At 36.1% G+C, this 57,671-nt stretch carries 50 protein-coding genes, 1 tRNA gene and 1 riboswitch (2 of these 52 cut by a window edge); of the genes, 17 read left to right on the plus strand and 34 right to left on the minus strand.

The features are described 5' to 3' along the window. The 4 genes from BMY50_RS03815 to BMY50_RS03830 form a co-directional block, all read right to left on the minus strand. Positions 1 to 2,968 carry the 5' portion of a S41 family peptidase gene (locus tag BMY50_RS03815; RefSeq protein ID WP_093318561.1) on the minus strand. 308 nt of this gene lie to the left of the window's left edge, so 2,968 of the gene's 3,276 nt are visible here — the first part of the coding sequence; the start codon lies at positions 2,966 to 2,968; its stop codon lies off the left edge, out of view. A 102-nt stretch (positions 2,969 to 3,070) separates the two neighbouring features. Next, complete coding sequence (locus BMY50_RS03820; RefSeq protein WP_093318563.1) at positions 3,071 to 3,835, minus strand: class I SAM-dependent methyltransferase; 765 nt, start codon at positions 3,833 to 3,835, stop codon at positions 3,071 to 3,073. Positions 3,836 to 3,938: 103 nt separating this feature from the next. Beyond that, positions 3,939 to 5,036: a S1C family serine protease gene (locus BMY50_RS03825; RefSeq protein WP_093318565.1), complete on the minus strand. Its 1,098-nt coding sequence runs from the start codon at positions 5,034 to 5,036 to the stop codon at positions 3,939 to 3,941. Positions 5,037 to 5,048: 12 nt separating this feature from the next. Beyond that, a complete protein-coding gene (locus tag BMY50_RS03830) occupies positions 5,049 to 5,606 on the minus strand; it encodes an RNA polymerase sigma factor (RefSeq protein WP_093318567.1) in 558 nt (185 codons plus the stop codon). Between the two features lie 537 nt (positions 5,607 to 6,143). Here BMY50_RS03830 and BMY50_RS03835 point away from each other — a divergent pair. The 3 genes from BMY50_RS03835 to BMY50_RS03845 all read left to right on the plus strand — a co-directional run bounded on the left by BMY50_RS03835 (position 6,144) and on the right by BMY50_RS03845 (position 8,590). Beyond that, positions 6,144 to 6,332, plus strand: a complete 189-nt coding sequence (locus BMY50_RS03835) for a hypothetical protein (RefSeq protein ID WP_093318569.1) — start codon at positions 6,144 to 6,146, stop codon at positions 6,330 to 6,332. Between the two features lie 238 nt (positions 6,333 to 6,570). Next, positions 6,571 to 7,914, plus strand: coding sequence for an adenylosuccinate lyase (purB, locus tag BMY50_RS03840; protein ID WP_093318571.1), 1,344 nt, complete (start codon positions 6,571 to 6,573; stop codon positions 7,912 to 7,914). A 121-nt stretch (positions 7,915 to 8,035) separates the two neighbouring features. Next, complete coding sequence (locus BMY50_RS03845; RefSeq protein ID WP_093318573.1) at positions 8,036 to 8,590, plus strand: NifU family protein; 555 nt, start codon at positions 8,036 to 8,038, stop codon at positions 8,588 to 8,590. A 155-nt stretch (positions 8,591 to 8,745) separates the two neighbouring features. On the opposite strand, the gene BMY50_RS03850 is transcribed toward BMY50_RS03845, so the two are convergent. Next, positions 8,746 to 9,903: a prolipoprotein diacylglyceryl transferase gene (locus BMY50_RS03850; protein WP_093318575.1), complete on the minus strand. Its 1,158-nt coding sequence runs from the start codon at positions 9,901 to 9,903 to the stop codon at positions 8,746 to 8,748. Between the two features lie 99 nt (positions 9,904 to 10,002). On the opposite strand from BMY50_RS03850, the gene BMY50_RS03855 reads away from it, so the two are divergent. Continuing rightward, complete coding sequence (locus BMY50_RS03855; RefSeq protein WP_093318577.1) at positions 10,003 to 10,218, plus strand: hypothetical protein; 216 nt, start codon at positions 10,003 to 10,005, stop codon at positions 10,216 to 10,218. Between the two features lie 49 nt (positions 10,219 to 10,267). On the opposite strand, the gene BMY50_RS03860 is transcribed toward BMY50_RS03855, so the two are convergent. Beyond that, positions 10,268 to 11,554, minus strand: coding sequence for a citrate synthase (locus tag BMY50_RS03860; RefSeq protein WP_093318579.1), 1,287 nt, complete (start codon positions 11,552 to 11,554; stop codon positions 10,268 to 10,270). Positions 11,555 to 11,676: 122 nt separating this feature from the next. After that, a complete protein-coding gene (locus BMY50_RS03865) occupies positions 11,677 to 12,213 on the minus strand; it encodes a DUF3347 domain-containing protein (protein ID WP_093318581.1) in 537 nt (178 codons plus the stop codon). A 127-nt stretch (positions 12,214 to 12,340) separates the two neighbouring features. Between BMY50_RS03865 and BMY50_RS03870 the strand changes: the two genes are divergently transcribed. From BMY50_RS03870 to BMY50_RS03900, 7 genes are all read left to right on the plus strand, one after another. Beyond that, entirely contained in the window at positions 12,341 to 12,706 is a 366-nt protein-coding gene (locus tag BMY50_RS03870; RefSeq protein ID WP_093318583.1) for a BlaI/MecI/CopY family transcriptional regulator, read from the plus strand. A gap of 2 nt (positions 12,707 to 12,708) precedes the next feature. Beyond that, entirely contained in the window at positions 12,709 to 14,283 is a 1,575-nt protein-coding gene (locus BMY50_RS03875) for a M56 family metallopeptidase (protein WP_093318586.1), read from the plus strand. A gap of 189 nt (positions 14,284 to 14,472) precedes the next feature. Next, complete coding sequence (locus BMY50_RS03880; RefSeq protein ID WP_093318588.1) at positions 14,473 to 15,255, plus strand: enoyl-CoA hydratase/isomerase family protein; 783 nt, start codon at positions 14,473 to 14,475, stop codon at positions 15,253 to 15,255. A 189-nt stretch (positions 15,256 to 15,444) separates the two neighbouring features. After that, positions 15,445 to 16,035, plus strand: a complete 591-nt coding sequence (locus BMY50_RS03885; RefSeq protein ID WP_093318590.1) for a TetR/AcrR family transcriptional regulator — start codon at positions 15,445 to 15,447, stop codon at positions 16,033 to 16,035. Between the two features lie 37 nt (positions 16,036 to 16,072). Then, positions 16,073 to 17,410, plus strand: coding sequence for a TolC family protein (locus BMY50_RS03890; protein ID WP_093323536.1), 1,338 nt, complete (start codon positions 16,073 to 16,075; stop codon positions 17,408 to 17,410). A gap of 11 nt (positions 17,411 to 17,421) precedes the next feature. Next, positions 17,422 to 18,591, plus strand: coding sequence for an efflux RND transporter periplasmic adaptor subunit (locus BMY50_RS03895; RefSeq protein WP_093318592.1), 1,170 nt, complete (start codon positions 17,422 to 17,424; stop codon positions 18,589 to 18,591). Between the two features lie 20 nt (positions 18,592 to 18,611). Next, positions 18,612 to 21,788, plus strand: coding sequence for an efflux RND transporter permease subunit (locus tag BMY50_RS03900; RefSeq protein ID WP_093318594.1), 3,177 nt, complete (start codon positions 18,612 to 18,614; stop codon positions 21,786 to 21,788). A gap of 70 nt (positions 21,789 to 21,858) precedes the next feature. Here BMY50_RS03900 and BMY50_RS03905 read toward each other — a convergent pair whose 3' ends face one another. Further along, entirely contained in the window at positions 21,859 to 22,293 is a 435-nt protein-coding gene (locus BMY50_RS03905; protein ID WP_093318596.1) for a DUF2147 domain-containing protein, read from the minus strand. A gap of 324 nt (positions 22,294 to 22,617) precedes the next feature. Here BMY50_RS03905 and BMY50_RS03910 point away from each other — a divergent pair. Next, positions 22,618 to 22,701 (plus strand) — tRNA-Leu (locus BMY50_RS03910). A 100-nt stretch (positions 22,702 to 22,801) separates the two neighbouring features. On the opposite strand, the gene idi is transcribed toward BMY50_RS03910, so the two are convergent. From idi to guaB, 11 genes are all read right to left on the minus strand, one after another. Continuing rightward, positions 22,802 to 23,332: an isopentenyl-diphosphate Delta-isomerase gene (gene idi / locus BMY50_RS03915; RefSeq protein WP_093318598.1), complete on the minus strand. Its 531-nt coding sequence runs from the start codon at positions 23,330 to 23,332 to the stop codon at positions 22,802 to 22,804. A 61-nt stretch (positions 23,333 to 23,393) separates the two neighbouring features. Further along, positions 23,394 to 24,107, minus strand: coding sequence for a tRNA1(Val) (adenine(37)-N6)-methyltransferase (locus BMY50_RS03920; RefSeq protein WP_093318600.1), 714 nt, complete (start codon positions 24,105 to 24,107; stop codon positions 23,394 to 23,396). Then, on the minus strand, positions 24,091 to 24,975 hold the full coding sequence (locus BMY50_RS03925) for a metal ABC transporter permease (RefSeq protein WP_093318602.1): 885 nt from the start codon (positions 24,973 to 24,975) through the stop codon (positions 24,091 to 24,093). The genes BMY50_RS03920 and BMY50_RS03925 overlap by 17 nt, the downstream gene beginning before the upstream one ends. A 4-nt stretch (positions 24,976 to 24,979) precedes the next feature. Further along, positions 24,980 to 26,269 (minus strand): metal ABC transporter permease, encoded by a 1,290-nt coding sequence (locus BMY50_RS03930; RefSeq protein ID WP_093318604.1) that lies wholly within the window; start codon positions 26,267 to 26,269, stop codon positions 24,980 to 24,982. A gap of 7 nt (positions 26,270 to 26,276) precedes the next feature. Further along, positions 26,277 to 27,065: a metal ABC transporter ATP-binding protein gene (locus tag BMY50_RS03935; protein WP_093318606.1), complete on the minus strand. Its 789-nt coding sequence runs from the start codon at positions 27,063 to 27,065 to the stop codon at positions 26,277 to 26,279. A 14-nt stretch (positions 27,066 to 27,079) separates the two neighbouring features. Further along, positions 27,080 to 27,997, minus strand: a complete 918-nt coding sequence (locus BMY50_RS03940) for a metal ABC transporter solute-binding protein, Zn/Mn family (protein ID WP_093318615.1) — start codon at positions 27,995 to 27,997, stop codon at positions 27,080 to 27,082. A 136-nt stretch (positions 27,998 to 28,133) separates the two neighbouring features. After that, positions 28,134 to 28,703, minus strand: a complete 570-nt coding sequence (locus tag BMY50_RS03945; protein WP_093318616.1) for a gluconate 2-dehydrogenase subunit 3 family protein — start codon at positions 28,701 to 28,703, stop codon at positions 28,134 to 28,136. A 32-nt stretch (positions 28,704 to 28,735) separates the two neighbouring features. After that, positions 28,736 to 30,184 (minus strand): Gfo/Idh/MocA family protein, encoded by a 1,449-nt coding sequence (locus BMY50_RS03950; RefSeq protein WP_093318617.1) that lies wholly within the window; start codon positions 30,182 to 30,184, stop codon positions 28,736 to 28,738. Between the two features lie 20 nt (positions 30,185 to 30,204). After that, on the minus strand, positions 30,205 to 31,884 hold the full coding sequence (locus BMY50_RS03955; RefSeq protein ID WP_093318620.1) for a GMC oxidoreductase: 1,680 nt from the start codon (positions 31,882 to 31,884) through the stop codon (positions 30,205 to 30,207). A 110-nt stretch (positions 31,885 to 31,994) separates the two neighbouring features. Continuing rightward, positions 31,995 to 33,230, minus strand: coding sequence for a nucleoside permease (locus tag BMY50_RS03960; protein WP_093318621.1), 1,236 nt, complete (start codon positions 33,228 to 33,230; stop codon positions 31,995 to 31,997). A 406-nt stretch (positions 33,231 to 33,636) separates the two neighbouring features. Next, positions 33,637 to 35,112, minus strand: a complete 1,476-nt coding sequence (guaB, locus tag BMY50_RS03965) for an IMP dehydrogenase (RefSeq protein WP_093318622.1) — start codon at positions 35,110 to 35,112, stop codon at positions 33,637 to 33,639. A 232-nt stretch (positions 35,113 to 35,344) separates the two neighbouring features. On the opposite strand from guaB, the gene BMY50_RS03970 reads away from it, so the two are divergent. Further along, positions 35,345 to 36,931, plus strand: a complete 1,587-nt coding sequence (locus BMY50_RS03970; protein ID WP_093318623.1) for a peptide chain release factor 3 — start codon at positions 35,345 to 35,347, stop codon at positions 36,929 to 36,931. A 19-nt stretch (positions 36,932 to 36,950) separates the two neighbouring features. On the opposite strand, the gene BMY50_RS03975 is transcribed toward BMY50_RS03970, so the two are convergent. From BMY50_RS03975 to BMY50_RS04020, 10 genes are all read right to left on the minus strand, one after another. Continuing rightward, entirely contained in the window at positions 36,951 to 38,384 is a 1,434-nt protein-coding gene (locus BMY50_RS03975) for a COG3014 family protein (protein ID WP_093318625.1), read from the minus strand. Positions 38,385 to 38,409: 25 nt separating this feature from the next. After that, positions 38,410 to 39,003 carry a penicillin-binding protein activator LpoB gene (locus BMY50_RS03980; RefSeq protein ID WP_093318627.1) on the minus strand — a complete coding sequence of 198 codons (594 nt, stop codon included), beginning with the start codon at positions 39,001 to 39,003 and terminating at the stop codon, positions 38,410 to 38,412. Between the two features lie 37 nt (positions 39,004 to 39,040). Continuing rightward, entirely contained in the window at positions 39,041 to 39,388 is a 348-nt protein-coding gene (locus tag BMY50_RS03985; protein WP_139202198.1) for a hypothetical protein, read from the minus strand. Positions 39,389 to 39,653: 265 nt separating this feature from the next. Then, the gene (locus tag BMY50_RS03990; RefSeq protein WP_093318631.1) at positions 39,654 to 40,763 is read right to left on the minus strand and encodes a YncE family protein; all 1,110 of its coding nucleotides are present in this window, start codon (positions 40,761 to 40,763) and stop codon (positions 39,654 to 39,656) included. An 18-nt stretch (positions 40,764 to 40,781) separates the two neighbouring features. After that, positions 40,782 to 42,710 carry a TonB-dependent receptor plug domain-containing protein gene (locus BMY50_RS03995; protein ID WP_093318634.1) on the minus strand — a complete coding sequence of 643 codons (1,929 nt, stop codon included), beginning with the start codon at positions 42,708 to 42,710 and terminating at the stop codon, positions 40,782 to 40,784. A 90-nt stretch (positions 42,711 to 42,800) separates the two neighbouring features. Further along, positions 42,801 to 43,661 carry a cell surface protein gene (locus BMY50_RS04000; protein WP_093318640.1) on the minus strand — a complete coding sequence of 287 codons (861 nt, stop codon included), beginning with the start codon at positions 43,659 to 43,661 and terminating at the stop codon, positions 42,801 to 42,803. A gap of 113 nt (positions 43,662 to 43,774) precedes the next feature. Beyond that, positions 43,775 to 43,971: riboswitch (cobalamin riboswitch) on the minus strand. A gap of 153 nt (positions 43,972 to 44,124) precedes the next feature. Beyond that, positions 44,125 to 45,372, minus strand: coding sequence for a glutamate-5-semialdehyde dehydrogenase (locus BMY50_RS04005; protein WP_093318642.1), 1,248 nt, complete (start codon positions 45,370 to 45,372; stop codon positions 44,125 to 44,127). Between the two features lie 10 nt (positions 45,373 to 45,382). Continuing rightward, complete coding sequence (gene proB / locus BMY50_RS04010) at positions 45,383 to 46,462, minus strand: glutamate 5-kinase (protein WP_093318644.1); 1,080 nt, start codon at positions 46,460 to 46,462, stop codon at positions 45,383 to 45,385. 189 nt (positions 46,463 to 46,651) lie between these two features. Then, complete coding sequence (locus BMY50_RS04015; protein ID WP_093318646.1) at positions 46,652 to 47,485, minus strand: universal stress protein; 834 nt, start codon at positions 47,483 to 47,485, stop codon at positions 46,652 to 46,654. A gap of 84 nt (positions 47,486 to 47,569) precedes the next feature. Continuing rightward, positions 47,570 to 48,433, minus strand: a complete 864-nt coding sequence (locus BMY50_RS04020) for a universal stress protein (RefSeq protein ID WP_093318649.1) — start codon at positions 48,431 to 48,433, stop codon at positions 47,570 to 47,572. 159 nt (positions 48,434 to 48,592) lie between these two features. Between BMY50_RS04020 and BMY50_RS04025 the strand changes: the two genes are divergently transcribed. Continuing rightward, positions 48,593 to 49,135, plus strand: a complete 543-nt coding sequence (locus BMY50_RS04025; RefSeq protein WP_093318652.1) for a TetR/AcrR family transcriptional regulator — start codon at positions 48,593 to 48,595, stop codon at positions 49,133 to 49,135. Positions 49,136 to 49,459: 324 nt separating this feature from the next. Here BMY50_RS04025 and BMY50_RS28295 read toward each other — a convergent pair whose 3' ends face one another. Further along, positions 49,460 to 49,813 carry a hypothetical protein gene (locus tag BMY50_RS28295; protein WP_202907731.1) on the minus strand — a complete coding sequence of 118 codons (354 nt, stop codon included), beginning with the start codon at positions 49,811 to 49,813 and terminating at the stop codon, positions 49,460 to 49,462. 218 nt (positions 49,814 to 50,031) lie between these two features. Here BMY50_RS28295 and BMY50_RS04035 point away from each other — a divergent pair, with 218 nt between their 5' ends. Further along, positions 50,032 to 51,357 carry a M23 family metallopeptidase gene (locus tag BMY50_RS04035; protein ID WP_093318654.1) on the plus strand — a complete coding sequence of 442 codons (1,326 nt, stop codon included), beginning with the start codon at positions 50,032 to 50,034 and terminating at the stop codon, positions 51,355 to 51,357. Between the two features lie 879 nt (positions 51,358 to 52,236). On the opposite strand, the gene BMY50_RS04040 is transcribed toward BMY50_RS04035, so the two are convergent. After that, complete coding sequence (locus BMY50_RS04040; protein ID WP_093318656.1) at positions 52,237 to 52,722, minus strand: hypothetical protein; 486 nt, start codon at positions 52,720 to 52,722, stop codon at positions 52,237 to 52,239. 141 nt (positions 52,723 to 52,863) lie between these two features. Here BMY50_RS04040 and BMY50_RS04045 point away from each other — a divergent pair, with 141 nt between their 5' ends. Both BMY50_RS04045 and BMY50_RS04050 read left to right on the plus strand, forming a co-directional pair. Further along, complete coding sequence (locus tag BMY50_RS04045) at positions 52,864 to 53,475, plus strand: SatD family protein (RefSeq protein ID WP_093318659.1); 612 nt, start codon at positions 52,864 to 52,866, stop codon at positions 53,473 to 53,475. Positions 53,476 to 53,477: 2 nt separating this feature from the next. Continuing rightward, a complete protein-coding gene (locus BMY50_RS04050; protein WP_093318660.1) occupies positions 53,478 to 54,200 on the plus strand; it encodes a DUF3307 domain-containing protein in 723 nt (240 codons plus the stop codon). 18 nt (positions 54,201 to 54,218) lie between these two features. On the opposite strand, the gene BMY50_RS04055 is transcribed toward BMY50_RS04050, so the two are convergent. The 3 genes in view from BMY50_RS04055 to BMY50_RS04065 are tightly spaced (at most 46 nt apart) and all read right to left on the minus strand, a layout consistent with a single transcriptional unit that may run on beyond the window. Continuing rightward, on the minus strand, positions 54,219 to 56,198 hold the full coding sequence (locus BMY50_RS04055; RefSeq protein WP_238383655.1) for a heavy metal translocating P-type ATPase: 1,980 nt from the start codon (positions 56,196 to 56,198) through the stop codon (positions 54,219 to 54,221). A gap of 46 nt (positions 56,199 to 56,244) precedes the next feature. Further along, positions 56,245 to 57,474, minus strand: a complete 1,230-nt coding sequence (locus BMY50_RS04060; protein ID WP_162276530.1) for an efflux RND transporter periplasmic adaptor subunit — start codon at positions 57,472 to 57,474, stop codon at positions 56,245 to 56,247. Between the two features lie 33 nt (positions 57,475 to 57,507). After that, positions 57,508 to 57,671 carry the 3' end of a CusA/CzcA family heavy metal efflux RND transporter gene (locus tag BMY50_RS04065; protein WP_093318668.1) on the minus strand. It continues 4,222 nt past the right edge of the window, so the window shows 164 of its 4,386 coding nt (coding positions 4,223-4,386); its start codon lies beyond the right edge, outside the window; the stop codon is at positions 57,508 to 57,510.

The following is a 57,671-nucleotide window of genomic DNA, read 5'->3' on the forward strand; positions in this document are numbered from 1 at the left end:
CGCTAGGTTTATTCCATCGGGCCATAGGCTCTCCCCCTTTTAAGACTTCCCCCTGAGGAGCAAATTTCAAATACTCTTTACCACTTAAAAAGGTATTTAGATCATCATGCAACCAGCCACCACCATTAAACCTTGTATCAACAATGAGTGCTTCCTTATCTCTATTTTCTCCCATTACTCGATCGTAAACTTCGCGAAAGCTAGCGTCATTCATCCCTTCCACGTGCACGTAGCCAATTTTACCTTCGCTTATCTTCTCTACATATGATTTACGGCCTTCAACCCAGCGTTTATACATAAGCGAAATTTCTTCATTTAAGCTAATTGGCTTTACAGTCTCATTGAAATTTGTTCCTGAAGATGTTTTACCCGTTAAATGAACATACTGTCCAACTTTACGATTTAAGAACTTCGCCCAATCTGCAGCATCATCGATAATATTACCATCGATTTCGTATAGGATACTTCCCTTCTTTATTTTAGAATTCGCTTTAGCAACAGGACCTCCCTGAATAACGTCCGCAATCATCAACCCTTTACCGGCATAAGTTTCGTCATAAAGAAGTCCGAGTGTAGCTGTTACATCAGGATTATTATACTGAGGAGCATAGCGCCCACCAGTATGAGAGGCGTTCAATTCTCCTAACAGCTCACTTAAGAGTTCTTGAAAATCAAAATTATTATTTATATGAGGTAAAAAACGGGCGTAATTTTCACGATACCCATTCCAATCTATACCATGAATAGTGGGATCGTAGAATTTCTTTTTTACCTGAAGCCATGCATGGTTAAATATGTATTCTCTTTCTGCTGCTGTATTTAGGTTAAGCTCTCCTTTACTGCTTATTGGTGTAATTTTCCCACTCGAGGCATCTACCTTCACAATGTTTCCTCTGTTCATTACAAATAAGCTTTTTTCATCACTACTTATTTCAATACCACTTGGAGAACCTCCAAGTTTGGCCAGAATTTTTGTTTCTTTTGTTCGTGGTTCAGTTAACCAGAGATCGTAACCTTTTTCAAAAGCTGCAAGATAGAATAGTTTACTACCATCTTTTGTTAATACGTAGTCACTAATAGAAGAGCTGTTAATGGTTAACCTAGCCACTCTATCTTTTACGTTTTCAAGACTTAGTTCACTTATTTCTTTTTTCTCATCCTCCTTTTTTCCAGCTTGGTCTAATTTGTTCTTTTTGTCATTCTTTATTTGCTCCTCTTTCTCCTTTTTCTCTTTTTCCCTTCTCTCTTTCGCTAGTAAAAACTCTTCTTTATTTAAGTTAAAACTGTCATATGCTTCCTGATCAAGAAATGCACCAAATACGTCCACTTCTCTACTGCCTTGGGTAGCTAAAGATTTTCTTCCATATTTACTACTGAGCCAAGAAATCATTTTACCATCCATTTGCCATCTGGCTCCCTCTTCACCAAAACCACTCAGAATGGGATGTTTTATTTCCCCTGTCCCATCTGCCTTAATGAGAGCTGCATTTGATAAACCAAAATAGTTTCGTTGATCATCCACTAATAACCATTTACTATCTGGGCTCCATGCAAAATCCCAATCTCCATCTGCATAAGAATGATTATGTCCACTTGGCAACAGCGTGACTATTTTTTTTGTATTAAGATTAAATACTTTAAGTATGTTACGTTCTTCTATATAAGCAATAGATTTACCATCCAAAGAGAACTTAGGCTGAAAATTATCGGTTTTACCCGTAATAAGAGGTTCTTCGCGAAGCGCTGTTGCGTTAAAAAAGTAGGGTTCCTCTTTATTAGTAATCACGGTTCTGTAAATACCCCAACCATCACGCCCCCTTTCTGCTGCATAGACTAAACTTTTGTTATCTGGCGACCATTTTACCATACGTTCTTGACCAGGGGTATTCGTTATTCGTTTAGTAAAATCTCCCTCAACACTGGTAACAAATAACTCGCCCCGGCTAATATAAGCAAGCTGTTTTCCATCAGGACTAAGCTCAAACTGGCTGATTTGCCCGTTTAACGGAAGATTTGCTACAGTTGCAGTTTCTGCATCCACTCCAATTGTTATATTTAATTTTACAGCTTGTTGTCCTTCTTTCAATGTATAAACCTCGCCGTTTTGCGTGAAGGATAAGGTATTATCTTTTGCAATACTTAAATGGCGTACAGGGTTTTTAGTGAAATGTGTTAATTGCTGATCCGCAATTTTTAACCGGATTCCCTTTTTGTAGATATTTAAATTACCATCTTTTTCATTTAAATAATAAACATATTGTCCATCTGAGCTAAATACGGGTTCACGGTATTCAATTTCTTCGTTAGTAAGCGCTGTATAGCTTTTTGTTTGTAAATTATATAGCCAGATATCACGTGTAACGGAGGAAGTATGATGTTTTCTCCATGGATCTTCATAACCCTTTCTATCTTGAAAAACAATACTACTTCCATCACTATTAAAGTGTGCATTTTCCACACCAGCGGCACTTATCAGTAGTGGACGGCCACCTGAGACATTTACACTATAAAGATTTTGGAAGAGACGAATACTTGGAAAACGTACACTCTCTGCAGGTGCTTGCCGGGCACTTCCGAAAAGAACTTCCTTACTACTTATCGCGAAATCATAAGGGTAGTCGTTCGCGCTATTATAGGTTAATCTCGTAGCTTTTCCCCCGGAAGAAGGAATAACGAAAACATCAAAGTTTCCATGTCGATTATTAGCAAAGGCAATTAGTTGACCGTCGTGGCTCCAAACGGGCATTGTACTGTGTGAACTTCCAACTGTTAATGCGGTGGCTGCTCCTCCCTTCGTATCTACTTTATAGAGATTTCCTTGATAACTGAAAACAATCGTTTTACCATCGGGAGATATTGCCGGATATCTAAGCCACAGGGCATTTGTTTGCGCACTAACAATAGTAATGTTAAAACAAATTAAAGATACTAAGACAATAGATTTTAGATTGATTAAAATTTTCTTCATTAATTTTTACGTTTTTATGGTGAATAATTGTACAAATATAATGAAGTAAAGAAGGACTCAAATTAAAATTAATGCAACTATGTGACATTTTTAAGAAATAGATTATAACGATCCCATAAATAGTTTCGTTTTATAAGATAAGCTTATTATTTTTTTATTGCTGTATTTATTAAAAAGTGTTTTTAGATGAGTGGTCATTTTTGGTAATATGGGATGACCTAAGTTTGGCATATAGGAATATGAAAGTGTTCGTCCGAGTAATTGTTGAAATGTTAGATATGTATCGTAGATAAATACTTTTTCTTCATAAGAACCTGATCTAAAGAATTGATCAAGATTACTCCCTCGAAATTCTCTTCTTTTCACTTCTATATAATCAATCGCGTATTTAAGTATAAAATCTTCGTAAGCTTTTTCAAAATCTGTTTCAGCGCTCCGTATATTCCAAATAATGGCAACTTTCTTATTCTTTTTCAGAATACGCGTGAATTCAACTTTTGCTTTATGCGTATTAAACCAGTGAAAGGATTGAGCGCAAATTATAAGGTCAACACTATTATCTCCCAGCGTAGTTCTTTCGGCAGTAGCGTTAAGTACTTTACAATTCTGCATTTTTTTTAACGCTTTTATCGCTTTTTCACGCATTTCGTCATTTGGTTCGATTGCTATGAGTTCACACGGCCATTTTGCTAATTCGAAAGACAATATACCTGTTCCGGCTCCAAGTTCGGTGATTAAGCTACTCTCACTTAATCTATTGTGCTGATAGATATATTCTAATAAGGTATGTGGATATCCAGGCCTAAACTTATCATAGTTTTCGGCCCTAAGGTTAAAGCGATCAATATTTTTATTAGCAACACTCATTCATTTTTTCACTAATATAATAAAAAAAAGAAAATAAGAAACCCCTGTTTTTCCATTAAACAGGGGTTCTATAAAATTATGTAAGAATAAATAAACAGATCAATTAATAGACTTTTATCATATAAATGAAGTCTTGTACTTTTTTTATTTGTTCAGTACGGTTAAGATTGGCGAGTGTATTTCTTTTATTAATTACTATTTTTTTCTCTAAACTATCCTCTGGTATGGCAGCAATCGCTTTGAGAACATAATCAGATTTTATAGCAAAAGCGGCACCATCTGTTTCGGTTTGTTTACTATTAATAACACCGATAATATTTCCCCGGTTGTCAAGTACTGGCCCGCCACTATTTCCTGGATTTACAGGGATAGAAACCTGATATGCAACAGTATCTCCACTATAACCTGTATTACTGCTTAAATAGCCTCTACCGTAAACAGCTTCCTCACGAGGAAAGCCTATAGTATAAACATCTTCTCCGATATCTGCTGGATTCTGTTTAAACGTGTATGGCAAACTTCCGAAATCTTTAAAATCTTTATCTATAATTTGTAAAACAGCAATGTCATAAGCAGGATCTGTAAAGACTACTTTCACCTTATATGAGTTACCTACATTGTTTTGGAGGTAAACGGAATCCGCATCTTTAATAACATGATAAGTGGTCATCACGTAACCATTGGATGAGAGAGCGAAACCCGTAGCTCCATAATGGCTAGGGTTAATATTTCCACTTTGATTTTTATTAATGTCCTTGATAAGCGCATTCTGTGCTTTCACATTTTGGCGGATACTATTCATATCACGTCGTAAAGCTACATACTGCGAACTATTCTCTTTTGAATAGAAACCTGTAATCCATAAGGTGGTAAACACTGCCAGTATAGCAACAGAAGCGGCAACTAAAGAATTAATTTTATACTTATCCCATAATCGAACAATTAATGGTTTATGAGGGATTGCATTTTTTATAATTTCAGGAATATCTAGAGTGGAATGAATATTATCTAGCTTTTGCTGTAAATCTATTCTTTTCCCATACCCTGTTAATCTTGCTATGAATTCTTTATGCTCATTAAATTTTTCAGAAGACTCCCTGTCGCTTAAGAGGCGATTTTCGAATGCGGTCGCATCTTGGTGGTTCATTTCACCTCTTATGTAAGCATCCGCCAAGCTCAGAAATTCGTGATCACTTTTCATTTTATTAATTTGTTAGCCAAAAAACAGCTTTTTTAATCGTTGTAAACATTTATATTTTTGGGTTTTCGCGTTATCAGTGTTTGTATATCCAAATTTTTCGCATATTTCTTGCATACTTAGATTATGAATATAAAAATCTTTAATTATGGTATGGCAAGGCTCTCCTAGCTTCTCCAACGCGTGTTCCATCATAATAAACTGATGATCTCGTTCCCTTTGTATTTCTATATCGTCTTCTACCTGCAACTTTTCTTCATAATCATCTACGTTACTATAAACACCTCTCTTCGCAAGTTTTTTTAACCAAATATTTCTGCTAACAGAATAGATATATGTTTTTAATTTACTATTGAGTACAAATTGTCCGCACGAAATTTTATCATATAAAATAATGACCGCTTCCTGAAATATATCTTTAGCGTCGTCAATATCTCCACCATTATTTAATATCAAACGAGTCACCATCGGAAAATGCTCTTTATATAACTTTTCAAGCGCATCTGTTTCCCCTTGGAATATTCCCGAAACGATATCTTCATCCGATAGTGTATGTTTCTTTTCGTCGTTCACTAGTTAATACGTTAAAATGCAAATAGTAACCCTCTTAACGGGTGTTTTTTTATTCTTATTGCCTTTGCCACATTTTCCCATATACCTGACAGCTTTATTCGAACTCTTCATAAACCGTCATTTGTTTAAATTAGCAAATCCTTTAATATTGGTTTGCAAAAGTACTGAAATAAACTATTTGTTCTACTTAGCCATATAGCTAACATTTCGATCTAAATACAACCTTAGTGAGAACCAATACACTTATTTTATCTTCCTGCGATAATGCTATCGGGGTATTAATAAATAAAGTGCTTTTTTAGAACTTCTATAACATTTCCTCTATAAAAAACTTTCAATGGTGGAGAGACCGATAATTTCCTTTTATATGCAGTACAGATTATATTGTATATAAAAGGAAATTTATCTAAGTTTGCACCCGCAAAAGGAAATAAAAATAAAAAAATATTTTTTTTTCAAAATGTTGGGTTACCTTTCAACATATGCGGTATAAAGAGGTAAATAACAATTTTATTTAAATCAGAAAAGAAATTAACAATGAAAAATTTATTCAAATTCGGTTTTTTAGGTTTAGCTTTAACTTTAACTGTTGCTGCTTGTAACTCTAACACTAGCGAAACAACTGAAGAAACTACAGACACTACTACAGTTGTAACTCCTAGCGAGCCAGATACTACTGTTATCACTACTGATACTACTGTAACTGCTGATACTACAGTTAAATAAGCTTAACAAAAGCTGAAATAATTAAAAAAGCCGTACTAAGGGTATCTTAGTGCGGCTTTTTCGATTAAAATGACCTCGATTCTGCCTTTAATTTATTCTCATTTATTTACAATTGTAGTAAAACGCGATTAACCTGAATTCGATTATTATTTAACTAATCTGACAAAGAGAGTTAGTGGGGAAGTAATATTTTTTTAACTTTGCGCTTTTACAAATCTTTATAATTTCTAGTTATAACATGGCATTATCCCCTCTTACAGCGATCTCTCCCGTTGATGGTCGCTATCATAGCGCAACAAAAGAACTTTCTTCCTATTTTTCGGAAGCGGCACTTATAAAATATCGCGTATTCATCGAAATTGAATATTTCATTGCATTGTCTACAAAAGGTATTTCGCAATTAGAAACGCTGAAAGATAGCGAGCTGGAACAATTGCGAGATATCTATAAAAATTTTTCAGAAGATGATGCTCAATCGGTTAAGGAACTAGAAAAGACTACCAATCACGATGTGAAAGCTGTGGAGTATTTTATTAAAGAGAAATTTGATCTACTGGGTATTCAAGCTTCTAAGGAATTTATCCATTTTGGGCTCACATCACAAGATATTAATAATACAGCCATCCCCTATTTATGGAAGGAAGCACTTGTAAATATCTACTATCCTACTGTCGAGCAAGTTTTAAGTGAACTGCAAAAAATGGCCGAGCAGTGGGGTAATATTCCAATGCTTGCAAAAACCCATGGTCAACCAGCTTCTCCTACGCGTTTGGGAAAAGAAATCAGTGTATTTGTTGAGCGTCTAGATGTACAGATAAACCAACTGAAAAATATTCCTTTTTCAGCAAAATTTGGAGGTGCAACAGGAAACTTTAATGCTCATCATGTAGCCTACCCTGAACATGATTGGGTTTCTTTTGGAAACAATTTTGTAAATGAGCAATTGGGTTTACATAGATCGCAGAAGACAACACAGATAGAACATTATGATAATTTTGCAGCTCAGTGTGATGCGCTCAAACGCATCAACAATATATTAATCGATCTCTGTAGAGATATTTGGACCTATATATCAATGGATTATTTTAAGCAGCAGATCATTGCTGGACAAATTGGGTCATCTGCTATGCCACATAAAGTAAATCCCATAGATTTTGAAAATGCGGAGGGAAATTTGGGATTTGCCAATGCCATATTAGAACATTTAGCGGCTAAGTTGCCAATTTCGAGACTTCAACGTGATTTAACAGATTCTACAGTTCTTCGTAATATAGGTACTCCGGTAGCGCATGTGGTAATAGCTCTTAAATCTATTATGCGTGGATTAAAAAAACTTATTTTAAACGAAGACGCAATTAAGGCAGATTTAGAAAAAAATTGGGCAGTGGTTGCGGAAGCTATTCAAACAATATTGCGGAGGGAAGGGTATCCTAAGCCTTATGAAGCGTTGAAAGATTTAACGAGAACTAACGAGGTCATTAATAAGGAAGCTATCGCTAACTTTATTGATAGACTTGATATTGCCGATACAATAAAACAGGAGTTAAAAAATATTACCCCATGGACTTATACAGGGCTTTAATCGTATTGTTTTAACATGAAGAACAATTTTCTATCATGTACTGCTTGTTATAACTATGACGCAGGCTTGACCTCATACAAGTTATATTTTTATTAGCTTTGTGTGATTAATTTAAATTGAAATGGCTACCATTAACGTATATACCGAAAGTACACCAAATCCAGCGACTATGAAGTTTCTGGTAAATAAATTATTATATAATGGAAGCTTGGATTTTCCTGACAGGGAAAAAGCACAAGTTTCGCCTTTTGCAAGAGAGCTTTTCAAATTCAATTTTGTGAACGGAGTTTTTTTTGCCAGCAATTTCGTAACTATTACAAAATCAGAAGATAGTGACTGGGAAGATATATTACCCATATTAAAAGATTTTGTAAAAGGAGCAGTGGAATCGGAACTTTTGATACAAGAGATTGCATCAGACGAAAATATTAATTTTGAGGGTTCTGATACTGAAATAAAAATACAACAAGTTTTGCATGATTATGTACGTCCGGCTGTTGAACAAGACGGCGGAGCTATTGCTTATAAATCTTTTGATGAAGGAGTTGTAACTGTAGAATTAAGAGGTTCTTGCAGTGGCTGCCCCTCTTCTACTATCACATTGAAGGCCGGTATAGAAGGCCTATTGAAAAGAATGGTGCCTGAGGTACAAGAAGTTGTTGCCGAAGCTATGTAATATATAAGTAGAGGCTGTTCAAAAAGCCAACCGCCGTCATATCAAGTGTTTGTAACGGAATCGAGATATCTCTTAATGAAGAGAACAAATAACAGATTTCTCCACTTCATTTCATTCTGGTCGAAATGACGACTTTTGGACACCTCTTTTATTTTTTAATGTAATGCCCCTCTGTTTTTCCGGCCGGTATAAACCAAGCCTGCAATTCCTGATAGAATCATTATTACTGAAATGAGTTCTGCTTGTGTGAAACTCAGTTCACCAAGGTGATATTTAGCATTTACTCTAATCAGTTCAATTAAGAATCGCTCTACTCCATTTAATATTAAATAAACACAAAATAGACTTCCTGACGTCTTAATGCGCTTCCGAAGGATCCATAAAATTGCAAACAACACTAAACACATCAAGAACTCATAAAAAGAAGTTGGATATACCGGAAGCGGTAATTCATGACAGAATTTTCCTTCACAATTTGGAATAGGAACACCTTCGTTTATGACGTTATTTGGAAATTTAAAGGCCCAGGCCCAGTCTGGTAACCACTCCAACCAAGACGGCTTAGGATTTGTATTTGGAATTCCCCAGTCGCCATCTCCCGACAACTGGCACCCTAACCGGCCTACGGCATAGCCCATCATAATGCCTGGAGCACCAATGTCAAGCATATGGAACGGTTTTATGCCATTTTTTGAAGTATAATAAATAACGGCAATACCCCCAAAAAGAATACCACCATAAAAAGTTAGGCCGCTAAATGAAAGCAAACTTCCAATAGGATCTTTAACAAACTCATCCCAATATTCTAGGTTATGAAATAGCTTAGCACCAATAAGTCCCCAAATAGCTGCCCATATTAAAATTTGCCCCATTAACTCCTTTGAATGGACAACCTTTTCAACTGTTTTCGGTTCAGGAAGTTGATGTTTCTTTTTATCGGAATAGGACCAATACCCAAATAGAAGTCCTAAAATAATACCTCCAAAAATATTGCCCTCTGAGGATATTAGAAATGTTTGTGGATCATCGGTAAATGCTTTATAATTAAATAAAGCAAAGATCAATTTATATCCAATGATAAAACCGATAATTCCATTGATAACAAAATCAGCGAAGTGTGGTGCTTCTCCTATTCGTATTTTTCGTTTTATAGCCTTAATCAGCCCTTCCTTCTCTTTTCTTTCCAATTCAACCTTAAAAACCCAATATGCACTCAAGAATGCAAATGCTACAAATAATCCAAATGTTTGAATAGGTAAGGGAATAAAAAAACCAGTTAAATATTCTATGAGATGTGAAAGCGTAGGAAACATAAGATAGTGGTAGAAACTTTAAGAGTTTTTGGCTGTTGTTATTTATAGTTTAGACGAGTTGAATATTTTATAAAGATACATCATCTTAAAATTCAGATTATGAAAAAGTTAGGATTAATATTGATTGTAATTGGAGTTATTATGCTAATTTGGACTGGCTTTCGTTATACAAAGAAGGAAACTTTGGTGGATGCTGGACCTGTGGAAATTAATGCTGATAGAGAGAAACAAATAAATTGGCCACCTTATATAGGTGCTATTTTAATAGGCGGCGGCGTGATTGCTTTACTAAGTAGTTCCAAGGTCAAAAGTTAAATGGGGCTAATGCCCCATTTATTTATCCTAATTATCTTAAGAATACTTTTTATCTATCTTTCAAAGCAACGAAATGACGTTTACCTTCACCGGTATAAATTTGCCGAGGTCTGCCAATCGGCTCTTTATTTGTACGCATTTCTTTCCACTGTGCAATCCAGCCAGGTAGACGGCCTAAAGCAAACAGCACAGTAAACATATCGGTGGGAAAGCCTAATGCACGATAAATAATACCTGAATAAAAATCAACATTTGGATATAATTTACGATCGACAAAGTAACTATCATTCAAAGCTGTTTCTTCCAGTTTTTTTGCAATGTCTAAAACAGGATCTTTCACCCCTAAATTATTTAATATATCATCACACGCTTTTTTGATAATTTTAGCACGAGGATCAAAGTTCTTATAAACTCTATGACCAAATCCCATTAGACGGAAAGGGTCGTTTTTATCTTTTGCTTTCGCAAGCCATTTTTCCGAATCTCCACCATCCTCTTTTATTTTCTCTAACATTTCTATTACTGCTTGATTTGCGCCGCCATGAAGCGGGCCCCATAAAGCAGATATTCCAGCCGAAATGGATGTGAAAAGGTTGGCATTTGATGACCCCACAATTCTTACTGTAGAGGTAGAACAATTCTGTTCATGGTCTGCGTGCAGAATTAGCAATTTATTCATCGCTGAACTCACGATAGGATCGATCTCTACATCTTCCGTTAACTGACCAAAAGTCATATTCAAATAGTTCCCAACATAATCTAAGCTGTTTTTTGGATAGATAACAGGATGACCTAGGGACTTCTTATATATCCAGGAAACTATTGTTGGAAATTTTGCCAATAATTTTATAATAGTAAGATTATCTTCTTCTTCGGTAGCGTCTGGATTTAATGATTCAGGATAGAATGCTGAAAGGGCGCCAACCAAAGCAGACAATTGCCCCATCGGATGAGATTTCGTTGGAAAACCTTCAAAAAACTTCTTCATATCCTCGTGTATGAGTGTATGACGACTCACTTTATTCTGAAAATCAATGAATTCACTTTTTGTAGGCAATTCGCCATATATCAGTAAATATGCTACTTCAAGAAAGGATGATTTTTCTGCCAGCTCTTCTATTGGATATCCTCTATAACGGAGTATACCTTCTTCTCCATCAAGATAGGTAATAGCACTAGTGGTGGCTCCTGTGTTTTTAAATCCAGGGTCTAAAGTAATGTAACCTGTTTCCGCTCTAATTTTTGAAATATCTATAGCTTTTTCATTCTCTGTACCCGTAATAACAGGTAACTTTACTTGTTTATCTCCAATATTTAAAGAAACTGTTTCTGACATAATGATTCTATGGTTTGTAACAAAACTAAAAAAAAAAGCCTTAAAACATAGAGTAAGGCTATAAATATTTCAATTAATTTACGTTACGTTAACTTTTGATGCGCATTATCAACTATATAGAATCATTTAATTTCTTGAATAACAGTTCCACAAGTTAGCATTTCATTGCCGAAATAGGGATTCTTAATTTCTGCTGAAGTGGATAACCAGTCTCCGCCTTGTTTATTATTATACATTGGGCAATGCATAACATATATTTCACCTGAATTTAATGAAGCATGTTGATACATTGCTATTAAATCTTTACTTATAGTAGAAAAAGCTGTCCTTTGGAGGGTTAAATCGTTTGAATTAGCCAACTCTTGTGCTAATATGGCAGTATTTTCACATCCATGTATAATTTTAAGATTTTCTGCTAGTTTATCCGAGGCTTCACCCGCTATTTTTGCATCTGATGCAACTAATGCATCTTTTAATTGCATATAAGCTGCCAATACATTTGTAAGTGTATCATCCTCTAGTATAATACCTTCAGCAGTGACGGTACTGCTTGTATCTACCCCATCACTTTTATTATTCTGCCCGCTACCATTACACGCCGCAAAAATCACCATCAGCATCATTATCAATAAAGAATTTCGAGGTTTACATGCGTTCATTTTAATCAAAATTATGTCTACTTGTAGTTTGAGAACAAGTCATCCTATGGATTGTTTTTCGGATACTTCAAAAAAATATTTGCATTATTACGAATAATTCGTAGATTTATGAAATAGACATTCGAAGATGGATAAATTAACTATACAAGAAGAGGAAGCGATGCAATTGATTTGGAAAAGCAATGGCGGTTTTATAAAGGAGCTTCTCGATCAACTAACTGAAAGTAAAATACCTTATACTACGCTGGCATCCACAATAAAAAACCTAGAAAAGAAAGGGTTCTTGAAATCGGTTAAATATGCAAATGCATACAGATATGAACCTTTGATTGGTGAAAAAGAGTATAATGCAAAATTTATGAACGGTTTTGTAAATAATTATTTTAAAAACTCTTACAAAGAATTGGTAAGCTTTTTTGCCAAAGAAGAAAAAATTTCTAAAGATGAATTACGGGAGATTATAAAAATGATTGATAATCAAGAAAATGAATAACTATGCCTGATTTAATTATTTATCTATTGAAGGCGAACTTTGGGATAACCTTATTTTATTTAGGATATCATTTTCTACTTAGACGGCTGACTTTTTACAGTCTTAACCGTTTTTACTTACTTTTTGGTTTGCTGTTTTCGTCGATGTATCCTCTTTTCGATTTCTCATTCCTTTTAAAAGGTAGTGATGAACTAGCGCAGCGCGCAGTATTAATAGATTGGCAAGAAGTTAAGAAAACTACACCCGTTGAGTTTACAGCGTGGAATATACTATATATAATATTTTGGGCGACGGTCTTGTTTTTAGTCGTAAGGTTTATTATCAGACTGTTTGCTTTGTTAAAGATTCACAAACAATCAGTAACTGATGTGTATTCATTCTATAAATATCGAAAAGTATTTTTTGCAATTAACCCTTTCTCGTTCTGGAAAAACATTTACATAAATCCATCGCAGCACAACGATCAGGAGTTTGAAGATATTTTGAAACATGAATATGTGCATGTGGAAGAATTACATACAGTAGACGTGTTGATCGTAGAGATTACTAGTTTCCTTTTCTGGTTTAATCCGTTTATTTGGACAACCAAAAACGCTATAAAAGAGAATTTAGAATTTATAACCGACCAACAGGTGCTTAAGAGTGGCATCGACAAAAAAGTGTATCAGTACAGCCTTGTTAACGTAATTACAAATGTACATAGTCAGAATATTGGTAATAGTTTCAATTTTAAATCACTGAAAAGAAGGATTTTTATGATGAATAAAGCATCTTCGTCTAAAATCAATTTTGGCAAATACATTTTTATTATTCCGGCTATTATATTATTTGTGTTATTGTTTACCATTACAAAGGCCTATGAAGAAGCCAACCAACCTAAACAGCTGTTACGAGCTAACTCAACACAAATAGCTGACTTACATAATCTAAGTTATACGGATACTATTCCACAGAGATTGATGAATACAAAAGTAACAGATAAATCCACAAAAGAGGTTGAGAACCAAATAAAGAGATTCACTGCGAAGAAGAAATCAAATACGAAAGTTACACTTAAAAAAGGCAAAGAGCCACTTTATGTTTTAGATGGAAGAATTCAGGCTGGTGATTTGGGAAATTTAAGTCCTGATGATATTGAAAGTGTTTCTATATTAAAAGATTCTTCTGCTATTGACTTGTACGGTGAAAAGGGTGAAAATGGTGTAGTTGTTGTGACAACGAAACATCGCAAAAATGCCGATCAACTAGCAGCTAAAGTTACTAAAAAATTTGTACCCAAAATGAAATTTAATCATGATAAGAGCCTATTACGGAAAGAACTTATGGTGTTGGTGGATGGAAAGGAAAACCCCTTGGCGTTAGATTTATTGGCTCCCGAACTGATTGAAAGTATTGAGGTTATAAAGGGTGAAAAGGCATTACTGGTATTAGGATCAAAAGGAAGAGACGTTGTGAAAATAACAACAAAGAAACCTACCAGTTTAAATAGCTCGAATGCATCGAACAAAACAACAGATAAAAAATCGCAGTTCGCTATTCATGGTGCTGATTCGGTAGACAATTTTGGATTACGTTAACTGCCAACAATACCTGAGCAATAGACTTTTCTTTTAAATAACGATACTATCAATTCCCCTAGGTAAAGAAACTTAATTAAAATTTCATTACGGCGTTTCATTTATCTAAGTTTGTTATTAGGGTCGCGATAAAACCGCTAATTGATATATTCTATCGCGCCTGTAACGTATACAAATTGTAAGTAACCAATGGTAGATGTACATAGAGAAAAATCAGGAACCGTAACAACTGAGGTTAATAAAAAGGTCGCTACTGTGACTTTTTATCATCCAGCGCATAATGCCCTTCCCTCTTCCCTACTATCACAACTGGCAGCAGTTATTAGGCGACTAGGCAAGAATGCTAATATTCATATAATTATTCTGCAAAGTGAAGGTAGCAAAACCTTTTGTGCGGGAGCAAATTTTGACGAGCTTTTATCTATTCAAGATAAGGCCTCTGGTACGGCTTTCTTTTCAGGCTTTGCGCATGTAATTAATGCTATTCGACTTGCAAAACAACCAGTGGTAGGACGGGTTCAGGGAAAAGCCATAGGAGGAGCTGTTGGACTGGCCGCTGCTTGTGACTATTGTTTTGCCAACAAAAACGCTTTGATTAAGTTAAGTGAGCTTTCTATCGGTATCGGCCCATTTGTCATAGCGCCAGCTATTGCACGTAAACTTGGCCTAAATGCGCTTACTGAACTTTCATTTAACCCTGAGGAATTTAAAAGTGCCGAATGGTGTTTGAAAAAGGGCTTGTTTCATTCATTAAGTGACACTACAGAACAAATGGACAATGCAATCCAACGGTTTTGTGAAAGTATTGCCTCCTATTCTTCGGCTGCGCTATTTGAGATCAAAAAAACACTCTGGCAAGGAACAGATCATTGGGATACACTTTTACTGTCGCAAGCTGAGATTAGCGGACGACTGGTGGTCAATAAACAAACAAAAGCAATATTAAAAAAATTCAAAGCGAAAACAAACTAATAGCTTTATCTGTATATCTATTTTATCAAGTCAGTACTGTCTATTTTTATTCATTATACTTCTTTATTCGTATTAGCCTGTAATACTCTCATTCCAATAAATCAAATTATGTAACATAAATATCTTTTTTTCGTCACAAAATGGGGTCTTAATTTTAGGGTAACAAATAATTATTACATTTGCGGCCGAATGAACGTTCAATTGGAAGTGGAAAACGTATCCGAAAAAAAAACAGCAATCCTGGTAAATATGCTTGAATTAATTGAAGAGCATGGCTTACTCGGTGTGCCTATAAGCTTACTAGCAAAAAAGGCTGGAGTTGCTGCAGGCACTATATATCATTATTTTGAGTCAAAAGACGCCATTATTTTAGAGCTTTTCAATAATGTCCGCGAGGCTATTACACATGAGATCTTTAGAATGAAGGACCGTTCAAAGGATAATTATAGTGAAAGGTTTAAAAGTCTTTGGGTTAATCTGTTTCAGTATTTCGTAGAAAATCCAAGAGTACTATCTTTTATGGAGCAATTTTTTTCCAGTCCGTTTCAACGAATGATTCATTCAAAAGAAAGTCAGTTCTATGAAGATAATTTTTCAAGTTTTTTTTTACTAGGCATAAAAGAAGGCTATATAAAAAAATATGATATTCACATTATTAGTTCGATATTTATGGGAGGTTTGACAATAGCAGCAAAAAAACATAATAATGGCTATCATACATTTTCTAAAGACGAATTGAAAGATATGGCTTCCATCGTTTGGGATGGTTTTAAAATATAATAAAAATAAAACTCTATTGACAGTTTATAAATTACATATGAAGTATACCTATTTTAGTTTATTAGTTTTGTTGTTTACCGGTTTTAACAGTAAGGCCCAAGATACTGTAAAAGTAAACAATAGCATTTCGCAAAATGCAACTTTACAAGAGTGTATAGATTATGCGTTAAAGAATCAGGCGACTGTTCAGCAAGCATTGATCGACGAGGAAATTGGAAAAAAAGATATAGCATCTGCATTGTCGGGTTGGTTTCCACAGATAAGCGCAGACGCCTCTTATAATTATAATGTTAAAATTCCTACCAATGTTATTGGCGATCAGGTAATTCAATTTGGCCAAAAGCATACATCGGCTTTAGTATTACAAGCAGATCAAAAGATATTAGATCCATCTTTAATACAAGCGTCAAAAGCAGCAAGATATGTAAGACTTCAGAATGCACAGAATACAGAGAGTAGTCGGATTAATATTACGGTTGCAGTAAGTAAAGCATTTTATGACGTTTTAACGAGCGAAGAACAAATAAAAATTATCGACGAAAATATTTCGAGAATTAAAAAGCAACTGGCTGACGCTAATGCAAGATATGAGACAGGGCTTGTTGACAAGACAGATTATAAAAGAGCTCAGATTACGCTAAGTAATACGGAAGCAGAAAAGAAACGCAGGTTGGAAATGCTTAAATACAAGTATGCTTATTTAAAGGAATTAGTAGGCGTTACTGTAAGTCAGCCTTTACAGTTATCGTACGATGGAAAAGCCATGGAGGGTGAAATGTTAGTAGATACTACGCAACTTCTCGAGTTCGAAAGAAGAATTGAATATCAACAGCTATTAACGCAGCAACGAATACAGCATATAAATACACAATATAACAAGTGGACCTTTTTACCTAATTTATCCGCCTTCTATAATTATGCTTGGGACTGGCGGACAAATAGCGGGTTCTCAAATCTTTATGATGTAGACTATCCTAGATCTGTTCTTGGCGTAACCTTGTCTATGCCTATTTTCCAAGGGACTAAACGCATTCAGGAGATTAAAAAATCAAAATTACAGGAGGAAAGAATTGATTGGGATATTATTAATCTAAAAAATCAAATTAATACACAACACCAACAAGCAATGGCCACATATAAGGCGAATCTCAATGATTGGAGAACTGCTAAAGAAAATGTTGAATTGTCTAAAGAGGTATATAATACCATTAAGTTACAATATGACGAAGGAATAAAAACTTATCTCGACTTAATGACAGCCGAAACAGATCTTAGAACTACGCAAATAAATTATTTAAATGCACTATATGCCGTTCTTTCAGGTAAGCTTGATGTACAACAAGCCTTAGGTAACATATCTTTTAATCAGCAATAAAACGAAATAACATGAATAGAAATTTAATACATTTTTTAGCTATTATATCAGGAGGTTTGATTATATCTTCCTGTGGCAATAAAAATCAGCAAGGTCAGGGTAGACCAGCAGCCGGGCCTGTTCCAGTAGCTATTGCTGTGGTACCAGAAGAAATAGTAACAGGTGTTAACAACTATCCAGGCACTGTTGTAGCGCTTAACCAGACTGAACTCCGTGCAGAAGTGAATGGTTATATTACTGCCATTTTAGTGCAAGATGGCGCTACTGTTACGAAAGGGCAAAAGCTTTATGAAATAGATCGTACTCGTTATCAAGCTGCTCAGGAGCAAGCAAAAGCAAATGTAGCGATAGCTGAAGCGAATTTAAATAAAGTAAACCGTGACGTGGAGCGTTACAAAAGATTAGCAGAACAAGATGCGATAGCTAAGCAAACATTAGATTATGCACTTACCGACTTAAATAACGCGCAAGCACAAGTTCTATCGGCTAAAGCTGCGATGACATCTGCTACAACCGATTTAGAAAGATCTATCATAAGAGCTCCTTTCAATGGTACCATTGGTATTTCTCAAGTGCGCAACGGTGCTTTAGTCTCCGCTGGTACGACATTAATAAATACGGTGTCTTCAACTAATCCTATTGCGGTTGACTTCCCTGTTAATGAACGCGATATCAAACGTTTCGTAGATATTCAGCATAGTTCTTCTACTTTAAAAGATTCGGTTATTACCCTTCAGTTATCTGGAAACACAACATACAGTAGTCCAGGTCGGGTAAGTGCAATAGATCGTGCCGTTGACCCGTCTACCGGAACAATCACTGTGCGTGCCTCTTTTGAAAATACAAATAATATTTTACGAGCAGGAATGAACACAAATGTAATGGTTGCAAATACTTCGATGGTAAAAATGCCTGTTATCCCGTATCAAGCGGTATCAGAGCAATTGGGTGAGTTTACTGTATTTGTTGTAACAGATAGCAGTACGGTTGTTCAACAGCCGGTTAAACTAGGATTGAAAATGGGCGACAAAGTCGTTATCAATGAAGGATTGAAAGCAGGTGAACAGATTGTTACTGAGGGAACCCAGAATCTTCAACAAGGCGCGAAAATAGTAGACCAAAGTAAGGCTGCAGCAGAAGGACAGGGAGCGCCACAGGAAAAAGGTCCAAGTAAGAAATAAAAGATTATAAAAAGCGAAATATGATATCTGAAGTATTTATTAAAAGGCCGGTAACTGCAATTGTCATTTCTATACTATTAGTTATTATAGGTGCAATTGCCATTACTACCCTTCCTATTAGCCAATATCCAGATGTAGCCCCACCAACTGTAACGGTAACAGGTACCTATACCGGTGCCGATGCGGCTACAGTAGAGCAGACCGTAACAACGCCTATTGAAAGTCAAATAAATGGTACGCCAGGTATGACTTATCTTCAATCGAACAGTACATCTGATGGAAGATCGTCGATAACGGTTACTTTCGATGTCGGTACGGATGTTGATATTGCTACCCTTGACGTTCAGAATCGGGTGGGAATTGCGGAGCCTGCATTGCCGGAAGCGGTTAGACGTTTAGGTGTGATTACGCGTAAAGCGAATAATGATATATTGATGGTAGCTGGCCTCGTGTCTCCAAACGGCACTCATGACGAGAAGTTCCTATCAAACTATGTTCAAATATATGTAAAGGATGCATTGTTACGTGTTCCTGGCGTGGGTGATGTGCAGTCCTTTGGGCAACCATTTAGTATGCGTGTATGGCTCGATGCTGATAAATTATCTCGTCTCAGCCTTACTCCTAGCGATATTAGTGCAGCCATTCAAGAGCAGAATTTGCGTATCCCAGGTGGTAGTGTAGGTGCAAAACCACAAGCTTCTACACAAGCTTTTGAGTTTAACGTAATTCTAGATGGCGACCTGATTACTCCAGAACAATTTGAAAGTATTATTGTTAAAACGAACACAGATGGTTCCCTAGTTTATCTGAAAGACGTAGCGCGTATCGAGTTAGGTGAATTTGCCTATGCTACCTCTTCCAAAGTTAATGGCCAAGTGGCATCGATGATGATGATTAACCAAATGCCTGGTGGTAATGCGGTCGAAACAGCTGAAGGAATTGAACAAGCCCTGGAAACCTTAAAAAAATCCTTTCCAAACGACATGGATTATGTAGTCAGCTATGAGACTATCTCCATGGTAAAAGCTTCTATTAGCTCTGTTATTCATACGCTAGTGGAGGCACTGGTATTGGTAACCGTTGTTGTTTTTGTCTTTCTACAAAGTTGGAGAGCAACGTTAATTCCGGTATTGGCAATTCCAGTATCTATTGTTGGTACGTTTATCTTCTTCATTTTGTTCGGGTTTTCGATCAATACACTGACGATGCTCGCATTCGTATTGGCCATCGGTATTGTGGTGGATGATGCCATTGTGGTGGTTGAAGCGGTCCAGCATTATATAGATAGTGAAGGGCTTTCTGCAAAAGATGCAACCCGAAAGGCAATGAAAGATATCACAGCCCCGGTTATTGCCATTGCGTTAATATTAGCAGCGGTATTCGTACCCGTTGGCTTTATACCAGGGATGGTGGGTAAATTGTATCAGCAATTTGCCATTACGATTGCTGTATCCGTTTTACTATCTGCTTTCATTGCGCTTTCACTTACGCCCGCGCTTTGTTCGTTGATGTTAAAACCAATGAAGTTAGACAAAGACTCAAGGGGTTTGAATAGACTTTTCTATTTATTTAACACGTGGTTCCATCGGACAACCCAAAAATATTCTAAAGGTGTTCAATGGTGCATTAGAAAAACACCATTTGTTATGATTATCCTTGTCTGCATCTTTGTAGGCACTTATGGCCTGTTTACTGCGAAGCCAAGTGGTTTTATTCCGCAGGAAGATGCAGGTGTGTTTTTTATGGGAATCTCTTTACCCGAAGGGTCTTCTGCCGCCAGAACCAACGCATATTTAGATGAAATCACGAAATATGTTCAAAAAGAGATACCTGAGATACAGAATATTACTGCCATCTCTGGTATTAATATCTTGAATAGGGCGTTTAAATCAAGTGCTGCAACTTGTTTTGTGCAGCTAAAACCATGGGAGCAACGCCATCGTAGTGTCAATGAAATTACGGGGCAACTGATGGCTACATTCGGCGCTAACAGTAAAGGAGCGTTGTTTGCTGCCTCCCCACCTCCAATCCCTGGTTTGGGTACCACTGGTGGTTTCACGCTCGAAATCCAAGAGCAACAAGCAGGCGATATTAAAGCGTTTGAAGGAATTGTAGGTAAATTCTTAGGGGCTGCCAATCAAAGACCAGAAATTGCAATGGCTTACACCCTATTTAACACGAAAACACCTAACTATAAGGTAGAAGTGAATCGAGAGCAAGCAAGGAAAATGGGTGTTCCTATTAATTCAATTTACAGTACTATTTCGACCTACTTCGGCAGTAGTTACATCAATGATTTTGTGTTGTATGGCCGTACATTTAGGGTAGTGACGCAAGCAGATACCAATTATCGTAAACATATAGAAGACATTAATAATCTCTATGTGAAAAATACGGTAGGAACGGCCGTTCCATTAGGGACGCTAGTAAATTATAAGGTAATTGAGAATCCTTCCATCATTAATCACCACAACATTTTCCGTTCGATTGAGGTAACTGGAAATGCAGCTCCCGGGTATAGTAGTGGTGACGCTTTGACGGCACTTGAAGAAGTAGCTGCCCAAACCTTGCCAAGTGGTTACACAACAAGCTTTGCCGGGCTAAGTCTGCAAGAAAAAGAAGCAGGGAATAAAACTGTGATGATCTTTGCACTCTGTCTTATTTTCGTATTTCTTTTACTTGCCGCGCTGTATGAGAGTTGGTCTGTTCCTTTCTCCATTCTAATGTCTGTTCCGGTAGGTGTATTTGGTGCTATTTTAGCACTTACGTTTCTACCTAGACTGGATAACAACATTTATGCGCAAATTGGCTTGGTGACCTTAATTGGGCTGGCGGCAAAAAATGCTATCTTGATTGTGGAGTTTGCTAAGGAGCGGGTTGATATGGGAATGGAGCTGATTGCAGCAACGATGGATGCCGTTAAATTAAGATTGCGTCCCATCGTCATGACGTCTATGGCCTTCATTTTGGGTATCATTCCTTTGATGCTATCAGGCGGTGCCGGCGCGATGTCTCGTCAAACCATTGGATGGACAGTATTTGGCGGAATGTTAGCAGCAACATTATTGGCGATTTTTATTGTACCAGTACTGTTTGTGTTAATAACACGTTTAGCATATGGTAAGAAAAAATTAGCCGAGCTACAAGCTAATTATAATCCAGATGATCATAAGGATATGCTTCATTCGGAAGATTAAAATGCCTTTTCCAAATTTGTTGTAATAATAAAATGCGAGGACCGGTGAATATATATTACCGGTCCTTTTTTTATTTAACTCTTTTCCAGGTTTCAGTTCGTCCTAAAATACTAATGCCAACGAAACCTCTTATATCTAACTTGTCATTTCCTTTAATGGTCATTTTACAACTATATGTTTTTCCTGACTTTGGGTCATAGATGGTTCCATTCTCATAGATACCCTTTCCGTTTGAGGTAAATCCTTCCAAGATTTGAAGTCCTTGTACCAATCTTTCCCGCTTGGCTTCATCAGGATTCTTAATATCTTTTTTGGGCTGGCCTGCTTCGTCATTAGGTTCTTTCAGCCAGTACAGCTTTCCATAATATTTCTCTCCTTTTTTGGTAATTTCAATTCTCCCCTCTCCGCTCGGATTTTGCCATTTACCTAAAATTAAATCGTTGTTCTGCGAAAATACTGGTAAGCTAAAAATTGCTAGCGTAAAAATTAAAAGTATTCTTTTCATAACCGGTTTTTAACTTGTAAATATTAATATGATCAATAAATATAATAAATACTATGTATGCATAAAAAATAATAATATTATTATTGACATAACCATTCTTTGTATGTAATGTTTCATCTGCCTGCCAAAAAATAAGCTATTGTGTGCTAACAAATTAAAAAAAGCCGTCTAATAAAATTTTATGAACCGAATACAAGTACTATATTTGCAGGCGAGTTTATTATTGTGGAATCTTGAACATCATAATTCTACATGTTACTGAACTTAACTCTTGAGAGTTCAAACTATTTTAGTATTGGAACGTCAAGATAAAATGGACTCTTTGCGGGAGTGGCGAAATTGGTAGACGCACCATCTTGAGGGGGTGGCGCTCTTAGGGGCGTGGCAGTTCGAATCTGCTCTTCCGCACAATGTGTAAGCAAATGAGCATTATCTCATTTGCTTTTTTTGTCTCATATACTTTTAAACGCCTAACGATTGTACTAAAAAAAGAAGATTTAGGTTATGTTCATCTTGGATTTATATACGTGTCAATGTATCTCTGAAATACTTGTATATAAATTTTCAAAAACCATATCGTAAATTCATTAGGGTATTTTGATACTGCCTCTTTTAAATCTGTAATGCCAACCCATTTGTAGTCCATCACTTCAATTGAGTTTGTTTCAACTCTGTCGTTATAATAGCCAACGAGTATATGATCAAACTCATGCTCTATCAAACCATTTTCAAATTCAGCTTTATATATAAATGAAGAAACAATCTGCAAGTCGGCGTGTATACCCATTTCCTCCGTTAATCTGCGTTCAGCGGCAGCTACAATGTCTTCGCCTGGGGAGGGGTGGCTACAACAAGTGTTCGTCCAGAGCCCTCCGCTATGGTACTTATCTAATGCTCTTTTTTGTAATAATAATTCATGTTTATTATTAAAAATGAAAACACTAAAAGCTCTATGCAATAATCCTTTTTGATGCGCTTCGAGCTTCTCCATACTACCTATTTCTTGATCATTCGAATTTACTAAGATAACTTCCCTCATATAAGTAAATTACATAAATAAAAAGGATCTGCAAAAAAATCATCCATTTTTTTGTCTATACTTAAAAGTTGATAAAAAAGGGTTTCAAAATTTCTTTATACGCTGCAGAATAAACGCCTTTGTCTTTATAAAGCGTGAGATATTCATGAGATGTGGTTAGGTTATTATCTGTTTTAACTAAAGCTATTATTTCTCTGTATGGTTCACTGTTTACAAAAGACCTTAGTCCGATTGTTTTTTGATGTTTAAACCCAAACGCCGTGATGGCTTTATTTACAATATATTCAGCGAGTTTTGGTGGCAATACTAATTGTATTGAACCGTCATCATTAAGCCACCAGTTAGCTTTTTCCAATAATTGATCATAAAATTCGAAGGAGGTATGCCGCGCATTCGATTTTCGCCGATCTGGATTTTTAAGTGCATTAGTGAAAAATGGAGGATTGCTGACAATAAGATCGTATGTAGATTGATGGCTAAAGTTTTGAAAAGATATATGGTGATTATTTATCCGTGGAAAGAAAATAGAGTTTTTAAAATTACGTTGGGCTAACATGGAACTCTGTTCATCAATATCTATTGCATCAATAGTAGCATCAGAATAACGTTGAGCCATCATTAATGCGATTACTCCAGTACCAGTACCAATGTCTAAAATCCGATTAGCATTTTTTTTCTCCGCTAACGCTCCAAGCAAGACTCCGTCAGTATTAATTTTCATAGAGCAGTCTGTTTGATCTACATCAAATTGTTTAAACCTAAATAGAGATCGCATTCTTGTTGCTTTTTAACTTTTTAGCTAAGATACCTGTGTTGGGCGCAAAGATAAATACAATAGTAAAAAAAACACCTAAAAGCACTGTCATGCAACCTGCGATGGATGCGTTGAGCCAATAAGCTAACCAATAACCGAAAAAAGATATTAAAACACCAAGTATGCAAGTAATGATCAACATCTTTTTTAGATCATCTGTCAGTAAATAAGCGGTTGCAGGTGGTCCGATTAGAAAAGCCACAACGAGAATAGATCCGACTGACTCAAATGAAGCAACCGTTGTAATAGACACTGCTCCCATGAGTAAGTAATGCCATAATACCGTTGGAATTCCAATGGCTGTAGCAAAAGCAGGATCAAATGTGCCAATCTTTAAATGTTTATAACCAATAGTTATAAATAAAACAATGAGAACTAATACAGTGGACAATATATATATGGGTCTAGGCCCCATAATTGTTCCGTCATCAAGTATCCACAAGTCAATCGGCACATAAGCTATTTCACCATATAGCACGCAATCCTGATCTATATCAACTTTTCCCGTGAACACACTAATAAGGATAATGCCGACTGCGAATAACAATGTAAAAGTAACTCCTATAGCAGCATCTGTTTGTAACTTGGCCTTTTGATGCAGATATTCAATTATAAAAGTGCTTAGAAGACCAAAGAAACCAGCACCTAAAAGCATCGATAAAGGTTCTCTATTTCCGCTGAGTAAAAAAGCGATTACGATTCCAGGTAATACCGCATGACTTATTGCATCTCCAATCATGCTCATCTTACGCAAAATAAGGAAGCTACCTAATAAGCCGCAAGAAATGGCTACCAAACTACCTGTTAATATAATCCAAAAAGCTATCATGAAATTATAATCTTGGAATTTTCTGTTTATGTGGATCGTCACTCGGATAACCCAATAGATGTTCTAATTCATTTTCGATTTCGGGCGTAATAATATGCTCTATTGTTTCAGCATCATCATGTACGTGGTCTGGTGCTATATGCATATAATTTGTCAGGTATAATTCCCATAATCTATGTAACTTAATAATCCTGGCAGCATCTTGCACTCCTGTTTTTGTAAGTATCCATTTTTCTTCTGTTTCTTTAATTAAACCTTTAGAACAAAGGCTTATTAGACTTTTCTTAAGCTGCTTCTCCCCTATCCTTTGTTTATCAGCAAGCGTTGCCATACTTCTAGGCAGTTCAAAATCTTCATCGCGCTCGCCTAAATGATAGAATGCTTTCAACGTATTTTCATCTCTCATAGTTGTCTTATTAACATTGTTTCTAACCCATTTAGCGAAAATGCCTTTCTTTGGTGCACAGAAAAATGAAATTACCGCTATAAAAGAAGAGGTAACTACCATCCATGGTCCGGTAGGCATAGAAGGAGCAACATAAGATATGTAAGCACCCAAAATACCAGATAGGGCTCCAAAAATAGCAGCGATAATAACCATTTTACGTATGTTATCAGTCCAATACCTTGCAGCCGCACCAGGTGTAATGAGCATAGCAGCCATAAGTACCACCCCTACAGCTGTTATTCCAGTTACAACCGCAAGAACTGTCAAAGTGGTAAGCAACATATCCAAACTTTTCACAGGGAAACCTAAACTTTTAGCAAAATTCTCATCAAAAGCCACTAATGTTAATTCCTTAAAAAAGACAGAAACTATAACGAGTAAAATGATAGCTATTACTCCAAAAGTAACCAGGTCTGTACCAACGAGTGCAGCAGCTTTTCCAAAAATAAAACTATCCAATCCACTTTGAGAAGAGTTGCCTGACTGTTGTATAAAGGTTAATAAAACAATCCCCGCACCAAAAAAAACAGATAGTACCAATCCTATGGCTGTATCTTTTTTTATTTTGGAGTGAGCCACAATATAATCTATAAGAAGTAAAGACATCCACCCCGTAAAGAACGCCCCGCAAATAAGGAAAGAAATATTTTTAGTTCCCGTAAATAAAAAAGCTGCACATACCCCCGGTAAAACCGAATGAGCGACTGCATCACCTACCAAAGCCTTTTTTTTCAACAAAGTAAAGCAACCTACGATAGCAGAACTTGCTGCTAAAAGAATTGAACCAAAAACTACGTAACGAATATTTGGATCTGAAAAAGAAAAAAAAGTGACGAGATCATCCATAACTGTATTATTTTTCTCTTGGAGGTATTTGCCTTTCTTCCAGAATATTACCTATTTCAGTTAATAAAGTTAATTTGCCACCATAGGCCTCTTGTATAAGTTTATTATTGAAAACTTTTTGAGTAGGACCCGAAGCCACTAATCTCATATTGATCAGGATTACCCAATCAAAGTAATTTACAACAGATTGCAGATCATGATGTACAACGATAATGGTTTTATTTTTATTAGCCATCTCTCTTAAAATCTCTATGATAGCTTTTTCGGTAGCGGCATCTACACCTGCAAAAGGTTCGTCCATTAAATATAAATCAGCTTCCTGTGCTAAAGCCCTTGCCAGAAAGACACGTTGTTGTTGCCCACCGGAAAGTTGTGAAATTTGCCTTTTAGTGTAATCTTGAAGCCCTACTTTTTCTAAACATTCCAAAGCAATTCTTTTATCTTGCTTGTTTGTGTTTTTAAATAATCCAAGTTTTCCGTACCGGCCCATAAGTACTACATCTAACACAGAAGCGGGAAAATCCCAGTCTACTGATTCTCTTTGCGGAACATAACTAACTCTGCTTCTAACGGCGTTTAAGGTTTGATCAAATATTTTAATGTATCCGCTAGATGAAGGAATAACTCCCATTATTGTTTTTATTAGCGTGGATTTACCGGCACCATTTGGGCCTATTATACCTGCTATGCATCCTTTTGGCAATGAAAAATCAATATCCCATAAAACGGGTTTTCTTGAATAGCTAACGGTGAGATCGTGTATCTCTAATACGGGATCTACTATATCTTCTTTCATTATTATTTATTTGACTATTTTAAAGCCTTTACTATTGTATTGACATTATGCTTTACCATACCTATATATGTGCCTTCGGGTGTTCCTGAAGCTCCCATAGCATCAGAAAAGAGATTTCCACCGATTAGGAGTTTCCCACCTTTTTCATTCACACCTGCTATTACAGCTTTAATTGCTCTATCAGAGACAGAAGTTTCTAAGAAGATCGCATTTATTTGGCGTTCTAAAATAAAAGTCACCAGTTTGGAAACATCACGTAAACCAAATTCTGCTGTCGTTGATATCCCTTGTAATCCCATTACTTCAATGTTATAGGCGCTCCCAAAATAGTTAAAGGCATCGTGTGCAGTAATCATTACTCTCTTATGAACAGGAATTGCACTTATCATATTTTTAACTTCTTTATCTAGTAACAATAAGGTTTCTATATAACTACTGGCATTAGCTTTATAGAAGTTTGCATGCTTTTTATCAAGAGAGATTATTTTTTTTGCTATTAAGTCAACCACTTCTGCCCAAATTTTAATATCAAACCATATATGAGGATCTACAGCAGTAGCGAAAGAGCTATCCGTGCGTACAAGTGCTTTAGGTAATTCATCTCCCACACCTAATACCGGTCTTGTTCTCCCTAATTTATTTAATACTTCTGTTAGTTTGCCTTCTAAGTGCAGGCCACCGTAAATAATCAAATCTGCTTGCAAGAATTTTTCAAGATCACCTTGGCTCGCTTTATAGACATGAGGGTCGACCCCGGCACCCATAATAGTTTGCACATAGGCTGAATCTTTAACAATATTTTTGACTGCGTCAGCTAATATACCTGTTGTTGTTACGATATATAACCTATCTTTTTTTTCTGGTACTTGAGTACAGCCACCCCAAAACAGACATAATAAAAGAATTCCAAATGATTGATATAAATTTCTCATACTTTTCTAAAAGATAGATATACAAAAGTATAAAAATTAGGTTAATCTAACAATATATGTATAGCTATTTTAACATGCAAAAAAAAGAGCAACCTTATTGATTGCTCTTTTTAAATACGGTTTAATTCGATTGTATTTATGTAGCCCAAGCTTTATCGCCTTTTTTATAAGGAAAATTACCATCATAGCGACCTGGTATCTTCACATATCGAAGTGCTTTTGTTGCACCCAATTCGGAAGTAAAGAACCCTAAGAGCGTAAGTTGCTTAATCATACTAAAATAATGGTTAGGCTCTCCTTCTTTTTTATTCTTAGCGTAATCTTTGGCTTCTTTATCAATTTCTGTAAGAAGGCTTGTTCTCTCCTCTGGGCTCAATTCTTGAAACGTCTTGCTAAACTTGCTTTTAGAAGTTTCTTCCAATTTACTTAGTCCTTCTAGGAAGATCTTTTGATCTTCTGTAGTATAACAATCTCTTACCATTACAGGAATAAAAGCACCAACGCCAGCTTCCTTAGCACCTGGACTTGATGTTTTAGGTAGGATAGTTTCTGCAATATCCCCAAGGTAATCAATCTGCTCTTCTTTGAACAAACTTTCCACATCCTTAGATGCAGGGCGAGTACAGCCTTCAAGGAAAAGGTTAGCACCTATTACGGTACCTCCCATGATCCAAGCTACTCGGGTTAAGGCTTCTCTTCTATTCATATCTTAAATCCGTTTAGTATATGGGTGTTGTGTTACAATTTATAATTAATATCCCAGCCAGAACGATAATTGCGCTTAACGAATTGATTAACGTCATCAAAATTAGTCACTTTCATCGCATTATTATCCCAAAGCAGTTTTATGTTTCGTCCAGGATATTGATCGTTAACTTTCAAATCAGCACCTCTAATAGCTAGATTAGCCATTAATAAAGCCTCTGTTAAAGGTCCGGCAATTTCAAAAGGAGAACTTACCTGTTTCTTGCCATATCCTGCCAAACATGCTTCTACCCATTGAGCATAATGCCCGCCTTCCTGTCCTGCAACCCTATCGTATTTCTTCGGAACATTTACAGTAGCCGTTTTAGAGGTTGGAAGTAAACGCGCATTTTTACCATACGTATCAGCTAATATTTTACCTTTCGTACCAATAACTAAAATACCGTTTCCGCCATCGCCAAAAATTTCATTTGGCTCTAACTCTGCTGGCCTTTCTGGTTGGATACCACCATCCATCCAATGTAAGGTGATTGGTCCCGTCGTTTTTTCCGTTTTTGGAAAGGTTAATGTAGCGTGGCTGGACGGTGGACCACTTTCGGGGAAATATCCACGTTTAAATTCATCCACATATACGGTACCAACACTCGCTTGTACATCCTGTACATAAGTGAGCCCAAGCATGCTAAAGGGCAATTCTAACAAATGGCACCCCATATCACCTAGCGCTCCAGTTCCGTAATCCCACCATCCTCGCCAATTAAATGGAACTAATTTGTCAACATAATCTTTTTGCGGTGCTGTACCTAACCATAAATCCCAATTTAATTCTTTAGGGATTTCAGCTTTTTGGGTTGGCCAAGGAATACCTTGTGGCCAAACAGGTCTGTCCGTCCAGCAATATACAGTATGCACATCTCCTATGATGCCGGCTTCATACCATTCACGCGCCTGCCTAGGTCCATCATTTGAAGCACCCTGATTCCCCATCTGTGTAACAACCTTATATTTTTTTGCAGCATCGGTTAGTATCCGTGCTTCCCACACATCATGCGTAAGTGGTTTTTGAACGTAAACGTGCTTACCTAGTTGCATGGCAGCGAGGGCTTGTATGGCATGATTATGATCGGGCGTTGAAACAGAAACAGCATCTATATTTTTGTGTTCCTTGTCAAGCATTTCCCTATAATCCTTGTAATATTTTGCTTTAGGGAATTTTTTCACGGAGCCTGCAGCACGCCTATCATCGACGTCACATAAAAACGCAATATCAGCTTTACCACTTCCAAAGAACGCATTAATGTCACTGGATCCTTTTCCTCCAGCACCAATACCTGCGACTTGCAATTTATCGCTTGGAGAAATAAAGCCTGTACCTCCCAGTACATGCCTTGGAACGATCATAAAACCAGCTGCAGCCATCGCTCCTGCCTTTATGAAATTCCGTCTTGATTCATTTGTTTTTTTACTATTAGTATCAGACATGATTTATAATAATTGGGTAATTAAAGATTTCCTTTTTTTAGCTCATTCACTGCAAAATCTGACGCTCTGGCTGTTAAAGCCATATACGTTAATGATGGATTTACGCAAGCAGCAGAGGTCATACAAGCACCGTCAGTTACAAAAACGTTTAATGCATCCCAAACTTGGTTGTTAGCATTTAAAACGGACGTTTTGGGATCTTTTCCCATTCGTGCTGTTCCCATTTCATGAATTCCTTGACCAAAACCATATTCACGGTCATATGTAAACACATCTTTTACACCTGCGGCTTCCAACATGGCTTTTGCTTCTTCGGCCATATCTTTACGCATCTTAACTTCATTTTCCTTTATTTCAACGTCGAAAGCAAGCACAGGAAGACCCCACTTATCCTTTTTCTCTTTATCAAGTGTAATCTTATTTTCATGATAAGGTAAGATCTCTCCAAATCCACCGAGACCCATCGACCATGATCCGGGTTCGCTAAGCTGATCCTTAAGTTCGCTACCGATGTTCATTTCTGCTATATTTCTACTCCATCCTTGCCTGCTGGCGCCGCCTTGGTAACCAAAACCTCTTAAGTAATCACGTTTATCATCTCCCACATTTTGGAAGCGTGGTACATAAAGCCCGTTTGCACGTCTGCCAAAGTAGTATTTGTCTTCGAACCCTTCAACACGGCCACTGGCTCCTACGCCGAGATGGTGATCCATAACATTATGGCCCAATTCGCCACTACTGCTACCTAAACCACCCTCCCAAACATCTGTTGCAGAATTCATTAATACCCAAGCAGAATTTAATGCTGAGGCATTTACAAATATCACTTTCGCAAAATATTCATAGGTTTGATTATTTTGGGCGTCTAGAATTTCAACTCCTTTCGCTTTTTTCGTGTCTTTATCGTAAATTATTTTGGTTACAATGGACCAAGGTCTAACTGTTAGATTTCCAGTTTTTACTGCTGCTGGTAAAGTAGCAGACTGTGTACTGAAATAGGCACCAAAATTACATCCTAGCCAGCATTTATTTTGGTATTGACAATTCACTCTACCATTATGTGGAACTGTAATGTTAGCAGTACGGCCAATAATAAAATGTCTTTTGCCACCATAAAGCTGCTTGATTCTTGCAGAGACATCCTTTTCAACGACATTCATATCCATTGGAGGCATGAAATCACCGTCAGGTAATACATCCAACCCGTCTTTATTTCCACTTATACCTGCAAATTTTTCAGCATAACTATACCATGGCGCGATATCCTTATAACGAATGGGCCAATCTATAGCAACTCCATCTTTGACATTCCCTTCGAAATCGAGATCGCTCCAGCGATAACTTTGCCGACCCCACATAAGGGAACGTCCTCCCACATGATAGCCACGATACCAGTCAAACCTCTTTACCTCTACATATGGACTTTCTTTTTCATTTACCCACCAGTTAAGGTTTGTTTCATTAAGCGGATAATCGCGTTTTAACACCGGGTAGTCTTCAATCATTTTCTGTGTTCTACCGCCCCTATGTGGAAAATCCCATGGGTTTTTATTCGGGCTTTCATAGTCTTTAACGTGCTCGATATTCATGCCACGCTCTAACATGATGGTTTTTAAACCTTTTTCAGTTAATTCCTTGGCCGCCCAGCCTCCGCTGATACCTGATCCGATTACTATCGCATCATATACATTGTCTGCCATAATTGATTTAGTTTATTTTGTTGTTTTAGTAGTTATTTTAGTTAGTTATATTAACTTAATATATAAGCTCCTTATTGTGTCTTATTAAACTTAAAGTTAAAAAAAGAGCGCTATAATGGGCTAGTCTCTTTCTTTCCCTCTTTAAAGAAAGCCAAAAATAAGACAAAGATTACAGCTGCAATTGATGCAGGCACAATCCACACACTTTGCCAGAAATTGGATACACCAGCTTCTTTATAATACTCTGTAATGAAGCCTGCAACCCAAAAACCAATTAACATCCCCACGCCATAGGTGGCTAATGTAACCAAACCTTGTGCAGATGATTTGTATTTTTCGCCAGCACGTGCATCTGTGTAAATCTGACCGGAAACGAAGAAGAAGTCATAACATATGCCATGAAGCGCAATACCAATAATAAGCATGAAAGACAATTCATTTGCATTACCATAAGCAAATAAGGCATATCTAATTGCCCAGGCTAACATACCGAAAAGAATAGTTTTCTTGAATCCGAAGCGACTGAAAAACACAGGAAGTAACAAAAGAAATAATGCCTCAGAAATTTGACCTATAGCCATTTTTCCTGTTGGATTAGGCAGACCAATATCTGACAGAAATGGATTCGCATTTTGATAATAGAAGGCAAGCGGTATACAAATTAAAATAGCAGATATAAAGAAAATAAGGAAATCCTTTTTATTTAAAAGTTTTAAAGCATCTAAACCTAAGATCTCCGATATACTACTTTTTTCTCCAGCCTCCCTCGCTATCGGTGGGGTTTTAGGAAGAATAAAACTGTATAAACCTAAGACTAGAGAAGCAATTCCGGCCATCAAAAAAGTATTTTTTAAAGCACCGCCTTTTAGGCTGTCACCTGAATCCCAATGAAATAGGTAACTAATAACCAGACCTGCAATTATCCATCCAATAGTTCCCCAAACTCTAATAGAAGAAAACTCCTTTTCAGGATTATCCATTTGTCTAAATGAAACTGAATTAACCAAAGCTAATGTTGGCATATAGGCAATCATATAGGCTAGTACATAAGGGTAGAATACGCTCACATTAGAAGCACTATACATTTGATACATAAGGAATGCACCCAATAAATGCAATACCCCCAATATTTTTTCTGCATTAAAATAACGATCGGCAATTAAGCCAATAATAAATGGTGCAATGATAGCGCCGAATGACTGAGTGGAAAATACATTGGCACTCTCAAGGCCTGTAGCATTTAGATTAATATTTAAAAAAGTTCCCAGTGTTACAAACCATGCTCCCCAAATAAAAAACTCAAGGAACATCATAAATGATAATTTAATACGTGTAGTTATGTTCATAATAAGGTTTAGAATAATTTTGTAGTTCTCATTCTGCAAAAATTGTTTTATCTGTTAATCTTCAAGTTATTATAATTAAATGTTAGCCTTTTAACGATACATTTTTGAAGAAACTGCTCGAAAAATGCTAGTTAAAATTTACTAAATGTAGGCGATTTTTTAAAAAAACCAAAATACGTTAGGAAAAATTATTTTTCTGGTGGAGCGCACCCTCGCAATAAGTAATCCAGATGAAAATGAATGGATTAACAGAACTAATTGATTATCAATATGTACAAAGTACACTAACTGGTTTTAAGTAAAGGAAATAAAACAGATTTATAACATTTTAGTTATAAAAAAAAATAAAAAAACCTGCAGATTTTTTTCTTATCTGCAGGTATAAAAAGCTAAAGCGTTTTTGTTGCTATTGTCTGCTGTTATAGTTAGGAGCCTCTTTCGTAATAGTAATGTCATGAGGATGACTTTCTCTCATACTGGCTGCACTTATTTTAACAAATTTTGCTTCTTGTAACTGACTAATGGTTGCTGCTCCACAATAATGCATCCCAGCTCTCAGCCCCCCAATATACTGGTAAACTATTTCCGCGAGCGTACCTTTATATGGCACCCTCCCAACGATTCCTTCTGGAACCAACTTTGTCACTACATCCGTTTCATCTTGAAAGTAACGATCTTTAGAACCTTTAGCCATCGCGTCTACGGATCCCATACCACGATATGACTTGAATTTTCTTCCTTCGTATATAATTGTTTCGCCTGGCGATTCTTCTATTCCTGCGAATAGAGACCCTGCCATTATGGTGCTTGCTCCTGCTGCTATAGCCTTTACGATATCGCCTGTTTGCTTTATACCACCATCTGCAATCACTGGTATACCACGACCTCTAAGTGCTTTAGCACATTCGAATACGGCGTATAATTGGGGGACCCCTACACCTGCAACAATTCGTGTTGTGCAAATGGATCCCGGCCCAATGCCTACTTTAACGGCATCTGCTCCAGCATCTGCCAAGGCAATGGCAGCTTCGGCCGTTGCTATGTTTCCTGCAATGACTTCTAGTTCAGGGTAAAGCTTTTTAACATTTTTGATCATGTCTATCACACCCTTGGAATGTCCATGGGCAGTGTCTACAGTTACTACATCAACACCAGCTTTAACAAGTTCAGCCACTCTATCAATGTTATCTGCAGAAACACCTACTGCAGCACCTACTAACAACCTTCCAAGCTGATCTTTAGCGGCATTGGGATAATACTTAAATTTCTGTATATCCTTGAAAGTAATCAGCCCCACTAAAACACCATCAGCATTCACAACAGGTAACTTTTCTATTTTGTGATTTTGAAGAATTTCCTCTGCTTTAATGAGATTTGTTCCAATAGGTGCTACAACAAGGTTCTCTCTTGTCATAAACTCACTTATTGGTCTAGCCATATCTTTTTGAAAGCGTAGATCACGATTGGTTACAATACCAACTATTTTATTTTGTTTATCTACTATAGGAATACCTCCTATTTTATTCTCTTTCATAATTGTAAAAGCATCTTTTACCAAAGCGCCTTCATGAAGGGTAAGCGGGTCTTGTATCATACCACTCTCTGAACGCTTAACCTTTCGCACTTCATTGGCTTGCGCCTCGATACTCATATTTTTGTGTAAGATACCTATTCCCCCTGCTTGAGCAAGAGCAATAGCCAGATCGGCTTCGGTAACGGTATCCATCGCTGCCGAAATCAAGGGAATATTTAAACGAATATTTTTTGTTAACTGTGTTCCGGTATCAACGTCACGAGGAAGCACTTCTGAGTAAGCTGGTACTAATAATACATCATCGTAGGTGAGACCTTCTGCTACGAATTTTTCTGGATCTAATTGCATGGCAAATATGTATAGGGGTTACTATTTGCCAGGCAAAAGTACGATTATTATTGATAATTTTAAGCATAAAGCGATTAAAAGTTCTGTTTTTTGTAAGCATAAAGTAATTTTTGATATTTGATAAAAGAGCACCTTTCTTTCGGGGCTTTTCACTAAATAATATCTAGGTTGTGTTAGTCATGATATTATCCGTACCTTTGCACCCTTTAATTAGCGAAATTCATTCCCTCACATGAGTACCTTACAAAAAGAGATAGATAAAAGAAGAATTTTTGGTATTATAAGTCACCCTGATGCAGGTAAAACGACGTTAACAGAAAAATTATTATTATTTGGCGGCGCTATTCAAAAAGCAGGAACTGTTAAGCGTAACAAGGCTGAAAAAACAGCTACCTCAGATTTTATGGAAATTGAAAAGCAACGGGGTATTTCTGTGGCGACGTCTGTTATGGGGTTTAATTATAAGGAATGCAAGATAAATATTCTGGATACACCTGGGCATAAAGACTTTGCCGAAGATACCTATCGAACCTTAACTGCTGTAGATTCTGTTATTTTAGTAGTTGATTGTGTAAAGGGAGTTGAAGAGCAAACCAGAAAATTAATGAATGTATGTCGTATGCGACATATCCCGGTTATGGTATTCATTAATAAAATGGATAGAGAGGGTAAAGACCCTTTTGATTTGCTTGAAGAGATAGAAAAAGAATTAAATATATCTACAAGACCTTTAAGCTGGCCTATTGGAATTGGAAGCACCTTTGCAGGTGTTTATCATTTATATAAAAAACAGCTTAAGCTATTCAGTCCGGATAGTAAGATGCAAATTACTGATGAATACATTGAATTGGAGGATATTTTAAGCGATGACCTTGATAAATACATAGGGCAAAAGGCCTCGAATAAATTAAGGGAAGAGGCAGAATTAGTTGAAGGAGTATATGAACCTTTTGACCTTTCACTCTATCGATCAGGGTATTTGGCGCCTGTTTTTTTTGGTAGCGCTATTAATAACTTTGGAATTGAAGAATTACTAGATACGTTTATTGAGATAGCACCGCCACCACAGGCTCGTGAAACAGATAAACGGATAGTTAAACCCGACGAGAATAAATTTACGGGCTTTATCTTTAAAATTCACGCTAACTTAGACCCCAATCATCGCGATAGAATAGCGTTTTGTAGAGTGTGCTCGGGTAAATTTGAGCGAAATAAATTTTATCAACATACAAGGTCATCAAAGAAATTAAAGTTTGCTTCGCCTACAAGCTTCATGGCTGATGCAAAGAGCTTAGTAGAAGAGGCATGGCCAGGAGATGTGATTGGTTTATATGACGCCGGAAATTTTAAAATTGGGGACACGTTAACAGAAGGTGAAGTACTTAAATACATTGGAATACCAAGTTTCTCACCTGAAATTTTTAAAGAATTGGAGAATACTGACCCAATGAAAACTAAGCAATTAGAAAAGGGTATTAGTCAATTAGTTGACGAGGGGGTTGCTCAGTTATTTATTCAGAACTTAGGAAGCAGAAAATTTGTAGGGACAGTTGGTGAACTTCAATTTGAAGTTATTAAATTCAGGTTATTAAATGAGTATGGTGCTTCCTGCAATTTTAGATCAATAAGTTTTACAAAGGCAAGTTGGATAACATCAAAAAATCAAGAACAAATTCAACTTTTAATGCGATCGCAAGCGAATCGTATTGCTTTTGATAAAGATAATAGACCTGTGTACTTATCAAACTCAAAATGGGATATTGATTCAACTATGAGAGATCATCCAGATGTTGTTTTTCATGAGACCTCTGAGTGGTAAGATCTACAGCTGAAATAAATTAACGCAGTGTTGGATAACTTAAAAATTTAAGTGTACCGTTACCTTGTATTTTAATGGTGTCTGTTAAATTATTTCCATCATTATTTTTAAGCTGTATGGTGATTTTGTTTTCTCCTAATTTAAGAGGAACGCGTGTATAGGAAATTTGGCTTGGTAACGACTGCCAATTACGGGTATCTGCCTTTTCAGATAGCAGACCGTACAATTGAACGCCAAATCCCAGTCCTTCTAAAAGTGCATTGTCTTTGCCATTTTTCCCACTTCCCTTTGCACTTTCTTTAAGCGTATATTCAGCAGCTTTTTTTATAGCTAATCTTGTAAGCGTTTTTCCCATCTCCTTCGCAAACCGTTGTTTCAAAGTAGCTACAGCAAGGTCATTAATATCTTCAGCCTTTTCAAAATAGTAAGTAGCACTGTCTGTTTTTAATGTAGCGTCTTGATAATACGATGGTTGTGTTACGTATTTTGGGAAAGCGACTCTTACACTATGTACGTCATTTAAGCTTGTCGACCCCCTGTAAACGTTTCTGTCTATCGGAATGAAAATTGTACCCGCTGCATTGGTAAATACAAAATCATTATTCGAACCCTTTACTAGAGAAAAAAATAAATCTTCTTGCTGTTTAACAGGCGCTACTCCATTTTCCCAAAATAAGACGAGCTCCCCCCCTTCTCCTGATGTATAATGTTTGTAAGGCATATTGAAAAGCTTTTCAAAACGCTGTAATTCTGAATCAAAACCGTTAAGGTAAGCCATTCTCATCACGTCGTATTTTAGGCTATTCGGAAGAGGTGTACCATAATAAACACTATCTGTTTTATCAAGATAGACTTCTACGGCATTCCTATAAGCTATAAACGCATTATTTACATCTTTATCATGCTCATAAATTAAACCTTGTAGCATTAACGAAAACGCATCTTTAGTGTATCTGTTCTTTCTATCGTTAAATTTATCTGTTTGCTCTTGTGATTGTAATGTTATTCTTCTTGCTTCAACAATAGCATCTTCCGTATTATTTAGATAAAGATAATTGAGCGCTTTATAGTAATGTATCATAAATTTTTCAAAATCTTCACCTTTATAGTTTTGGTTCATCGGATTAACTAAGGCTCCAACAATAGCATCTTTTGCATTTCCTAAACCGATCTCGAGTAATCTATCTGCCTCATTAAAATAGCGGTTACTAGCTTCATAGTCCTTGTTAAGCTGACTAACCCTACCCATTTCCATTAAATAAAGTAGTTTATTTCGTGGCTTCTTTAAAAGAGAATTTTTTACTAGATCTTTTTCGGCTGCTTGGTAATCTCCGGTGGAGATTTTTTTGTAATAGGAAGCTACCTTATCGTTATAACTTGCACATCCATATACAAAAAACATCAACAAAACAATTGTTGATGTTTTTAATATATGATTAAAAGATCTTTTCATTCCCACCTAGGCGTAAACTTGAATTTTAATTCTTTACGTATTTAGCTATTTTCTTTTCACCAATCCATACGACTTCATTTGTCTGAATATCTGTTAGCTCTAAATTAACTTGGTAATAAACTACTTTTTGTCGTTTATGTGAATCAACTATCGAATTTATTGATCCTTGCAGTATATAGTCAGCACCATTTTCCAAGCCAAATTTTTTCATGGTTGATAACGTGGCATTATCTTGTTGATCTGCCTTTTCGGCCCTTAGTTCTTCCCTCTTTTTCCCTCCTTGCACCAACCTAACACGTTGTGATTGAAGAAACGCTTTTTCTACATCCTTAACAAAGGTTTCGGCATCGATATGCTCGTGGCTTTTATTCTGCACCATGCCTACAATAACCACTGGTTTCTTGCCGGCCTGTTTTTCGAGATGATCACCAAGCCAGCTTGATCCTAAGATTGTTTTAGTCATTTCATCGGCTACCATTCGCGAATCGGTATTGTTCCAATTACCGCTTATATCAATGGCTTCATCTGGACTTACTCTCGTAACCTGACGTGCACAAGAAGAGATAAAAACAGTGAAAGCCGCTATAGCGAGGGCAAAAGTTAAGCGTTTTAATTGCATATATTTTTATATTTAATTTTTAAAGAAGTGAAATAAGTTAATACCAGTATCGTCCTGCTCCAAAAGTTACGGAAGGCCCCCATCCCCAATTATTATATCCCCAACCACTATAAAGGTTAACAGATGGATACCAGTCATTGTAATAAGGATTAACCAATCTTTCTTGGTGCCTTCTTTCTCTCCTTAAAGCCCTACGTTCTTGTTTTGCTTGATACCAATCATAAGCCTTATACGTCTGTTGTAAGGTGGCTCCTTGTGATTGTAATAAGGAATCAGCTAATACTGTATATTTTTTTAAGCTGTTTCCATATCTAGGATTTTGATCAGGTATATTGCCTACCTGTGCATAGCCCAGCAATGCCATAAAGGTCATTGCAAAGGACATAATATATTTTTTATTTTTTAACATAATGCTGTTATCCAATAGTGTTTTAAAAAAAATATACCTTTTTAAAGATGTTTGACAAAATTACCGTTTTGTTGTTACAAATGCTGATCGTTAACTTTTTTTTAACTAAATATCCATTTAATCTGCATCAATTTGACAATATTAAAACACAAAGGATTAATATGCCGTGAATTTTCTTTTTTATTGAATAGGCGATAAAAGAAATTTGTTATAGAAAAAGGCCTTACGGTAATCCGAATCATTATTGCTTATAAAAAACCATATGACCAGGAATATCTCCCGTAGTAAAAGATCTTAATAATTTGCCACTGGCATTATAATGATGTAATGTGCCTGAAGTGACATAATTTTTTGCATCGGTAATAAAAATATCCTTGGTTTGCTGGTTTACTGCTATCCCGTAAGGCATGTGAATACTTTTCTCACTACCATCAGTGATATACTTTTTTTCGAAACCTAAATCTGAACTACTGAATTGATTGTAGACGAAGGAGTTTTCCCTATTTATGTTACTCCATTCGGATGCGTAGGTATAAATATGCTCATCGTCTATCCAAAAATTACTAACAGGTGCGTTGAACTTACGAACAACCTCATCTTTTTGACTATCGATCATAAAGAAATTTGAGTGGGTATTATGTCCGTCCCCTCTTGAATTAACAAATACGTTTCCTTTATTATCTGCTTTAACTCGGTGGAGATTAATTTCTACATCAATTCTCTTTATTTCGTTGAATGATTTTAAATCTATCACAGAGACAGTTCTTTCGTAGGCATTTGGATTATATCCGCCTGAATTGGCTACATAAAGTTTGTTGTTTGCCGCTGCGACACCATCGGGTTGTCTTCCTACACTTGTTGTTCTTGAAATGGAAAGAGAAGCAGTATCAATTTCTACCACTTTACCATTTGGTGAGGCTGGGTCTACTCCAATGTTAGCATTATAAGAGCTCACATAAGCTTTACCATTATAAAAAGTAATATACCTGCAGTTAATGAGATCTATTTTTTTTATACGTTTTGCAGTTCTGGCATCTAGTACTTCTATTTTGTTTGATGCATTTACAACGATATAAAGCTTGCTTCCATATAATTGTATGTCATTTCCTACATCTCCTAAACTGAGTACTACGTCTGGATTTGCTCTTTTATATACATCTCTTTCATAAATACCTGTTGAGAGGTCATAAAAATCAAGCGAGGCTTTATTCATCGACATATTGCCTTCATTTAACAAATACAATCCATTGATAAAATTAAAGCCTTCTTCAGGCTGAGGCTCGAGTGATTTACGGCAGCCAAGGAAAGCTATAGAATAAAGCAATAATATGATAACTAATCTCAGTGCCATTTAATCATTCTTTTTGTATCAAAAATCTATCGTTGCCCTTAAACGATAATTTCTTCCCGGCATAGGAAAATTCCTAACAACCTCATATGGTTGATTTAATAGATTGTTAAGCTCGGTCATGACTCTCATTTTGCCTTGTTTTAACAGCGAAAAATCTTTACCAATTGATAAATCATGTGTATACCATGGTTGTAAATAGTTCGCAGTGATATTTTCTGCTTGGCTGTACCGTTCGCCTGTATATATAAAACTATAATTTAAAAATAGTGAATTAATATTCGCTTGTAAAATAAAAGATCCACTGTGACGAGGAATATAAGGAATTTGTTCTCCTTTGTTATAAGTCATTTTTCCATTAATTGTTGTTGCATTAAGTGCTTCTTGAAAGGTATAGTTTATTCCTACATCGAGGTTTAAACAATTTGCGACGTTCCACCCAGATCTAATCACGACGTCTACCCCTTTAATTTGAACTCTATCAAGATTATACATCGTCCATCTAAATTGATTACTCGCCGGAGTTGCAATTATTTTGTTCTTAACTATATTATAATAAGCATCTGTTTGTAAACTCACGAATTTAAGCGCTGAATGATAGGTCTTTGCATAGGTGAACCCAAAGTCAAATTGTTCCGTGTATTCAGGATCTAATAGCGTGGAACCAATTTCGGTATAATAAAGGTCATTAAATGTAGGCATTCTAAAAATATTCTTATAGAATGACCTTATTCGAAACGTTGGATATTCAAATGGCTGCCAAGATAATGAAACAGCAGGCGTAATTTCGTGCTTATCATCAGGACTTTGATAATATTTTGTTTTGTCTTGTACGAAAGTAGCTAATAAACTGGATTGAAGAGTAAAACGTTCTGTTTGATATTTTGTTGCGGCGGAAACTAAGGTTGTAAATCTAGTTGGATAAGAAAAATTATATAAATCAGCATTTAACTTATTCCATTGCCAATCACTACTCAATGCTACTGTCCATTCAGGTGTTATTAAATATTGATTAGCAAAAGATGCATATCCCTCCTGTTGATGATAATTGTTTTTTAAGGGGCCTTCAAGTTTAATGATATTAGGATTCGAATAGAAAACGTAGTCGTTAGCATATTTCAATTTTAGGGTATACGAATAGCGGGAAAATTGTTTTGTAAGGGATGACTGGATAAAGATATTGCGATCTTTTTGTCGCTGACCTAACTCGGGGCTTGTGGGCTTTAATCGGTTTTCAATTACAGCATCGGGTAATCCCCGTCCTGAATGATAGAAATATAAATGAGTTTGCCAAGCTCCACCCTTTATTTTACCATTTAATATAGATTCTATTCTGAATGCATCTATATCCGCATTCTCCCTTCTCGCTGTTGTGTCGTAATTAGCATCCGTCAGCCGAAATTTATAATGACCGTGGGCATTTAAATATTCAGTGCTTATAGATGCTGTTAAATATTGATTAATCTGTTTCTGGAATAGAAATGAAGGATTTATCAAACCAAATGAACCCGTTTTTATACCTGCTCTAAACTTTCGTGTCTCCCCATTTTCAAATGTAGGTGTATTACTAGTTAAGTACATAGAAGATGCTGAAGAATAAGATTTCGCAGGTTGTAACAATGTTTGCGTGTCACCATTATACAGAGCGATCTCATCTACATTCTCAAGCGAAAATTTTCCAAGATCAACCTGCCCGTTCTGAGCGTTACCTATTGCAATACCATCGAGAAATATTTGTGTTTGATTGCTTCCCATACTCCTTATATTGATAGTTTTTAGTCCGCCAATACCGCCATAATCTTTTAGCTGTACGCCAGACAGAAACCGAGTTGCATCTGCAACTGACAGACTGTTTAATTGCTGTAATTGTTTCTTTGACAATAGCTGTAAAGGAGTGGTAGATCTAAGAACTAAACTATTTTTCAAGGAAGATACGGTTACCGTATCCATTATAGTTTGCGCGTTTATGGGGTTAAACCCTATTATGAATAGCGTGCAAATTACACTGAATCGCCTTATATATTGAATGTTCAGCAAAGTTTATGGCGTAGATAAATCTTCCACGGATACAATTTCGGTAGAGAACTCTCCAAGCTGTCCCAAATCTGCTAGTATTCCTGTTTGAATCTTTATAAAATCTATGGCTTGTAAGTCTACTTTTTCACCATCACTATCTATGGCGTTATTAATATCTAAATCGTTTCTTCCCTCTAGGTTATCAGCATACCCCCACGCAAATGGTGAACTTGTAACAAAAGCTGATGTGCTAGTACTTACGTTTGTGTTTGGGAGTAAAGAGCCAGACAACATGTAAGCGTCTTTATCGATCCATTCAGGAAAATAAGCCTGGCGATGATCGGCGTTTAATCTTATTAAACCAGTGTTATCTTTATTATCTTCCCACCTAACACCTTCATCGGTCTGTTTTGGTTTGAAATAAGTTACTTCATAATTTTTTATATAACCGACCTTTCCATATTCACTACCTTTAAGCTCGTACCAGGTATCATCAGGTAAACCATTATTGTTTTCATCTTGCATTACCCACACTATCCCAGGTTCTGCAAATGACGCTTGTGCATTACCATAAACAGCAATGTCATTCATATCCTTTTGGTTGATAACTGCGTGATCAAATCCCAATACTATATAACCGCCAAAAGCACCTAAAGATACGATGCCGTCTCCTTTGCCTAAAATGCTTTTGGCGGCCTCTTCAGTACCAAAGGAAGCATCATTAATGAATTGACCGGGCGCGGGAACATACTCAAAGAGTTTAGTTACATATTTGCTATGAGTGATGTCTTCATCCGGCGAGTCAATATTATCTTTTGAACAGCCAGCAATGGCTAATGTACAAGATAACAAAAGCTGAATCTTCCCTTTTATCAATGGTTTCATTTTTGCAGAATAAAATATAAATATTTGGCTTGCAGGAAAGAGTTGTAGGAAATAACCGATGGCTTGAAATACGTTCCAAGTACGTTAGTCCGTATGCCTCAATCCACGAAAGCAAGGATTTTCTATATTTGGCAGGTATTCTGACTTGCTCCCTTCTATTCAACCTTCCCATCTCTATTATAGACAGTGGCTTAAAAAAATATCAGTGTTTATGGAGCTTACAGCTGCGGGACAGTTTTGGAATCGCACCAAATTCCCTTTTTCATTCCAATCTCTAAAAGAAAAGGAAACCAAATATGGAACAAACTTAGATAAATTTCCTTTATATGCAATATAATCGCGTTGCATATAAAAGAAATTATTCGTGTATGTCAGTTCGTAAGGTACTCATGAGCGCTAACGCGGTCTATCGATCTCTCCTCGCTATAGAGAACTTTTTATTGAGGAAATATAATAATTTCACCTATTCCCTTGTCTGCCCCTCTCCTTTTATAGTCCATTTATAAGAGGTAAGCTCTTGAAGCCCCATAGGTCCTCTAGCATGGAGTTTCTGCGTGCTGATACCGATTTCTGCACCTAATCCAAATTGTGCGCCGTCCGTAAAGGCAGTAGATGCATTTGCATATACAGCTGCTGCATCTACCTGGTTCATAAATATCTCAATTGCCTCTTTATCTTCAGCTATTATAACTTCACTGTGTTTTGAACTATATCTGCTGATATGTGTTAAAGCTTCTTGAAGATTACTAACAGTCTTGATAGACATCTTTAATGATAAAAATTCTGTGCCATAATGACTTTCATCAGCTGTTTTTAAGAGCGAAGATGGGTAGCTTCCAGATAATATTTTATGAGAGGCTTCATCTGCGAATATAACTACGTCTTTATCGGCAAGCGGCTTTGTTAATGCGCCTAAATCCAATAGACGTTCTTGATGAATCAACAGACAGTCAAGCGCATTGCACACACTTACTCTTCTTGTTTTGGCATTTTCAATAATGTTTTTTCCTTTATTTACATCACCAGATTTGTCGAAATAAGCATGGACTATACCTGCTCCCGTTTCAATTACAGGGATTTTACTTGCTGATCTTACATAGCTTATTAGCTGGTGACTCCCTCTTGGAATTAATACGTCGATATATCCAACAGCATTTAGTAAGGCCTCGGTGGCAGCTCTCTCTGAAGGAAGCAACACAGCAACAGATGGAGCAATATTAAATTTTTTAAGTGTTTGGTGAATTATTTTAACGATAGCAAGATTAGAGAACTCTGCATCACTCCCCCCCTTTAATACGGTAACATTTCCGGTTTTAAAACATAAAGAAAACACATCGAGTGTTACATTAGGTCTTGCTTCGTAAATAACGCTTACTACACCTAGGGGAACACGGATTTTAGACAAGCGTAACTTGTTCTCCAGTATTCTATTTTCTATTATCGAACCGATAGGGTTGTCTAATTGCACAACACTTTCAATATCATTGGCGATACTATCTACTCTGTCAATGGTAAGTTTTAAACGATCATATTTGGGGTCATCTAAGGACATTTTATTTAAATCCTTTTGATTTTCTTCTACCAAATTCGGGGCTTGTTGTCGGATCTCTTTAGCTAAATCTGTTAAAACCTGATTGATGGTTTGTTTTGATAAAGCTAGCATTGTTTGTTGTGCACTTTTCGCGTCTTCAAAAAAATGTAAATAGTTCATTCTTGCTCAATTAATGGATGGAGTAAAAATAATCGTAGTGAACTAATGGTTTCTGATTTTTGAGACCAATTCGTTCCCGTGCTTTTTCGGCACTATATTGGGTAATACCTAAACCTATGAGCATATTATCTTCTCCTATAATTCTCACGATATCACCCTTTTTAAAATCCCCAATGATGTCTATTATACCTATCGGCAATAAACTGCTTACTTTTCCGGAAGTGAGCACTTGACAGGCTCCCTGATTTAGTTTTACTGCGCCATTTGCCGCGCCTTCCGCATGGGCAATCCACTTTTTAGCTCCAGATTTCTTTTTTTCAGGCAGAAATTGAGTATGAAGCAGTTTTCCGTCTAATAGATCTAGTAATACATTATTTTTTTTTCCATTAGCGATGTGGACACAGATTCCTAGTTTGGCTACTTTTTTTGCAATTGATGCTTTTGTAAGCATTCCCCCTCTACCAAACGAAGATTTTTCAGGTTTAATAATATTATTTAAATCAAAGGCAATTTTATCTATTTTTTCGATGACAGAGGAAGTGGCTAATTTTGGATCGCCATTAAAAATACCATCTATATTTGACAATATAATCAAAGCATCCGCATTTAGCATCGAGGCAATAAGGCCCGCAAGTTCATCATTGTCTGTAAACATCAGTTCGGTGACTGAAACAACATCATTTTCATTTACAACCGGAATGATGTTGTGTTGTAACAAAGAATTCAAACAATTCTTCATGTTCAAATAATGCACCCTGTCACGAAAATCTTCTTTTGTAACTAACACCTGTGCACACAAAATATCAAACACCTCAAATAACCTTGAATAGGTATTAATTAACTTCACCTGTCCTACCGATGATAGTAATTGCCTGATAGTTACTGGCTGCTTCGCTTCTTTAGGTGTAATGAGACTTCTTCCCGAAGCGACAGCACCTGAGGAAACAAGGATAACTTCTATTCCATATTCCCTGATTTTAGCCAATTGTGTTACAAGTTGTTCCAATCGATAATAATCGGGTAAGCCGTCATCACGAGTAATAACATTAGACCCGACTTTTACAATAATTCTCTTATAATGGAATTCCATATGGATATCTGAATGCAATAAGCTTATTAATATAAGTATAACAAATTAACATGTTTTCATAGAATCTGGCAACAAAATATTAATAAATTGCAAATAACTGTGAATTTTCCCCAGTATTCTCACCAATAACATAATGCATTATCAGGAACAGAGACCTAACTTGGTCAGCTATGTGAACCATAATTAATGCTAGATCTCTTTTAAAAGTAGCAATGGAATTTTGGTCAATTCGATCATTCTTTCGCTGGCACTCCGATGGAACAGTTTTTCAAAAAAGTGATAGTTTCGAGCAATCATAATAAGCAAGCCTGCTTGATGTTCTAAAGCAAAATTTATTATGCCGTTGATCAAATCTTTATCGTCTAAATAATGAAATTCTGTATTCATATCTTCAAATAACTCATGGAGTTTATATTGATCTACTATGGTATCAGGATTGAAGTGCTCCGACTCATTATGATCAATATTTACTATAAGTAATCTAGTGTTCAAATCTTTGACGAAGCTTTTGATTATATTTGAAGGAGTAGTTTTGGCAACTTCTTTTAAGTCGCACGCATAAACTATGTTATTAAAAATCCTGTACGATGCTTCTTTTGGAACGACCAGCAAAGGATATTTAGTATCTCTTGCCATGGCTATTGCATTGCTTCCCATAAAAACCTTCTGCCATTTGGTTTTACCTGAAGCACCTATTGCAATGAATACATGTTGATATTGATCTGCTAATTTATTTACGCCCAAGGTAAGGGGTAATTCATTTGTTACACGTTCAAAGGTTACATCTTCCGTTATGTTAAGAAGTTTGTCTTCCAATTGCTGGAGTTTTTCATGGGATTCTTCTCGAAGCACTTCATACGTTTTAGGTGTATCTAATGGTACATCACTTACAGCCGGCGCAATCTCGTATGAATGATATAAAATAATTTTCCGAACATTTAAGCGTGGGGCCAACAATGTAATGTACTGAGCTGTATTAAACGCTGATTCGGAAAAATCGGTAGCAAATACTATAGCTTTCATAACTATTTTATTTATGATTAGGCTACTTTATCTTCCTATAACAAATGCTCGTTTTCCCTTGTTAATAATGCCCATTTTATACCTTTAGTTTTTGTCAACTTTCTTAGTCTTATTAATTATCAGCATGGGAACAATTGCCTGAAAAGATAATCCTTCAGCTACACTAAATAAGAAAAGTTTTTGGAAGAATGATCTATCTTGTTTCGTGAAAAGCACCAGTAATGAAGGCTTCATAACCGTAATTTTATCTCTTAAATTTCTTAACAATGTGTGCAACGAATTTGTTTTCTCAAAGTGAAAACTTAAGCCATATTCGTACATTTTACTATAATCTTGACTAATATATTCATTTGGAACCAACGAGATATCGGGGCCGAAATGTAATATTTCAACGGGGCTTCGTATTGGTCTGGCGAAAGCAAGGACTTTTTTAAGTTCTATTTCAAAATCCAATAAATCGGAAGCGTATACAATTTTAGTTATATCGCTAACTTTAAACATCTGAGGAACAACAATAACTGGTATAATAGATTTTGAAACTAAGTTTCCTGTATTAGTGCCAAATATTCTATCAATGCTTCCGGCTCCCTTCGAACTTATACATATATAATCGAATTGGTGATGCTTTTCAGAATAATTCAATATTGCACTATCAGCTCGCACACCTTGTATAACTTGCAATGTATAATTTTTTGGAGGCAGATCCATTTCACCATAAATTGCAGACACAAATGTTTCGAGTTTTAATAGATATGTAGATTTTTCTTTTTCATTATCAATGTAAGTCTTTTCTTCTATATCATGGCCCACATGATATGGGGAAGCATGTAGATAACTCACATAGATGAATTCCAATTCGGCACTCGTAATATTTGCTAAATGTATTGCAAATTGGATACCCGCTATTGAATTGGTAGAGAAATCTGTCGGAACTAAAATTCGCTTCATAACTGGTAATATATGCTGACAACTTAAAGTAAAGATAATATATTTCTAGGAGAATATTTTATTATGTATCGGGTTTGGGATTCTACATTCAATTGTTAAACTAACTTCTTAAAATAATATCTTTGTACGAATTTTAAGAAACAAATAGCATCTATATTTATGAAAAAGCCAGGGGCTAACAGAAGAGAAAAGATAATGAGTGCAGCGCTTCTGTTGTTTTCTGCAAAAGGCTATGCTGATACTTCAACAAAATTGATAGCGAAAGAGGCAAATGTTTCTGAGGCACTCATTTTTAAGCATTTTGAGAATAAAGATAAGCTTCTTTTTCATCTTATCAAATCGGGTTACCGAAGAGTTCTTGCACAAAATAAGGGCATGCTCACTTATAGTGACCCTAGTTCTTTTTTGAAAAACATGATTGACTTACCAAGAAAGCTCGTTAGTGAGGAGCCACTTTTTTGGCGGTTGCAGGAGAGGCTTTCGCATCACGATTTTTCAAAGCAGCAGCATTATCATTTTATGAAACCTGTTAATACCATTGTTAATAAAGCATTCACAGAACTAGGGATGTTAAACCCTGACCTGGAAACTCAATTTCTATTATTAATAATTGATACTATGTGGAAGAAAGAGGCCGTTGGTGATTTGGAAAACATCGCAGCACTAGCGGAGCTAATAAAAACGAAATATGGCTTGCAATAAAACGGTGTTCTTCATAAAGGTGAGTGTTCACTTACTTATTTTTCATTTATATTTTTGTAATTGGGTTTTAACTATTACATTTGCCTAACTAATCAATTATAAAACTAAGAATTATACATATAAAGTCGTGAATTTTACTAGTCCTCAATTTAGTAAGATTCGCGATTTTCCTTTGTTAAAAGCCTTCGATTATTAAACGCTAAATTCCCGTATATATTTTGTCTGATAAATTATTAATATAAGCTCTGTTTCGAGCCAGAGGGAATAGTGCGAAGTTAAGGCTATAATTTCGGTATCTTTATTTGGACGCTAGTAGCGTTTTCATTATTTAAACAGAAAAACTGGCTCCTCATATTTCTTTTGTTCGTCTTGTGTATATGATAGCGAATTAATTTCTCTTCTTAACTGCTTGTTCAAAACAATCTCATTATCTTGTTCTGTAAAGCTGCGATTTCCAACATTACGTATTTCGTCTAAATGAAGAAACAATCCTTTTAATGCTTTATAAATATTCCTTAAATATTTTTCGTTTGTGGAGCAAAGATCACTTGTTGTCAGATCACCTACATCCTGAAAGTGCAATTCTGTTATTTTTCCATTAGTAATTGCTGCAGTGAATTCGTGGGTGTCTGGAAAATCCCATTTAAGCTCATGAATGGTAGTAGTTGTTATTTCCATTGCCTTTGATTTATAGTTAATAATGTATTTTATAGTTCAAAAGTCTATATATTAATTATTTAGGGTAATGCAATATCTATACCAGTATTGCTTTTTTTTGAAAAAGTGTCCTATCTTCACAATAAATATGTTCTTTTTTTGTTATTTATATACATTATGTGGATATTTAAAAGCTTTAAGACAAAAATTAATGAATCATCCAAACCGACCATAAAATAATGAATTTTAAAAAAAGTACAGCTAGTATACTTTTGATATTACTTATTGTATTAATTGGAGGAGTAGTTTTCCTTTCAGGCTTTGAAACGGAAGCAACGAGAGACGAAATCAATCAGAAAATAGCTGCTGAACAACAAAAGATAACACATCAACCGTCACCTAAATTATTCAACCTTGCTATTGATTCATTTAATGTTGATCAAAAGAAAATAGAGAGGAACGAATTCCTTTCAAATATTTTGGAAAATTATCAGGTTGATCCAATAGCGATTGCTAACCTGGTTGAAAAATCAAGGAAAATTTTTAATGTTAGAAAAATTACTGCTGGTAATCCATATACGATTCTTAGCTATAAAAATAAACCTGAAAAGGCCGCTTATTTTATTTACCAACCAAATGCCATTGACTATATAGTATATGATTTACGTGACACGCTTAATGTATACGCTGGTAAAAAGAATGTAGTAACAAAAGTGGAAACATTGGCGAGCACTATTAATAACTCACTTTATGATGCGCTACAACGTAACGGTGGTGATCCTCTATTGGCCATGCAATTGGCTTCTATTTACGGGTGGGCAATAGATTTTTATAACATAAGTGAAGACGACTGGTTTAAAATTCAATATGAAAGACAATATGTAGAAGATAAACCGGTAGGACCTGGAAGGATAAAAGCAGCTATTTTTTCTCATAAGGGTAAAGAATTATCTGCTTTCTATTTTCAACCTGATAGCTTATCAAAAGGAGAATATTATGATGAAAATGGCAATAGTGTGAAGAGGATGTTTTTGAAAGCTCCATTAAAATTCAGTAGAATAACCTCAAAATATACAAGAAGGCGTTTGCATCCTGTTCAGAAAATTTGGAAAGCGCATTTGGGCACAGATTACGCTGCTCCTAGCGGCACTCCTATTATTGCAACGGGCAATGGCATTGTGCTTGATTCTAAGTTTTCTAAATTTAATGGAAACTATGTAAAAATTAAACACAATGGCACTTACACTACTCAATATTTGCATATGAGCAAAAGAGCTGTTCGACAAGGACAACGTGTGCAGCAGGGGCAAATAATTGGGTATGTAGGAAGTACCGGCCTAGCTACAGGACCTCATGTATGTTACAGGTTTTGGAAGGATGGTAGACAGGTGGATGCATTAAAGCAAAATTTTCGGGAGACTATTCCACTGGAAAAACAACATTTAGCGATTTTTAAGAAGAATGTACAGCAAAAACAGGAAACTTTGTCGTCTTTAAACGTGTTAAATGAACAAGAGCTCACTGCTAATAACCAGAAAGTTGATGAGCGTGAGCCTGCTTTATAAAAACATAGCGTTTGTTATGTACCCCTAAATATTTTCTATATAGACAATTGGAGCTTTTTTGTTCTATTTTCGTTCCTAATTTATTGTACGCTTTTTTGTACACATACTCAGCAAATTTCTAATGTGTATGCATATTGTCTTTGATTTATCTTTACACCTCAACAATACTTTCTCGCTAGTTACTTCTTATTTATTACAGGGGCTTTCTAGATTTTATCTATGCCAAGTCCGGTATTTTTATGTAAAACCTAGTATCATATTGGACTCAATACGGACTCACCATGGACTCACATAGAAGAAAGCACCTAGCAAACTAGTCTTTGGTATTTTCACGCTTAGAAGAAATTTCGTGTTTTTTTATAAGTATTTGAAAGGATCATAAAGGTAAAGGTAATATAAGAATTTACAAGTTAAATTTGGAAAACAGCAGCTAAACACGGGTTGCGCGGATATAATATCCGATAGCCACAAATACAATATACCTTTGTATTTTATTCAAGTTAAAATTTTCCCAATTTTATAAAAATCTACTTATAGCACAATGTCTTACATACCAGCAGCATTTGGTGCGGTAGTAGCCTCTGTTACTATTAAGGATTTGATGGGTATTAGTAAATGCTTCTTTTCTATTTAAAAGGCCTCCTGGAGATTGGAGGCCTTTTTTTATTATTAAAAAAAAGTGGCCGGATGGCCTTAGACATAGGGACAACAAATATACTAAATCTCTTTATATATTTCATATTTATAACATTTATTTCATATTTATAAAAAAATAAACTAAAGGGTACTATAATAGATAACCAAGAGGTTACAACGACCATAGGTAATATAAAAATAATTTATTAGTTAAATTGTTGTTTCAGGTGTAAAAATATGCTTTTATTGAAGTTTCCAACCTTCCTTAGTTAAGGCAAAAACCGCTTGGCGTTCTTTCGTTTTAGTAAAATCTTTTTTCTCTAGTTTAGTAAATGGCGTTTGGTTTACAAATTTAGTAGTGTAGATTACTTGCGCACGGTCTTTATTTTGATTGAACGTTAGTTGTATAATCTGATCTAATACTTCATCTGCTAGCTTAACTTTTTGGACCGAACTTAGCTGTCCCTTATCTGGAGGCAGTAAATGCGGTTTAGCTAAATCGGTAAATTCAATAACTGCTCCATTATTGTCGCCTGTTTTTCTATTACGCTGTACGTTAACCAACCCTTCTTTCTCCAAGCCAGCGTCTAACATTTTCCTTCCGTCTTCAGAATCTTTAAAATAGATCTGATAGCTGTGCGTATTCGGATAATTTCCTTTTTTTTGTAAGAGGGCGAGTGCATCTTCCTTACTCAACTCCTTCTTTGAACAAGCAGATATTAGTGCCATGCAAACAAATAGTATTGAAATTGTATTTTTTATCATGATAATTTATATTTCTGTTCTGTAAAAGTATTAAATTTTTAAAAATGACATTTCTATATTAACCCGATATTTTGAATTATCGGATTATTAACCGATTTTTATCAAATGATTGCAGTTTTAACAGGTGATATCGTCAATTCGAGAAGTGCAAATTCTCCTAAAGAATGGCAGGATTTACTCAAGTTCTCATTGAATAAAGCGTCTACTACAGGACGATGGGAAATATATAGAGGTGATAGCTTTCAAGCTGAGCTTTCGAATCCAACCGATGCATTAAAATCGGCCCTTTACATTAAAGCCTGTATCAAAACAGTGAAAGGGCTGGATGTAAGGTTAGCAATAGGTATTGGAAAAAAAGGTTTTACCGCTAATAACGTTAACGAATCGTATGGTGATGCCTATATTAACTCCGGAGAAAGATTTGAGTTACTAAAGAAGGATAAAATCAAACTTGCAATAAATACAAATAGTGAAAAGTTCAATGAAGAATTTAATCTATACTTCAAATTAGCTTTAACTTTTATGGACAATTGGACACAAAATTCGGCTATCTTAGTAAAGACTTTTTTTGAAAATGAACGGCTGTCACAAAGAGAGCTAGGAGCTTTATTGGGTATCAGTCAGTCTTCAACCAGCGAGCGCTTTAACAGAGCCTATGTTGCCGAAATTGTAGAGCTTAATGACCTATTTGTTAAAAGAATAAATGAACTTATCTAACTATGATACTTTTTATAAAATTATTAATAGCGCATTTAATTGGCGATTTCTTTTTGCAGTCGGCTAAAGCTGTTAAGCAAAAAGAAGTCAAAAAGGTTAAGTCATCCTATTTATATATCCATTGCCTCCTTCATACAGTTTTGTCGTTGTTGGTTTCGTGGGATATTCACTTCTGGCCCTATGCACTGCTTATAGGCTGTACCCACTTATTAATAGATACTGCTAAACTCTATGTTTTAAATAATAAATGGAAATTGGAGATTTTTCTAGCGGACCAGGTACTGCATATACTGGTACTTTTGGTAGTATCCTTACTTTACAAAGATTTCCATTTTGAGTTTAATTGGTTATTTGATTTAAGAGCAATACTCCTATATGTTTCTTTACTTCTTTTGACTAGCCCCTCTTCTATTTTTATAAAAATGGCCATTTCTAAATGGTCGCCACAGAACTATGAGGAAAAGAAGGTGAACGATTCTTTGCAGAATGCTGGTAAATGGATTGGTAATTTGGAAAGACTCCTAATATTTATTTTTATTATAATTGGCAGATTCGAAGCAATAGGCTTCTTATTGGCTGCAAAATCTATTTTTAGATTTGGAGATTTAAAGCAGGGAGAAGACCGAAGGCTCACAGAATACGTATTGATTGGTACACTGTTGAGCTTCGGTATAGCTATATTAATTGGCATTTTATATGAAATTTCAATAAAATCTATTACTTAAACTAATAGCTGATTGGGGTTACTCTCCGTTATTATTCCTTTTATAAACTAATAATCTCAATGCATTAAACACGACAATTAAAGTAGAGCCTTCGTGAGCCATAATTGCTGGACCGATGGATGCGATTTCAAAAATTGTGAGTGGGATAAGCAATGCAACTACACCTAAACTGATCCACAAATTTTGTTTGATAATTTTTTTTGTTTTCCGACTTAGACCAATAGCAAAAGGTAAGGACTCCAATCTATCAGCCATTAAAGCGATATCCGCCGTTTCTAGAGCTACATCAGAGCCCGCTGCTCCCATCGCTATACCAACGGTGCTTTTTACCATAGCTGGGGCATCATTCACTCCGTCACCAACCATTGCAACTTTTCCTTCTGTTTTTATGAGCTCTTTAATAGATCTAACTTTGTCTTCGGGCATAAGATCGCCTAACGGGTCGGTTATACCAATTTCTTCTGCAACAGCATCCGCTACCGACTGATTGTCGCCTGTCAACATGATCATCCGCTTGATTCCTAATTTGCCAAGAGCTAGGAGCATTTCCCTCGCCCCCTCTCTCGTTTTATCCCTCACCGAAATAATTCCCAAAAATTGCTCGTCTTTTTTTACCAGCATTACGGTTTGCCCCTCGCCTTCCAGTTTTTCTACCTGCTCTTTATACTCTTCCGGTAACCCATTCTTATCTTCAGAAAAAAGTGCTTTGTTACCAATTAATATTTTAGATCCTTTTACCATTCCGCTAAGCCCTCTGCCTGAGATGCTTTGCACTTCAGTTGCATTGGTTGTTGGGTAAATTGCTGATTTTTCACGCAACCCTTTAACAATTGCCTGTGCAACAGGATGGTCACTTTGCTGCTCCATGGCGATGACGATTTCATAAAAATCGGAAACTTTAGTATCGTTTAATATAACCGTGTTAACTAAGACCGGTTTACCCTCCGTTAATGTTCCTGTTTTGTCAAATGCGACTGCTTGCAACGCACCTAGATCTTCAAGTGGCCTACCCCCTTTTATTAGCACTCCTCCCTTTGCCGCCCGTGCCACACCGCTTAACACGGCACTGGGGGTAGAAATAGCTAAGGCGCAAGGACTTGCGGCTACCAGCACTGACATTGCCCTATAAAAACTTTCTTTGAAAGTCTCATCTACTATCAAAAAAGCAAAACAAAGCAAACACACTAATAATAAAACTGCTGGCACAAAATAGCGTTGAAATCGATCTGTTAGCAGCTGTGTTGGAGATTTCTGACTCTCCGCATCATTTACCAATTGAATCAGTCTTGCAATGGTAGAATCCTGTGATTTTTTTATAACCTTAACCTCTAAAGCCTTATTGCCGTTAATCGTTCCGGCAAACACCCTATTTTTTGCTTCTATGTTTGCTTGTTTTAAGTAATCTTTTTTAGGATCTTCAATGGGTGATTTATCAACCGGCATACTTTCGCCGGTAATAGGAGCCTGATTGACGGCACTTTCCCCTTTTACCACAAGACCATCGGCAGGTATCTTACTGTTTGGTTTAATAAGTATGGTGTCTCCTATCTGGAGATCTTCTATAGGAACTTCCAGCTCCTTATTATTCGCCCTTATGAGAAGGGCCGTTGGCGGTGCTAAATCTGTTAGGGCTTCTATAGATTTTTTAGCTTTTCCCATAGCATAATGTTCCAGAGCATGCCCTAAGCTAAAGAGAAATAGTAAAAGGGCTCCTTCGGCCCATTTGCCTAAAAAAGCTGCGCCAATAGCGGCTGCCAGCATTAGAAAGTCTATTTCAAAACCTCCCTTAGCAATTGTTTTGATAGCATCTTTTGCAGTAAAAAAACCACCAAAAAAATACGCTGTTAAAAAGCAAAATAGGTTAACACCCGCTGATGCGGATGTCAGGGTGGCTAAGATGTATCCTATACCTAGTGCTAACCCGGAACACAGGGCGAAAAGTAATTCGCTGTTACGGAATAATGTTTGTTGATGATGATGCTTATTTGGTGTTTCCATATCTTTAAAATAAGAAGAGGTCATATATAAGGAATATGAGCGACAGCTAGTGACTATGGGTGTTACCACCATCCATTTTTGCTTGTATAAAAACAGCTCCCGAGGTGGCAACTTTTACGTTGTTGGGGATCGGATCTAACGGAATCACTTGCGTATATCCCAAGGATGAAACGCCTTTTTTAATTTGGGCGCGTTTAAAGATGTATTCAATTACTGTTTTATTTTCACGCCTGTTAACTTTTTGCTTTGCTACATAAAATAAATAGTTTTTACCCTCTTTATTCACAATTCCTTCCGTTGGGATTGCACTTACTAGTTGACTGCCTGTACCCACCACTACGTTTACACCCATCCCATCTATTAAGCCATTTTTGTTTTCGACTATTCGGGCATGAATGGCTATCGCCTTATTTTCACCTTCAAATGAACTTCCTACTTTATCGACGATTGCCTGTCCTATTTTAGATGGATTATTAGACAAACTAAACGTTACTTCCTGTCCAACTCGAACCTTATCAATATCCTTTTCATAAATATAGATATCTAAATCTACTTCGGCATTATTAATGATATTGGCCATTACGGCTCCTGCATCGGCATTACCACCGATTTCCATTTGAATATTGGAAATTGTACCACTGATAGGTGCTACCAAACTGATTGTTGCTCGGATATTCTCAGCAGTTAGCTTGTTCGCATTAATGCCTGCTAGTGCTAATTGCTTTTGGATGGAAGCTTTTCGTATTTTTTGCTGCGTGAATTGCGACTTTATGTTTTGGTAGTTCTTAAGCGCGCCTGCATTTCCTCGCATCAACTCATCTTGTCTTTCCAACTCAATCTTTGTCAAATCTAAATTGTTTATTAATGTAAGATATTCTTCCTGTAGGGAAATGATCTGAGGATTTACCAATGTTGCCAACAATTGTCCTTTTCTAACGATTGCACCAGGTGAAATATAGATTGCTTGAATTCTTCCTCCATATAGGGATGTTACAGAGGCTTTGTCTTGATTATGCACTCTGATAAAGCCCACAGCTTGCAAGCCATTTTTTAAGTTTTTCCGCTCTATAAGGCCAATCTTACCATCTATGGCTTTTAATTGGTCTTCATAGATACTAATATCTTCTTGCTGTTCCGTGGTATCTGTATGTGTTGTTTCGGCTATCGGGCTTGTCTCTTTAGGAGATTTTTTATTCTCTTTATCAGCAGTACTGAGCTGACAAGAAATTAGGAATGGAATCATGAAAAAACATCCCATTATTGCAATTGTCTTCATGTTTATATCTTTTATTGAACTTATCATTTTGAATTATTTACCTATCAAATAATTGAGCGATATTATAGATTGATTATATTTATTGAGCGTCTCTAAATATTGCAAATGTGTATTAAAGGCCTGTTCGATATTTTGCGTATAGGCAATGTAATCAATTTCGCCTTTTCGATAACCGAGCCTTGATGAGGAAATCAACT

Source organism: Olivibacter domesticus (genome assembly GCF_900109575.1).
In the GTDB taxonomy this organism is placed as follows: domain Bacteria; phylum Bacteroidota; class Bacteroidia; order Sphingobacteriales; family Sphingobacteriaceae; genus Olivibacter; species Olivibacter domesticus.

Excerpts from the sequence above, each read along its gene's own strand:
- BMY50_RS03820 (WP_093318563.1), bottom strand. The coding sequence starts at position 3,835 with ATGAGTGTTGCTAATAAAAATATTGATCGCTTTAACCTTAGGGCCGAA.
- BMY50_RS03825 (WP_093318565.1), bottom strand. The coding sequence starts at position 5,036 with ATGAAAAGTGATCACGAATTTCTGAGCTTGGCGGATGCTTACATAAGA.
- BMY50_RS03835 (WP_093318569.1), top strand. The coding sequence starts at position 6,144 with ATGAAAAATTTATTCAAATTCGGTTTTTTAGGTTTAGCTTTAACTTTA.
- purB (WP_093318571.1), top strand. The coding sequence starts at position 6,571 with ATGGCATTATCCCCTCTTACAGCGATCTCTCCCGTTGATGGTCGCTAT.
- BMY50_RS03845 (WP_093318573.1), top strand. The coding sequence starts at position 8,036 with ATGGCTACCATTAACGTATATACCGAAAGTACACCAAATCCAGCGACT.
- BMY50_RS03850 (WP_093318575.1), bottom strand. The coding sequence starts at position 9,903 with ATGTTTCCTACGCTTTCACATCTCATAGAATATTTAACTGGTTTTTTT.
- BMY50_RS03855 (WP_093318577.1), top strand. The coding sequence starts at position 10,003 with ATGAAAAAGTTAGGATTAATATTGATTGTAATTGGAGTTATTATGCTA.
- BMY50_RS03860 (WP_093318579.1), bottom strand. The coding sequence starts at position 11,554 with ATGTCAGAAACAGTTTCTTTAAATATTGGAGATAAACAAGTAAAGTTA.
- BMY50_RS03865 (WP_093318581.1), bottom strand. The coding sequence starts at position 12,213 with ATGAACGCATGTAAACCTCGAAATTCTTTATTGATAATGATGCTGATG.
- BMY50_RS03870 (WP_093318583.1), top strand. The coding sequence starts at position 12,341 with ATGGATAAATTAACTATACAAGAAGAGGAAGCGATGCAATTGATTTGG.
- BMY50_RS03875 (WP_093318586.1), top strand. The coding sequence starts at position 12,709 with ATGCCTGATTTAATTATTTATCTATTGAAGGCGAACTTTGGGATAACC.
- BMY50_RS03880 (WP_093318588.1), top strand. The coding sequence starts at position 14,473 with ATGGTAGATGTACATAGAGAAAAATCAGGAACCGTAACAACTGAGGTT.
- BMY50_RS03885 (WP_093318590.1), top strand. The coding sequence starts at position 15,445 with ATGAACGTTCAATTGGAAGTGGAAAACGTATCCGAAAAAAAAACAGCA.
- BMY50_RS03890 (WP_093323536.1), top strand. The coding sequence starts at position 16,073 with ATGAAGTATACCTATTTTAGTTTATTAGTTTTGTTGTTTACCGGTTTT.
- BMY50_RS03895 (WP_093318592.1), top strand. The coding sequence starts at position 17,422 with ATGAATAGAAATTTAATACATTTTTTAGCTATTATATCAGGAGGTTTG.
- BMY50_RS03900 (WP_093318594.1), top strand. The coding sequence starts at position 18,612 with ATGATATCTGAAGTATTTATTAAAAGGCCGGTAACTGCAATTGTCATT.
- BMY50_RS03905 (WP_093318596.1), bottom strand. The coding sequence starts at position 22,293 with ATGAAAAGAATACTTTTAATTTTTACGCTAGCAATTTTTAGCTTACCA.
- idi (WP_093318598.1), bottom strand. The coding sequence starts at position 23,332 with ATGAGGGAAGTTATCTTAGTAAATTCGAATGATCAAGAAATAGGTAGT.
- BMY50_RS03920 (WP_093318600.1), bottom strand. The coding sequence starts at position 24,107 with ATGCGATCTCTATTTAGGTTTAAACAATTTGATGTAGATCAAACAGAC.
- BMY50_RS03925 (WP_093318602.1), bottom strand. The coding sequence starts at position 24,975 with ATGATAGCTTTTTGGATTATATTAACAGGTAGTTTGGTAGCCATTTCT.
- BMY50_RS03930 (WP_093318604.1), bottom strand. The coding sequence starts at position 26,269 with ATGGATGATCTCGTCACTTTTTTTTCTTTTTCAGATCCAAATATTCGT.
- BMY50_RS03935 (WP_093318606.1), bottom strand. The coding sequence starts at position 27,065 with ATGAAAGAAGATATAGTAGATCCCGTATTAGAGATACACGATCTCACC.
- BMY50_RS03940 (WP_093318615.1), bottom strand. The coding sequence starts at position 27,997 with ATGAGAAATTTATATCAATCATTTGGAATTCTTTTATTATGTCTGTTT.
- BMY50_RS03945 (WP_093318616.1), bottom strand. The coding sequence starts at position 28,703 with ATGAATAGAAGAGAAGCCTTAACCCGAGTAGCTTGGATCATGGGAGGT.
- BMY50_RS03950 (WP_093318617.1), bottom strand. The coding sequence starts at position 30,184 with ATGTCTGATACTAATAGTAAAAAAACAAATGAATCAAGACGGAATTTC.
- BMY50_RS03955 (WP_093318620.1), bottom strand. The coding sequence starts at position 31,884 with ATGGCAGACAATGTATATGATGCGATAGTAATCGGATCAGGTATCAGC.
- BMY50_RS03960 (WP_093318621.1), bottom strand. The coding sequence starts at position 33,230 with ATGAACATAACTACACGTATTAAATTATCATTTATGATGTTCCTTGAG.
- guaB (WP_093318622.1), bottom strand. The coding sequence starts at position 35,112 with ATGCAATTAGATCCAGAAAAATTCGTAGCAGAAGGTCTCACCTACGAT.
- BMY50_RS03970 (WP_093318623.1), top strand. The coding sequence starts at position 35,345 with ATGAGTACCTTACAAAAAGAGATAGATAAAAGAAGAATTTTTGGTATT.
- BMY50_RS03975 (WP_093318625.1), bottom strand. The coding sequence starts at position 38,384 with ATGAAAAGATCTTTTAATCATATATTAAAAACATCAACAATTGTTTTG.
- BMY50_RS03980 (WP_093318627.1), bottom strand. The coding sequence starts at position 39,003 with ATGCAATTAAAACGCTTAACTTTTGCCCTCGCTATAGCGGCTTTCACT.
- BMY50_RS03985 (WP_139202198.1), bottom strand. The coding sequence starts at position 39,388 with ATGTCCTTTGCAATGACCTTTATGGCATTGCTGGGCTATGCACAGGTA.
- BMY50_RS03990 (WP_093318631.1), bottom strand. The coding sequence starts at position 40,763 with ATGGCACTGAGATTAGTTATCATATTATTGCTTTATTCTATAGCTTTC.
- BMY50_RS03995 (WP_093318634.1), bottom strand. The coding sequence starts at position 42,710 with ATGGATACGGTAACCGTATCTTCCTTGAAAAATAGTTTAGTTCTTAGA.
- BMY50_RS04000 (WP_093318640.1), bottom strand. The coding sequence starts at position 43,661 with ATGAAACCATTGATAAAAGGGAAGATTCAGCTTTTGTTATCTTGTACA.
- BMY50_RS04005 (WP_093318642.1), bottom strand. The coding sequence starts at position 45,372 with ATGAACTATTTACATTTTTTTGAAGACGCGAAAAGTGCACAACAAACA.
- proB (WP_093318644.1), bottom strand. The coding sequence starts at position 46,462 with ATGGAATTCCATTATAAGAGAATTATTGTAAAAGTCGGGTCTAATGTT.
- BMY50_RS04015 (WP_093318646.1), bottom strand. The coding sequence starts at position 47,485 with ATGAAAGCTATAGTATTTGCTACCGATTTTTCCGAATCAGCGTTTAAT.
- BMY50_RS04020 (WP_093318649.1), bottom strand. The coding sequence starts at position 48,433 with ATGAAGCGAATTTTAGTTCCGACAGATTTCTCTACCAATTCAATAGCG.
- BMY50_RS04025 (WP_093318652.1), top strand. The coding sequence starts at position 48,593 with ATGAAAAAGCCAGGGGCTAACAGAAGAGAAAAGATAATGAGTGCAGCG.
- BMY50_RS28295 (WP_202907731.1), bottom strand. The coding sequence starts at position 49,813 with ATGGAAATAACAACTACTACCATTCATGAGCTTAAATGGGATTTTCCA.
- BMY50_RS04035 (WP_093318654.1), top strand. The coding sequence starts at position 50,032 with ATGAATTTTAAAAAAAGTACAGCTAGTATACTTTTGATATTACTTATT.
- BMY50_RS04040 (WP_093318656.1), bottom strand. The coding sequence starts at position 52,722 with ATGGCACTAATATCTGCTTGTTCAAAGAAGGAGTTGAGTAAGGAAGAT.
- BMY50_RS04045 (WP_093318659.1), top strand. The coding sequence starts at position 52,864 with ATGATTGCAGTTTTAACAGGTGATATCGTCAATTCGAGAAGTGCAAAT.
- BMY50_RS04050 (WP_093318660.1), top strand. The coding sequence starts at position 53,478 with ATGATACTTTTTATAAAATTATTAATAGCGCATTTAATTGGCGATTTC.
- BMY50_RS04055 (WP_238383655.1), bottom strand. The coding sequence starts at position 56,198 with ATGGAAACACCAAATAAGCATCATCATCAACAAACATTATTCCGTAAC.
- BMY50_RS04060 (WP_162276530.1), bottom strand. The coding sequence starts at position 57,474 with ATGAAGACAATTGCAATAATGGGATGTTTTTTCATGATTCCATTCCTA.